Origin of the sequence: Tsukamurella sp. USMM236, from assembly GCF_037148755.1 — a bacterium.
Lineage (GTDB): Bacteria > Actinomycetota > Actinomycetes > Mycobacteriales > Mycobacteriaceae > Tsukamurella.
Genome location: NZ_JBBCSS010000011.1, coordinates 56,637 through 112,737, shown reverse-complemented (window position 1 = coordinate 112,737; position 56,101 = coordinate 56,637). Strand labels below are relative to the sequence as shown.

Annotated in this window: 56 protein-coding genes and 1 pseudogene (1 of these 57 running past the window's edge); 34 read left to right on the top strand and 23 right to left on the bottom strand. The window is 69.5% G+C overall.

The annotated features are described in order from the left end of the window. Positions 1-25: 25 nt before the first annotated feature. Both WFK95_RS24250 and WFK95_RS24245 read right to left on the bottom strand, forming a co-directional pair. Positions 26-361, bottom strand: a complete 336-nt coding sequence (locus tag WFK95_RS24250; protein WP_336672246.1) for a metal-sensitive transcriptional regulator — start codon at positions 359-361, stop codon at positions 26-28. Next, the gene (locus WFK95_RS24245; RefSeq protein ID WP_336672245.1) at positions 358-633 is read right to left on the bottom strand and encodes a hypothetical protein; all 276 of its coding nucleotides are present in this window, start codon (positions 631-633) and stop codon (positions 358-360) included. Before WFK95_RS24245 ends, WFK95_RS24250 begins: the two co-directional genes overlap by 4 nt. 245 nt (positions 634-878) lie before the next feature. On the opposite strand from WFK95_RS24245, the gene WFK95_RS24240 reads away from it, so the two are divergent. Then, a complete protein-coding gene (locus WFK95_RS24240) occupies positions 879-1,091 on the top strand; it encodes a heavy-metal-associated domain-containing protein (protein ID WP_019201623.1) in 213 nt (70 codons plus the stop codon). Positions 1,092-1,348: 257 nt separating this feature from the next. Continuing rightward, positions 1,349-3,610 (top strand): heavy metal translocating P-type ATPase, encoded by a 2,262-nt coding sequence (locus WFK95_RS24235; protein ID WP_443081590.1) that lies wholly within the window; start codon positions 1,349-1,351, stop codon positions 3,608-3,610. Positions 3,611-3,694: 84 nt separating this feature from the next. Here the strand turns inward: WFK95_RS24235 and WFK95_RS24230 are convergent, their stop codons facing one another. Together WFK95_RS24230 and WFK95_RS24225 are read right to left on the bottom strand one after the other, a co-directional pair. Beyond that, positions 3,695-4,987 carry an MFS transporter gene (locus tag WFK95_RS24230; RefSeq protein ID WP_336672269.1) on the bottom strand — a complete coding sequence of 431 codons (1,293 nt, stop codon included), beginning with the start codon at positions 4,985-4,987 and terminating at the stop codon, positions 3,695-3,697. A gap of 8 nt (positions 4,988-4,995) precedes the next feature. Next, positions 4,996-6,075: a PLP-dependent cysteine synthase family protein gene (locus tag WFK95_RS24225; RefSeq protein WP_051158972.1), complete on the bottom strand. Its 1,080-nt coding sequence runs from the start codon at positions 6,073-6,075 to the stop codon at positions 4,996-4,998. Positions 6,076-6,423: 348 nt separating this feature from the next. On the opposite strand from WFK95_RS24225, the gene WFK95_RS24220 reads away from it, so the two are divergent. The 8 genes from WFK95_RS24220 (at position 6,424) to WFK95_RS24185 (ending at position 15,688) form a co-directional block, all read left to right on the top strand. Then, positions 6,424-7,194, top strand: coding sequence for a response regulator transcription factor (locus WFK95_RS24220; protein WP_051158842.1), 771 nt, complete (start codon positions 6,424-6,426; stop codon positions 7,192-7,194). Next, positions 7,191-8,441 (top strand): sensor histidine kinase, encoded by a 1,251-nt coding sequence (locus WFK95_RS24215; RefSeq protein WP_336672243.1) that lies wholly within the window; start codon positions 7,191-7,193, stop codon positions 8,439-8,441. Before WFK95_RS24220 ends, WFK95_RS24215 begins: the two co-directional genes overlap by 4 nt. Before the next feature lie 308 nt (positions 8,442-8,749). Next, the gene (locus WFK95_RS24210) at positions 8,750-10,243 is read left to right on the top strand and encodes a multicopper oxidase family protein (protein WP_336672242.1); all 1,494 of its coding nucleotides are present in this window, start codon (positions 8,750-8,752) and stop codon (positions 10,241-10,243) included. A 198-nt stretch (positions 10,244-10,441) separates the two neighbouring features. Beyond that, positions 10,442-11,005 (top strand): TlpA disulfide reductase family protein, encoded by a 564-nt coding sequence (locus WFK95_RS24205; protein ID WP_336672241.1) that lies wholly within the window; start codon positions 10,442-10,444, stop codon positions 11,003-11,005. Next, on the top strand, positions 11,005-11,802 hold the full coding sequence (locus tag WFK95_RS24200; protein WP_336672240.1) for a cytochrome c biogenesis CcdA family protein: 798 nt from the start codon (positions 11,005-11,007) through the stop codon (positions 11,800-11,802). The genes WFK95_RS24205 and WFK95_RS24200 overlap by 1 nt, the downstream gene beginning before the upstream one ends. A gap of 222 nt (positions 11,803-12,024) precedes the next feature. Beyond that, the gene (gene lnt, locus WFK95_RS24195) at positions 12,025-13,542 is read left to right on the top strand and encodes an apolipoprotein N-acyltransferase (RefSeq protein ID WP_336672239.1); all 1,518 of its coding nucleotides are present in this window, start codon (positions 12,025-12,027) and stop codon (positions 13,540-13,542) included. Then, on the top strand, positions 13,539-14,246 hold the full coding sequence (locus WFK95_RS24190) for a TlpA family protein disulfide reductase (protein ID WP_081585946.1): 708 nt from the start codon (positions 13,539-13,541) through the stop codon (positions 14,244-14,246). Before lnt ends, WFK95_RS24190 begins: the two co-directional genes overlap by 4 nt. A 185-nt stretch (positions 14,247-14,431) precedes the next feature. Next, the gene (locus WFK95_RS24185) at positions 14,432-15,688 is read left to right on the top strand and encodes a L,D-transpeptidase (RefSeq protein WP_336672238.1); all 1,257 of its coding nucleotides are present in this window, start codon (positions 14,432-14,434) and stop codon (positions 15,686-15,688) included. A gap of 69 nt (positions 15,689-15,757) precedes the next feature. Here the strand turns inward: WFK95_RS24185 and WFK95_RS24180 are convergent, their stop codons facing one another. Together WFK95_RS24180 and WFK95_RS24175 are read right to left on the bottom strand one after the other, a co-directional pair. Continuing rightward, positions 15,758-16,141 carry a prolipoprotein diacylglyceryl transferase family protein gene (locus tag WFK95_RS24180; RefSeq protein ID WP_336672237.1) on the bottom strand — a complete coding sequence of 128 codons (384 nt, stop codon included), beginning with the start codon at positions 16,139-16,141 and terminating at the stop codon, positions 15,758-15,760. A 35-nt stretch (positions 16,142-16,176) separates the two neighbouring features. Then, the gene (locus tag WFK95_RS24175; RefSeq protein WP_336672236.1) at positions 16,177-16,923 is read right to left on the bottom strand and encodes a hypothetical protein; all 747 of its coding nucleotides are present in this window, start codon (positions 16,921-16,923) and stop codon (positions 16,177-16,179) included. A 161-nt stretch (positions 16,924-17,084) separates the two neighbouring features. On the opposite strand from WFK95_RS24175, the gene WFK95_RS24170 reads away from it, so the two are divergent. Both WFK95_RS24170 and WFK95_RS24165 read left to right on the top strand, forming a co-directional pair. Then, entirely contained in the window at positions 17,085-17,630 is a 546-nt protein-coding gene (locus WFK95_RS24170) for a hypothetical protein (protein WP_336672235.1), read from the top strand. A gap of 813 nt (positions 17,631-18,443) precedes the next feature. Next, entirely contained in the window at positions 18,444-18,695 is a 252-nt protein-coding gene (locus WFK95_RS24165) for a hypothetical protein (protein ID WP_336672234.1), read from the top strand. On the opposite strand, the gene istB is transcribed toward WFK95_RS24165, so the two are convergent. From istB to WFK95_RS24140, 5 genes are all read right to left on the bottom strand, one after another. Then, the gene (gene istB, locus WFK95_RS24160) at positions 18,692-19,516 is read right to left on the bottom strand and encodes an IS21-like element helper ATPase IstB (protein WP_336672233.1); all 825 of its coding nucleotides are present in this window, start codon (positions 19,514-19,516) and stop codon (positions 18,692-18,694) included. The genes WFK95_RS24165 and istB overlap by 4 nt on opposite strands. Further along, positions 19,513-21,246 (bottom strand): IS21 family transposase, encoded by a 1,734-nt coding sequence (gene istA / locus WFK95_RS24155; RefSeq protein WP_336672268.1) that lies wholly within the window; start codon positions 21,244-21,246, stop codon positions 19,513-19,515. The genes istB and istA overlap by 4 nt, the downstream gene beginning before the upstream one ends. 65 nt (positions 21,247-21,311) lie before the next feature. After that, positions 21,312-22,439, bottom strand: a complete 1,128-nt coding sequence (locus WFK95_RS24150; RefSeq protein WP_336672232.1) for a GNAT family N-acetyltransferase — start codon at positions 22,437-22,439, stop codon at positions 21,312-21,314. Positions 22,440-22,901: 462 nt separating this feature from the next. After that, positions 22,902-23,873 carry a M56 family metallopeptidase gene (locus WFK95_RS24145; protein ID WP_336672231.1) on the bottom strand — a complete coding sequence of 324 codons (972 nt, stop codon included), beginning with the start codon at positions 23,871-23,873 and terminating at the stop codon, positions 22,902-22,904. Positions 23,874-23,929: 56 nt separating this feature from the next. Next, entirely contained in the window at positions 23,930-24,295 is a 366-nt protein-coding gene (locus tag WFK95_RS24140; protein ID WP_336672230.1) for a BlaI/MecI/CopY family transcriptional regulator, read from the bottom strand. A gap of 284 nt (positions 24,296-24,579) precedes the next feature. Here WFK95_RS24140 and WFK95_RS24135 point away from each other — a divergent pair, with 284 nt between their 5' ends. Then, entirely contained in the window at positions 24,580-26,070 is a 1,491-nt protein-coding gene (locus WFK95_RS24135; RefSeq protein ID WP_336672229.1) for an NlpC/P60 family protein, read from the top strand. A gap of 187 nt (positions 26,071-26,257) precedes the next feature. Here WFK95_RS24135 and WFK95_RS24130 read toward each other — a convergent pair whose 3' ends face one another. Continuing rightward, entirely contained in the window at positions 26,258-26,593 is a 336-nt protein-coding gene (locus tag WFK95_RS24130; protein WP_336672228.1) for a hypothetical protein, read from the bottom strand. 238 nt (positions 26,594-26,831) lie between these two features. Between WFK95_RS24130 and WFK95_RS24125 the strand changes: the two genes are divergently transcribed. From WFK95_RS24125 to WFK95_RS24115, 3 genes are all read left to right on the top strand, one after another. Beyond that, positions 26,832-27,806 (top strand): SDR family NAD(P)-dependent oxidoreductase, encoded by a 975-nt coding sequence (locus WFK95_RS24125; protein ID WP_224645576.1) that lies wholly within the window; start codon positions 26,832-26,834, stop codon positions 27,804-27,806. A gap of 65 nt (positions 27,807-27,871) precedes the next feature. Next, a complete protein-coding gene (locus tag WFK95_RS24120) occupies positions 27,872-28,306 on the top strand; it encodes an SRPBCC family protein (RefSeq protein WP_336672227.1) in 435 nt (144 codons plus the stop codon). Between the two features lie 47 nt (positions 28,307-28,353). After that, complete coding sequence (locus WFK95_RS24115) at positions 28,354-29,070, top strand: DinB family protein (protein ID WP_224645578.1); 717 nt, start codon at positions 28,354-28,356, stop codon at positions 29,068-29,070. Position 29,071: 1 nt separating this feature from the next. Here the strand turns inward: WFK95_RS24115 and WFK95_RS24110 are convergent, their stop codons facing one another. Continuing rightward, positions 29,072-29,953 carry an AsnC family transcriptional regulator gene (locus WFK95_RS24110; protein ID WP_336672226.1) on the bottom strand — a complete coding sequence of 294 codons (882 nt, stop codon included), beginning with the start codon at positions 29,951-29,953 and terminating at the stop codon, positions 29,072-29,074. Between the two features lie 223 nt (positions 29,954-30,176). On the opposite strand from WFK95_RS24110, the gene WFK95_RS24105 reads away from it, so the two are divergent. The 3 genes from WFK95_RS24105 (at position 30,177) to WFK95_RS24095 (ending at position 32,630) form a co-directional block, all read left to right on the top strand. Continuing rightward, positions 30,177-30,572: a YybH family protein gene (locus WFK95_RS24105; RefSeq protein WP_336672225.1), complete on the top strand. Its 396-nt coding sequence runs from the start codon at positions 30,177-30,179 to the stop codon at positions 30,570-30,572. 219 nt (positions 30,573-30,791) lie between these two features. Continuing rightward, positions 30,792-31,922: a purine-cytosine permease family protein gene (locus WFK95_RS24100; protein ID WP_336672224.1), complete on the top strand. Its 1,131-nt coding sequence runs from the start codon at positions 30,792-30,794 to the stop codon at positions 31,920-31,922. Between the two features lie 9 nt (positions 31,923-31,931). Further along, positions 31,932-32,630 carry a hypothetical protein gene (locus tag WFK95_RS24095; protein ID WP_336672223.1) on the top strand — a complete coding sequence of 233 codons (699 nt, stop codon included), beginning with the start codon at positions 31,932-31,934 and terminating at the stop codon, positions 32,628-32,630. A 17-nt stretch (positions 32,631-32,647) separates the two neighbouring features. Here WFK95_RS24095 and WFK95_RS24090 read toward each other — a convergent pair whose 3' ends face one another. The 3 genes from WFK95_RS24090 to WFK95_RS24080 are packed head-to-tail and all read right to left on the bottom strand — an operon-like array spanning position 32,648 to position 36,076. After that, positions 32,648-34,129, bottom strand: coding sequence for a class I adenylate-forming enzyme family protein (locus tag WFK95_RS24090; RefSeq protein WP_336672222.1), 1,482 nt, complete (start codon positions 34,127-34,129; stop codon positions 32,648-32,650). After that, complete coding sequence (locus WFK95_RS24085) at positions 34,126-35,256, bottom strand: DUF5938 domain-containing protein (protein WP_336672267.1); 1,131 nt, start codon at positions 35,254-35,256, stop codon at positions 34,126-34,128. The genes WFK95_RS24090 and WFK95_RS24085 overlap by 4 nt, the downstream gene beginning before the upstream one ends. Before the next feature lie 25 nt (positions 35,257-35,281). Then, a complete protein-coding gene (locus tag WFK95_RS24080) occupies positions 35,282-36,076 on the bottom strand; it encodes an SDR family NAD(P)-dependent oxidoreductase (protein ID WP_336672221.1) in 795 nt (264 codons plus the stop codon). A gap of 203 nt (positions 36,077-36,279) precedes the next feature. On the opposite strand from WFK95_RS24080, the gene WFK95_RS24075 reads away from it, so the two are divergent. Then, positions 36,280-36,930 carry a TetR/AcrR family transcriptional regulator gene (locus tag WFK95_RS24075; protein ID WP_336672220.1) on the top strand — a complete coding sequence of 217 codons (651 nt, stop codon included), beginning with the start codon at positions 36,280-36,282 and terminating at the stop codon, positions 36,928-36,930. A gap of 180 nt (positions 36,931-37,110) precedes the next feature. Next, positions 37,111-38,274 (top strand): hypothetical protein, encoded by a 1,164-nt coding sequence (locus tag WFK95_RS24070; RefSeq protein WP_336672219.1) that lies wholly within the window; start codon positions 37,111-37,113, stop codon positions 38,272-38,274. A gap of 14 nt (positions 38,275-38,288) precedes the next feature. On the opposite strand, the gene WFK95_RS24065 is transcribed toward WFK95_RS24070, so the two are convergent. Continuing rightward, positions 38,289-38,882 (bottom strand): TetR/AcrR family transcriptional regulator, encoded by a 594-nt coding sequence (locus WFK95_RS24065; RefSeq protein ID WP_224645587.1) that lies wholly within the window; start codon positions 38,880-38,882, stop codon positions 38,289-38,291. Between the two features lie 182 nt (positions 38,883-39,064). Continuing rightward, positions 39,065-39,208, bottom strand: coding sequence for a hypothetical protein (locus tag WFK95_RS24060; RefSeq protein ID WP_336672218.1), 144 nt, complete (start codon positions 39,206-39,208; stop codon positions 39,065-39,067). 129 nt (positions 39,209-39,337) lie between these two features. Between WFK95_RS24060 and WFK95_RS24055 the strand changes: the two genes are divergently transcribed. Beyond that, positions 39,338-40,228 carry a hypothetical protein gene (locus tag WFK95_RS24055; protein WP_336672217.1) on the top strand — a complete coding sequence of 297 codons (891 nt, stop codon included), beginning with the start codon at positions 39,338-39,340 and terminating at the stop codon, positions 40,226-40,228. Between the two features lie 14 nt (positions 40,229-40,242). Here WFK95_RS24055 and WFK95_RS24050 read toward each other — a convergent pair whose 3' ends face one another. Then, complete coding sequence (locus tag WFK95_RS24050) at positions 40,243-40,836, bottom strand: TetR/AcrR family transcriptional regulator (RefSeq protein ID WP_224645587.1); 594 nt, start codon at positions 40,834-40,836, stop codon at positions 40,243-40,245. A gap of 48 nt (positions 40,837-40,884) precedes the next feature. Between WFK95_RS24050 and WFK95_RS24045 the strand changes: the two genes are divergently transcribed. After that, the gene (locus tag WFK95_RS24045) at positions 40,885-41,499 is read left to right on the top strand and encodes a DUF1345 domain-containing protein (RefSeq protein ID WP_224645588.1); all 615 of its coding nucleotides are present in this window, start codon (positions 40,885-40,887) and stop codon (positions 41,497-41,499) included. 18 nt (positions 41,500-41,517) lie between these two features. Here WFK95_RS24045 and helR read toward each other — a convergent pair whose 3' ends face one another. Continuing rightward, the gene (gene helR, locus WFK95_RS24040) at positions 41,518-43,698 is read right to left on the bottom strand and encodes an RNA polymerase recycling motor ATPase HelR (protein ID WP_336672216.1); all 2,181 of its coding nucleotides are present in this window, start codon (positions 43,696-43,698) and stop codon (positions 41,518-41,520) included. A 218-nt stretch (positions 43,699-43,916) separates the two neighbouring features. On the opposite strand from helR, the gene WFK95_RS24035 reads away from it, so the two are divergent. The 6 genes and pseudogenes from WFK95_RS24035 to WFK95_RS24010 all read left to right on the top strand — a co-directional run bounded on the left by WFK95_RS24035 (position 43,917) and on the right by WFK95_RS24010 (position 48,457). Next, positions 43,917-44,561, top strand: a complete 645-nt coding sequence (locus WFK95_RS24035; RefSeq protein WP_224645590.1) for an ABC transporter permease — start codon at positions 43,917-43,919, stop codon at positions 44,559-44,561. Then, complete coding sequence (locus WFK95_RS24030; protein WP_336672215.1) at positions 44,558-45,730, top strand: ABC transporter ATP-binding protein; 1,173 nt, start codon at positions 44,558-44,560, stop codon at positions 45,728-45,730. Before WFK95_RS24035 ends, WFK95_RS24030 begins: the two co-directional genes overlap by 4 nt. After that, positions 45,727-46,524, top strand: coding sequence for an ABC transporter permease (locus WFK95_RS24025; protein ID WP_426000864.1), 798 nt, complete (start codon positions 45,727-45,729; stop codon positions 46,522-46,524). The genes WFK95_RS24030 and WFK95_RS24025 overlap by 4 nt, the downstream gene beginning before the upstream one ends. After that, complete coding sequence (locus tag WFK95_RS24020) at positions 46,521-47,507, top strand: glycine betaine ABC transporter substrate-binding protein (protein WP_224645592.1); 987 nt, start codon at positions 46,521-46,523, stop codon at positions 47,505-47,507. Before WFK95_RS24025 ends, WFK95_RS24020 begins: the two co-directional genes overlap by 4 nt. Before the next feature lie 71 nt (positions 47,508-47,578). Continuing rightward, positions 47,579-48,076 (top strand): annotated as a pseudogene (locus tag WFK95_RS24015) (cysteine dioxygenase); the annotation flags it as partial. Continuing rightward, positions 48,056-48,457 (top strand): rhodanese-like domain-containing protein, encoded by a 402-nt coding sequence (locus WFK95_RS24010; RefSeq protein WP_336672265.1) that lies wholly within the window; start codon positions 48,056-48,058, stop codon positions 48,455-48,457. The pseudogene WFK95_RS24015 and the gene WFK95_RS24010, both read left to right, overlap by 21 nt. Here the strand turns inward: WFK95_RS24010 and WFK95_RS24005 are convergent. Beyond that, complete coding sequence (locus WFK95_RS24005; RefSeq protein ID WP_336672214.1) at positions 48,454-49,605, bottom strand: GAF domain-containing sensor histidine kinase; 1,152 nt, start codon at positions 49,603-49,605, stop codon at positions 48,454-48,456. The two genes, WFK95_RS24010 and WFK95_RS24005, sit on opposite strands and share 4 nt — an antisense overlap. An 83-nt stretch (positions 49,606-49,688) precedes the next feature. On the opposite strand from WFK95_RS24005, the gene WFK95_RS24000 reads away from it, so the two are divergent. Then, a complete protein-coding gene (locus tag WFK95_RS24000) occupies positions 49,689-49,937 on the top strand; it encodes a hypothetical protein (RefSeq protein ID WP_224645594.1) in 249 nt (82 codons plus the stop codon). 5 nt (positions 49,938-49,942) lie between these two features. On the opposite strand, the gene WFK95_RS23995 is transcribed toward WFK95_RS24000, so the two are convergent. Then, a complete protein-coding gene (locus WFK95_RS23995) occupies positions 49,943-50,590 on the bottom strand; it encodes a response regulator transcription factor (RefSeq protein ID WP_336672213.1) in 648 nt (215 codons plus the stop codon). A 195-nt stretch (positions 50,591-50,785) separates the two neighbouring features. Between WFK95_RS23995 and WFK95_RS23990 the strand changes: the two genes are divergently transcribed. From WFK95_RS23990 to WFK95_RS23975, 4 genes are all read left to right on the top strand, one after another. Further along, the gene (locus WFK95_RS23990; RefSeq protein WP_336672212.1) at positions 50,786-51,730 is read left to right on the top strand and encodes an acyl-ACP desaturase; all 945 of its coding nucleotides are present in this window, start codon (positions 50,786-50,788) and stop codon (positions 51,728-51,730) included. 24 nt (positions 51,731-51,754) lie between these two features. Next, a complete protein-coding gene (locus tag WFK95_RS23985; RefSeq protein WP_336672211.1) occupies positions 51,755-52,435 on the top strand; it encodes a TIGR00266 family protein in 681 nt (226 codons plus the stop codon). 123 nt (positions 52,436-52,558) lie between these two features. Continuing rightward, positions 52,559-54,325 (top strand): BCCT family transporter, encoded by a 1,767-nt coding sequence (locus WFK95_RS23980; RefSeq protein WP_336672210.1) that lies wholly within the window; start codon positions 52,559-52,561, stop codon positions 54,323-54,325. Positions 54,326-54,335: 10 nt separating this feature from the next. Then, positions 54,336-55,829: a carboxylesterase/lipase family protein gene (locus tag WFK95_RS23975; protein WP_336672209.1), complete on the top strand. Its 1,494-nt coding sequence runs from the start codon at positions 54,336-54,338 to the stop codon at positions 55,827-55,829. Between the two features lie 28 nt (positions 55,830-55,857). Here the strand turns inward: WFK95_RS23975 and WFK95_RS23970 are convergent, their stop codons facing one another. Next, on the bottom strand, positions 55,858-56,101 hold the final stretch of the coding sequence (locus WFK95_RS23970) for an arabinosyltransferase domain-containing protein (RefSeq protein WP_336672208.1). The gene runs 2,993 nt beyond the window's last position; 244 of the gene's 3,237 nt are visible here — the last part of the coding sequence; the start codon falls outside the window, past its right edge; the stop codon is at positions 55,858-55,860.

Here is a 56,101-nt window from a genome sequence, read left to right as displayed (position 1 = left end):
CCACCGGGACGACACCCGGGTGGACTCATGATCGGACGAGACGGGTGATCGCGGCAGTCGCTTCGTTCAGCTTGGTGTCGAGCTCCTGCGGGTCTGAGCGGGCGGCCTGCACGACGCAGTGCCGCATGTGGTCATCCAGCAACGCCAAGGCGAGCCCTTGCAGGGCGCTCGTCGCGGCACTGATCTGGGTCAGGATGTCGATGCAATACTGGTCCTCATCGATCATCCGCTCAATGCCACGCACCTGTCCCTCGATCCGCTTCGCCCGCATCAGGTAGCGCGACTTATCGGTCAAATACCCGTGCTGCGCCGCACAGCACTCGGCCTGCTCGACCGCGACCGCGGGGATATCGGTGCTCACGCCGAGGCCGCCGTAACGTATTTGTGTGGGTCGGCGTCGAACCGAGGCCCGCACCCGGCGCAGCAAAGGTAGTACCGCGTGCCCTCGAAGTCGCGGTAGAGGCCCTTGCTGACAGCGGCGGACTTGTCCACCACCGTGCCGGTCATGACGGGGCACTCCGCCGTGTCGGTACCGCCTGTGCCCGCCTGCGGGGCGCTGCGGGTCAGCTCGAGCGACTGCTCGCCGGGTCCGGTGTGCCCACAGCAAGACTGTCGGTGTGCATTGTCGGTCATCGTTGAACTCCTTCATCTCAGGTCCCCCGACCGCCTCACATTCACCTGAACGGGTACCCCAGCCGGGTACCCCGAATATATACCCCGGCGGGGTATCGACCGCAAGGGTTGCTCGGGATCGGCCGCGCGACCACCGCGCCGGCGCACTCGCCGCGACAGGAGGGACTAGACATACCCGCCTGGGGTATGTTAGTCATGAGTTGGAGATACCCACAGGGGGTATCCGAACTGGGCAGGAGAAGACGATGACGACCAGCGAATACCAGGTGACAGGCATGACCTGCGGCCACTGCGAAATGTCCATCCGTGAGGAGGTCAGCCTCATCCCCGGTGTCGAGTCCATCGAGGTCAGCGCGCAGACGGGTCGGCTGCGTGTCACGGGAGCGCAGCAGGTGACCGACGAGCGGGTTCTCGCCGCGGTGGAAGAGGCCGGCTACTCGGCAGTGCGCAATCCATGAGGGCCATGCGCAGGCTGATCGTCTACGTGATTGCGGTGACCGCTGTCTTCGCCAGCGCGTATGTGATCGGTGGGGTGGCAGTACCCGACTCGGCGGTCGCGCAGTGGGAGCACCGTGCCCCCGCTGGATCGCCCGCCGTGCCGGCGAGTGAACCGGACGCCCCGCACGGTGGCGGCCACCAGCAGTGACGCAATGAAGCAGCGCGGGCCACAGGCCTGGCGATAGAGCGCAAGTACGGATCGAGGAAAATGATGAGTGTGTCAGCGCCGTCGGGCGGCCGTAGTGTCGAGCTGGACATCGGCGGGATGACGTGCGCCTCGTGCGCGAACCGGATCGAGCGCAAACTCAACGGGCTCGATGGGGTCGAGGCCACGGTGAACTACGCCACGGAGAAGGCGAAGGTGCACGTCCCCGAGGGTTTCGATGCGCAGGCGCTGATCGACGAGGTGGCAAAGACCGGCTACTCGGCGACGCTCCCGCGGTCCTCGACGCCGCGGGCTGGAGGACCGGGTGCTGGAGTTGCCGGCGAGGACGTGGACCCCGAGCTGACGTCCCTGCGGCAGCGGCTGATCGGCTCGGCTGTGCTGGCGGTGCCGGTAGTCGCGATGGCGATGGCGCCGGCCCTACAGTTCACCTATTGGCAGTGGGCATCGCTCACGCTCGCTGCGCCAGTGATCGTCTGGGGTGCCTATCCGTTCCACCGGGCGGCATGGATGAACCTCAAACACGGAACCGCCACCATGGACACCCTCATCTCGATGGGCACCCTAACAGCGTTCCTGTGGTCGCTGTACGCGTTGTTCCTCGGCACCGCCGGCACGCCCGGGATGACACACGGGTTCGAGTTCTCTATCGCTCCGTCGGACGGAGCAGGCAACATCTACCTCGAGGTCGGCGCAGGGGTCACGGTGTTCGTGCTTGCCGGCCGCTACTTCGAGAAGAGGTCCAAGCGGCAGGCCGGAGCAGCATTGCGCGCGCTCCTCGAGCTCGGCGTCAAGGACGTGGCAGTGCTGCGTGACGGCGCAGAGGTTCGGATCCCGGTCGCCGAGCTGGCCGTCGGCGACACCTTCGTGGTCCGACCGGGGGAGAAGGTCGCCACCGACGGGGTGGTCACTTCCGGATCCTCGGCCATCGATGCGTCGATGCTGACCGGCGAGTCCGTCCCGGTCGAGGTCTCCGTTGGGGACACGGTGACCGGAGCGACGGTCAATTCCGGGGGACGGCTTGAGGTGCGCGCCACCCGGGTCGGAGCGGATACGCAGCTCGCGCAGATGGCCAAGCTCGTCGAGGACGCGCAGACGGGGAAGGCCGAGGTGCAGCGGCTCGCGGACCGGATCTCGGGTGTGTTCGTGCCGATCGTCATCGCGATCGCGTTCGCCACCCTCGGCGCGTGGCTCGGTGCTGGCTTCCCCGTCACGGCCGCGTTCACTGCCGCGGTCGCCGTGCTCGTGATCGCCTGCCCGTGTGCACTTGGACTGGCAACGCCGACAGCGCTTCTCGTGGGAACGGGCCGTGGAGCCCAGATGGGTGTACTGATCAAGGGCCCGGAAGTGCTCGAGTCCACCCGCAAAGTCGACACCATCGTGCTCGACAAGACCGGGACGGTCACGACCGGCAAGATGACGCTGGCCGAGGTGATTGCAGAGGTCGGCACCGACTCTGACGAACTGCTACGGCTAGCCGGTGCATTGGAGAACGCTTCCGAGCATCCGATCGCCCAGGCCATTGCCGCCGCGGCTCGCGACAGTGGCGGAGAACTGCCCACACCGGAAGGTTTCGCCAACGTCGAAGGACAAGGGGTGCAGGGCGTGGTCGACGGGCATGCCGTGATCGTGGGCCGCGAGAGTTTCCTGGCTGACTGGGCACTCGAATTGTCCCCTCGGACGGCGGCCGCGAAACGGGACGCGGAATCGGACGGTAAGACCGTCGTGGCGGTCGGCTGGGACGGTCAGGCGAAGGGCATCCTCGTTGTCGCCGACGCGGTCAAGCCGACCAGCGCCCAGGCCATCAGCGAACTGCGGGCCCTGGGCTTGAAGCCGGTGCTGCTCACCGGTGACAACGCCGCCGTCGCACAACGAATCGCGGCTGAAGTCGGCATCGACGAGGTCATCTCCGAGGTGATGCCGCAGGACAAGGTGTCGGTGGTCAAGCGCCTGCAGGATCAGGGCAAGGTCGTCGCCATGGTCGGCGACGGCGTCAACGACGCACCTGCGCTGGCCCAGGCCGACCTGGGCCTGGCAATGGGAACTGGCACCGATGTCGCGATCGAAGCCTCTGACATCACGCTGGTGCGCGGCGACCTGCGCAGCGCCGTTGACGCGATCAGGCTCTCTCGCAAAACGCTGAGCACGATCAAGACGAACCTGTTCTGGGCATTCGCCTACAACACCGCTGCGATACCGGTCGCTGCGGCGGGCATGCTCAACCCGATGCTGGCCGGGGCCGCGATGGCCTTCTCCAGCGTCTTCGTCGTCGGCAACAGCCTGCGGCTGCGTGGCTTCACCAGCGTCGCCAGCTAACGCCGCCCCGGCTCCGACCCTCCACCGCGGAGGGGTCGGGGCCCTGGGTATCGGAACACCGCAGCACAGACTCCTGACAGCAGGTCACCGACGATGCATTCCCGCCGCAGCGGCCACGTCCGCTTCGCGGGCCGCGGGATCGGGCACACTCAGTGCGCCGGCTCGATGGAGCGCCCGCAACGCGAGTGCCGCGCCGGAACCGACGATGATGAGCACCAGCCAGATCAGCGCCGGGAACCCGAGCCGGTCCCCCAATGACATGAGCGCCCCGGTGCCGAGGTTGCCGGCCAGGATCCCCACGCCGACCACCGTGTTGTAGAGCCCGTAGTGGGTAGCGACGAGTCGATTGCCGGAGAGGCTGACGACCGTGTCCATCTCGAATGGGAAGACGGTCGCCGTGGCTATCGCCAGGCCCGCTGCCGCCAGCAACAGCGCCGCGATGGCGGCGACCTGCCCGGTCAGCGTTGCGGTCGGCACCGCTAGTGGCGGCACGAACGCCACCGTCATGAGCGCCATCCCGAGGCTGAGGCTGCGGGTGGGCCCGAACCGGCTTCGGAACCACGCGGTGATCCGCAGCTGCCCGGCCACGGCGATCACGCCGGTTACCACGAATATGGCCGCCACCAGGTAGGTCGACGCTTGCTCGCTGCTGGTGATCGACGCCGCGTGCAGTGGCAGCGCTAGATTGACCTGGAAAGAGAGCACGTAGGAGCCGATCATCGCGCACGAGAACAGCACGAACCGCCGGTTGCTGGCCACGGTCCGCCAGTCGGCAAGCACCGACGGCCGCGGCTCGGCTGTGGCTCTGCGGTCGCGCCGATCGCGTGGCAGAGCCAGGATCTGCGCGACGGTCAATACGCCGAAGACCCCAGCGGCGACCGCCGATGTCACCTGGAAGTCGAAGGCCATCAACGCTACCCCGACCAGCGGGCCGATCAGGATGCCGCCCTGGTAGAAGATGTTGAAGATCGCGAAGGCTTCGATGCGCCGGTCTCCGGCGTCAGCGGCCAGGTACGCGCGCACCGCGGGGTTGAACAGTGCCCCGGCGAATCCGGTAGCTACGGATGCGATTAGCAGTGCAGGCAGCGATTCGACCGTCGCCAGCAGTACGAACCCGATGGTCCGCAGTAGGCACCCGGCGACGATGAGCGGCTTGAAGCCGAGTCGGTCGGCGAGGGTGCCGCCGATGAGGAACATCCCTTGCTGGGAGAAGTTCCGAATTCCCAGCACCAACCCGATCGCCCAGCCGGCGAGCCCGACGGGGCCAGCGAGGTATCCGGCTAGGTAGGGCATGAGCATGTAGAAGCCCAGGTTGATGGTGAATTGGTTGACCATCAACACCTGGCTGGGCCGGTCGAAGGTCCGGAACGTGGCGATGGGCCCCCTCATACGACGGTCAGCGGGTTGCGGACGTTGGTGGTGCGGGACCAGCGGGTGACCACGGTCCTGGCTGGGTCGGCGATGGTGATCGGCGCCAACGGTGGTGCGAGCGTCGGGTCGATGTTGTTGGCGTGGCAGTAGGCGTCGCTGTAGACGGTTCCGTAGTAGCGCTGGGGGCCGTCGGGGAAGATCGCAGCAACGACCGTGTCCGGCGAGCGGGTGCCGGCGATCCACCCGGCGACCTGGGCTACCGCACCGACGCTCCAGCCGCCGGTCGCGTAGTGCGTCGATGCCAAGGTCCGGCACGCCCACACCGACTCCTCGGGCGCGACCCAGTGCACTTCCGAGAACGCCGAGTAGTCGACGTTCTCCGGATAGATGCTCGAGCCAAGGCCACGCATGAGTCGCTTGTGCGCGGGCTGGCCGAAGATCGTCGATCCGATGGTGTCGACTCCGACGAGTTGCAGGTCCGGCAGGAACTGCCGCAGGGTGCGGCTGACCCCGGCCGAGTGTCCGCCGGTGCCGACCGAGCAGACGAGCACATCGATGTGCCCGAGCTGGGTCAGCAGCTCGAGGGCCAGCGGCTGATAGGCGCTGACGTTGTCCGGGTTGGTGTACTGGTCCGGGCACCACGCGGTCGGGTCCGCAGCCAGGTGCTCACAGACCCGGTCGCGTCGGGCTTGCTGCCATCCGCCCGCCGGATGAGGTTCCGTCACCAGGTCGACCTCGGCGCCGTAGGCGGCGAGCATCTGCGTCAGGATCGGCTCCAGCCCCGGGTCGGTCACCAGCGTCACCGGATGATCGTGCACGATGCCCGCGAGCGCCAGGCCGAGCCCGAGCGTGCCGCTGGTCGACTCCACGATCCGTGCGCCCGTCGTGAGATCCCCCCGTGCCTTGGCCCGTTCGATCATGTGCAGGGCAGGGCGGTCCTTCATGCCGCCGGGATTGAACCCCTCGAGTTTGGCCCAGAACCCGTGCCCGGCCGGCGCGAACGGTTCGGCGATCCGCATCACCGGAGTGTTGCCGACCAGGGCCGCCGGGCGCTCCGAGACAGGTCCGATGTCGAGGAGCGACCGGGCGGGCAACGGCGGGTGCAGCAATGACAGTGGGGGGCGAGAATCAGGAACCGTGGTCACTTCGGTGCTCACGTGCTGGGGTCCTTTCGGAAGCGGAAAAGGGCGGCACAGGTGTGTGGCACGCCACCCGGCGCGACGGTCTTGCAGGACCAGGACGGTCAGCGTGAGTCGGCAGATGGCGTGCCCGTGGCCCGCCGGGTGAAGACGTGCCACCGGTGATCAGTCCGGTGAGGGGTATCTGATCGCCCTCGACTGTGCGTGCCCTAACCAGGCCGTTACGTGTGCTCAAGATCAAGATTTGCTCAAGAACCGCGCCTCGGGTCGATCCTGGGCATACGGTCAGGCCACGATGGAGGCATGGATGCGATTGTTGCCGAGCCCAAGCCGACGGCGGTGACCGAACCGCGGCCGAAGCTGGGCCTGCGCGCGATGGTTGTCGAGGACGAGCCGGACCTCGCCGAGGTCATCGCCGACTACCTTCAGCGCAGTGGTTTCGATGTCGAGATCACCGGCGATGGAGCGGCCGCAGTCGCCGCCGCGCACCGAACTCCACCGGATGTCGTCGTCCTCGACCTCGGGCTGCCCTCGCTCGACGGTGTCGAAGTGTGCCGGCAACTGCGCACCTTCTCGGACGCCTACGTTGTCATGGTCACCGCCCGCGCCGACGAAGTCGACACTCTGGTCGGCCTGTCCGTCGGGGCGGACGACTATCTGACCAAACCGTTCAGCCCGCGGGAGCTGATCGCCCGAATCGAAGCAATGCTGCGCCGCCCCCGCGCCGGAACCGTCAACGGGCCCGCCATGCCCCAGGGCGCGGAGCGCCGCATCGGGGATCTGCTAATCGACCCGAACGGTCGGGAGGTGAGCGTCGCCGGTAGACCCGCGGCTCTCACCCGCACCGAGTTCGACCTTCTCGACGTCCTCTCCCGCCGCCCGGGCATGGTGTTCAGCCGCGACCAACTGCTCGCCGAACTCTGGGGACCGACCTGGGTCGGCGATGCACACGTCGTCGACGTCCACATCGCCAGCCTGCGTCGCAAGCTCGGCGACACCACCACCGAGCGGCGTTACATCCGCACCATCCGCGGCATCGGTTACCGAATGGGTGACGGCCGGTCGAAGCAATGAGCGCGCCCCGATCCGACGCACGGCGCACCCGTCGCCCACGTTCGGGGTTCACCACCAGGCTGTTCATCGCCCAGACCATCGTCATCGCCGCTGGCGCTGGGGCCTCCGCGCTGGTGGCGTGGACTGTCGCACCGCACCTGTTCCACACCCACATGGCCCACGCCGGCCTGCCGACCACCTCACCCCAAGCCAAACACGTCGAGGAGGCGTTCGCCTCCTCACTGGTGGTATCCGTCTCGGTCGCCCTGTTGAGCTCCGTGGTCCTCGCACTGGTCGTCAGCTGGCTGATCACCCGCCGCGTCCGACGCTCCATCGGCGCCGTGGTGACCTCGACGGCGAACATCGCCGCCGGCAACCACGCCATTCGCGTCCCGCCCAGCCGCCTGGGCCGCGAATTCAGCGACCTGACCCGCAGCGTCAACCGACTCGCCGAGCAAATCGATACCACCGAAGAGATCCGCCAGCAGATGCTCTCCGACCTCGCCCATGAACTCCGGACGCCGATCACGACCATCACCGCCCAAATCGAAGCCGCCGAGGACGGCATCCGCACGCCGGGCGCGCAAATGTACGGCGTCATCCGCAGCGCCACCGGCCGCCTCAAGAGACTTGCTGACGACATCGACGCCGTCTCCCGCGCCGGCGAACGACAACTACGCGTCGAAGCAGAGCCGACCGCGGTCAACGACATCACCACCGCCGCGGTCCGAGAAGCGCAACCCGGGTACGACGCCGTAGGGATCCACCTCGGCCTCGGACCCACCACCACCGACCTCGTCGACGCCGACCGTGCCCGCATCGGCCAGACCCTGGCGAACCTGCTCAGCAACGCACGCCGACACACCCCACCGGGAGGCAGTGTCACGGTCAGCAGCCGCCGCCGCGACCACAACCTCATCGACATCATCGTCGAGGACACAGGCGAAGGCATCGCCGGCGAACACCTCCCGCACATCTTCGACCGCTTCTACCGCACCGACACCTCTCGCAGCCGCGACGCCGGCGGCAGCGGTATCGGCCTGACTATCGCCCGCGCGCTCGCCGAGGCTCACGACGGATCCCTCACCGCAACCAGCCGCGGCCCCGGACAGGGCGCTCAGTTCACCCTGACCCTGCCGGTCTACAAGCGCCGCAACATCAAACGAGAACACCCACCACCGGAACCCGGTACAGCCTCGAGCCCACCACCCCGACAGTCCCTTCAACGAACTCCACAGAGAATCCCTGCCAGAAAGACGAACCGATGAACCCGAAACGACTGATTGCCACCGCCGCCGTCACCGCCACTATTGCCCTCGTCGTCACCGCCTGCGGCGACGACATGTCCACGATGAACATGAACGACGACACCAGCACTACCCCCACCTCAACCCAACCGTCGATGCCCGCCGGCCACTCGATGAGCAGCTCCCCGACTTCATCGCCGGCACCTCACACAAGCATGCCGGGTATGCCAGGTATGCCAGGTATGGGCGACGGTAGTCCGACCGTCAGCCCCGCTGCGCCTTAGGCAGTGCCGCCTCGACTTCCTCGACGTCAACCAAGGAACCAATTCATGACACCGGTGACCAGAAGAACAGCCCTCTTCGGCGGTCTCGCCGCGCTCAGCGTCGGTGCGCTCGCCGCATGTGGAGACAAGACTGCCAGCAAGCCGAGTGGCGCCTCTCGTGCGCTGCAAGGACCGCCACTGCAGGCCACCCCCCAGGCCGGACAGAAGGTTGTTGAGACGACTCTCACCGCGCGTGAGACCACCGTCGACCTTGGCGGTATTACCGCCCGTACCTGGGCCTACGACGACGCCCTCCCCGGCAAGGTCCTGCGGGCCAACGCCGGAGATTTCCTCCGTGTCACTCTCGACAACAAGCTGCCCGCCGACACCACCATCCACTGGCATGGCATCCGCCTGCGTAACGAAGCCGACGGAGTTCCCGGCGTCACCCAGGATGCTGTGCGCCCCGGGGGGCGGTTCGTCTACGAGTTCACTGCCCCGGACGCCGGCACCCACTACTTCCATCCCCACGTCGGTGCCCAACTCGACCGTGCCCTCTACGCTCCGATCATCATCGACGACCCGAATGAACCAGGCGCCTTCGACGCCGAGTGGATCGTCGTCCTCGACGACTGGACCGACGGCATCGGCAAGAGCCCTGACCAGATCCTTGCCGACTTCCAAGCCAAGACCGGACCTTTGCAGACCGGAATGGGCGGGATGGGTGGCATGGACCACTCCTCGATGCCTGGCATGGGCAGCTCTCCGCTGGGCGATGCTGGCGACGTGGTCTACCCGCACTACCTCATCAACGGCCGAATCCCTACGGCGCCGACAGAGTTCCGCGCCAAGCCCGGACAACGCATCCGCCTGCGGATCATCAACGCCGGCTCCGACACCGTCTTCCGGGTCGCCCTTGGCGGTCACACGATGACCGTCACCCACACCGACGGACACCGGGTCAACGACATGCAGGCCCGCGCGCTCTTCGTCGCTATGGGTGAACGCTACGACGTGACCGTCACCGCAGGCGACGGCGCGTTTCCGCTAGTCGCCGCCGCCGAAGGTAAGAAGGGCCAGGCTCTGGCAGTCCTGCGCACAGGCTCCGGCGCCGCACCCGCAGCCGACATTCGCCCCGCGGAACTGGACGGCCCGGTCCTGCTCGGCGCCACCGAACTCACCGCCGCCGACTCCGCGCGCCTTCCGGACGCCCAGCCCGACTCCACGATCAAGGTCACTCTCAACGGCCAGATGGACCCGTACGCCTGGGGCATCAACGGCAAGAAGCACGGCGAAGACACGCCTCTGCGCGTCAGCAAGGGCCAGCGACTGCGGATGCAGATCACCAACGAAACGATGATGCTCCACCCCATGCATATCCACGGCCACACCTGGGGCCTCCCCGGCAGTGGCGGACTGCGCAAGGACACGGTGCTCATTAAGCCCATGGGCTCGGTCGAGGTCGACCTCGACGCGGACAACCCCGGAACCTGGGCCCTGCACTGCCACAACATCTATCACATGGAGATGGGCATGATGACTACCCTCAAGTACACCTGACGCGACCGACGTCTCCGCGGCTGCCCCGATGGCGAGTGCGGCCGAACCAGCCACCAACTACTATGGTGCTTAGTAGTTGGTGGCTGGTTCGTTTGCCGCCGAGAAGGGGTGAGGATGCGACGACAGTCCACACGGGCATCGCTGGGCGATGATGACCGTCCCCCGAGCGGCAGCTCGAGTCTGCGCCGGTGCGCCGGTGTGATCGCGGTGCTTGTGGTCGCGATGCTGCTCGGCGGGTGCGTTCAGCTCAGCGACCGGGCACGCGATGGCGGGATCATCGCTCCGGATGGCAAGGCCAGGCACTTCTACCCGCCCGAGCGGCGCAGCGTCGTCGGTGAGCTGTCCGGACGTAGTGTCACTGATCCCGGGGCCACGCTGCGACTGTCGGACTACGCCGGAAAGGTCGTGGTGATCAACGTCTGGGGCTCCTGGTGCGCCCCCTGTCGCCTCGAGGCTTCTGCTCTGGAAAAGGTGTACACGGCGCGCAAGTCCACGGGTGTGCAGTTTCTCGGTATCGACGTTCGTGAAACCGCCGGCGACGATGCGGCGCGGGACTTCATCCGCTCCCACGGGCTGACCTATCCGTCGATCTACGATCCACCTGGCAAGACGCTGCTCGCGCTCGGTGAGCAGTACCCGACCACAGTAGTGCCGATGACCTTCGTCCTTGATCGGCAGCATCGCGTGGCCGCGGCATACCTGACGACGATCGACGAGAAGACCCTCACCGATGCCGTGGACCGCGTCGCCGGGGAGGGCTGATGGGACAGGCCTTTGCCGACGCCGCCGTGTCAGGTCCGCTGATCCTGGCGATCGGGGCATGCCTGCTCGCCGGGTTGGTGTCCTTCGCCTCGCCGTGCATCGTGCCCCTTGTTCCCGGCTACTTGTCGTACCTCGCGGGGCTGGTCGGCGCCGAGGCTCCAGCGACGTCGATCGCAGAGCTCGGCGGCAGCGGAAAGGCGGTAGACCGGTCCGGTCGGTGGAGAGTGCTCGGCGCAGCCGCGTTGTTCGTCGGCGGGTTCACAGCGGCCTTCCTCTTGATGACGATGTCGGTGTTTGGTCTGGCGGCGACGATTCGGCTCAATGCAGAGACGCTGATGCGGATAGGTGGGGGAATCACCATCATCATGGGCTTGGCGTTCATCGGATTGGTCCCGGCACTTGCCCGCGAGGTGCGTTTTGCGCCACGACCCTGGACCACGCTTGCCGGTGCCCCGCTGCTGGGCGGGGTGTTCGCGCTCGGCTGGACTCCCTGTATCGGTCCCACGCTGGCGGGGATCATGTCGATCATCGTGGGCACCAACGCAGCGCCGGCACGCGGCGCCGCGCTGGTGGTCGCCTACTGCGTAGGCCTGGGCCTGCCGTTCATCGCTCTCGCCGTCGGATCGACCGCTGCGGTGCGGGCCGTCGGATGGCTTCGCCGCAACAGCCGACTCATCCAGGTCGTCGGCGGAGTGCTCATGATCGCCGTCGGACTCGCCCTGGTCACCGGCTACTGGTCCGACTTCGTCGACATGGTCCGGCGGCTCTTCGTCTCCAACATCGTCATGCCGATCTGACAGGAATCGCCGTCGACACGCACCAACCAGTACGCCCGCGATCGCCCAGACGACTCGCGACGAGCAGCACCACCACGGTCCAGAATTGAGGAGATCTCACTCGTGACCACGCAGACAGCACGAAGGCTCCCATCCGCGACATCCACTCGGTGGGGGCCGGCTCATTGGCCGTGGACGCACACAGCGGTCAGGCTACTTCTGGCTGCCGCCGGCGGCGGAGCGATGTTCATCTCGTTCCCACCCACCGCGCTGTGGGGAGCGGCGCCGGTCGGTGTCGCGCTCGTGGTCGCCGCCGTGTGGGGCTGCGGAATCGGCCAAGCCCTGCTGTACGGCTACGCCGCGGGGCTGGCGTTCTTCCTGCCCTTGCTTCCGTGGGTGGGCATCTACGTCGGGGCTGGGCCGTGGATCGCGCTCGCCGCGGTCGAAGCCGTCGCGGTAGCGGTGTTCGGCGCCTTGGTCAGCCGGATGGTGGTTCTCCCCGGCTACCCGCTGTGGTGCGCCTGCGCGTGGACAGCGACGGAGGCACTGCGCAGCCGCCTGCCATTCGGCGGGTTCCCTTGGGGAAAGTTGGCGTTCGGGCAGACCGATGGGCCTCTCGTACAGTTGGCCGCGATCGCCAGCGCACCGGCCGTCTCGTTCGCGGTCGCCCTCATCGGGTGCTCCGGTTTCGCCGTGGTCCGCGCGGCACTGCGGAGGTCACCGCGCGCTGCTGTCCGTGCGTCGCTTGGTGGCATCGTCCCGTTCGCCGGCGCAGCACTCCTAATCGCCCTACCAGCGTACGAACCGCGAGCGAGCGTGACCGTTGCGGTGATCCAAGGCAACGTTCCCCGCCTGGGACTGGACTTCAATGCTCAGCGTGCCGCAGTGCTTGAGAATCACCTCCGTCGCACCGAGGACCTCTCCAGTGCCATCGAATCTGGCCGGATGCCCCGGCCCGCCTTGATCGTCTGGCCCGAGAACGCCTCGGATATCGACCCGCTGCGCGATCGACAGGTCCGCGCGCGGATCGATGAGACGGTCAACAGGCTCGGCGTACCTGTCCTCGTCGGTGCAGTGCTCTCCGCCGACGACGGCACATCACGCAACGTCTCCATCGTCTGGAACCCCGGCTCCGGTCCTGGACAGCAACACATCAAGCGGCGACTGGTGCCCTTCGGGGAGTACCTACCGATGCGGCCGCTCGCGACCCGCCTGTCCGCATACGCCGACAAGGCCGGCCGGTTCGTGCCTGGCGATGGTGACGGCATTGTCACCCTCGCTGGCATACCGACCGCGGCTGCCATCTGCTACGAAGTGGCCTTCGACGACCTCGTCCGTGAATCTGTACGCGGTGGAGCCCAGCTGATCACCGTGCCCACTAACAACGCGACCTTCGGCCGCACGGCCATGTCGTACCAACAACTGGCGATGTCCCGACTGCGGGCCATCGAGCACCGCCGCACCGTCCTGATCGCCGCGACGAGTGGCGTCAGCGCTGTCGTGACCCCGGACGGGACGGTCACCGACCAGTCCGCACTGTTCAGCGCGGATACTCTGATCGCGACTGTTCCCCTCGACGACCGGCTCACACTCGCCACCCGCTGGGGCGCGTTGCCCGAAGCGGTCACGTCCGCCCTGGCCGCTGCGGCCCTGATCGCCGCAACGGTGATCAAACGGCGCGCACGTCGCACCACCGGTCTCAAACAGTCGGTCCCCGCCGATACGACGCCCGTGCCCATCGACGAGCAGAAGACACCATGAGCGTCGCCCTTCCCCCCGGACCCGACGAGTGCGCCTCAACCCCGCCGTGGCATCGCCGGCACCGGTACGCACTGGCCCTTATTGCGATCGCTGCCGCGCTGCTGCTCATCGCCGTCTCGACCGCGCATTCGCTCACGGAAAAACCAGGAGACCACGATACCGCCTCCACCGGCACCCGCACTGGAACCGAGGCCCCACTCCAGGCCAGCTCAGCCCGCGGTGTACCTAAACCGCAGTGCGGCGGAACGAAATCGGTATCAGCCCGATCCGTTGGGCCCCTGGCAGATCTGTCCGAGCCCTGCCTCACTACCCCCGATGTGATCAACCTCGGACAACTCACCGCAGGCAGAACCACTTTGCTCAACTTCTGGGCGTCCTGGTGCGGGACGTGTCGCGAAGAAATGCCGATCCTCTCGCGCTATGCCCAACGCCCCGAAGCAGTCCAGGTACTCGGGATCAACGTCCGCGACGTCGAGAGTTACGCTCGTACCTTCGCCACCGATCTCGCCCTCGCGTACCCGAGCATCATCGACGCGGACGGCGCGGTCGCGAGGACACTGCAGATCCCGCCCCTGCTGCCGCTGTCCTTTCTCGTCCGCCCCGACGGCTCCGTGCAGCGGATCGTGGACCCGCTGGTCTTCCGATCAGTACAGGACATCGAGGACGCTGTTGCTAGGGCGCAACCCTCGCTTCCGGGCAAGTGAGCGCTTCAGTCGATGGAACGGTCAGAACACCCACCCGCACCTGCTCGACGACTCGCCGCGCCTGGTACCTGTACCGGCGGAGCGGGTGAGAGTACCTCGCCTGCGGACCTGGCGGGCTCGACCACTCACCATAAAGTACTATGCAAATTAGTAGTTGCGTGATGAGGCGGGTCGAGGGAGGCTGAATGGTTCTGCAACGGCGAACTCTGCTGGCGCGGACGGCAACCGGAATCGGAGCCGTCGCGATCACGTCCGCCTGCGGTGCCGAGCGGGGCGCGGTGCCGCTGAGCGGATCCTCGTCCTCACCGAAACCGTCGGGCGCCGTGCCACTGATCGAGCTGGCGCCGGCCGACGGCGCCGCGGAGGTCACACCCCGCACACCGGTCACTGTGCGTGTCGTGGGCACCGGCGCCCTCGCCGAAGTCACGCTCACCAACGAGGCGGGACGCGCCGTTGCCGGCACGTTGGACGCACCGCGCAAATCCTGGTCGGCCGGTGAGCCCCTTGGATTCGGCCGCACCTACCGCTTGCGAGCGGTCGCGGTCGATGAGGCAGGACGCCGGACCGAACGGCAGAGCACGTTCACCACTCTCGCGCCACAGGCGCAGGCGACGATGGAGCTGGCAACGACGGCGGGCACCCCGGTCGGCGAAGGGCGGACCTACGGTGTGGGGCTGGTGCTGGTGGCGAAGTTCGACACCGACATCGCAGACCGCGCCGAGGCAGAACGTCGTATGAAAGTCACCTGTACACCCGCGGTCGAGGGAGCGTGGTGCTGGGTCTCGAATACCGAAGCGCATTGGCGACCTGAGAAATACCACACGCCGGGCACTCAGATCACCGTGGACGCCGCGCTCTACGGTGTCCGCCTCGGCGAGCGCCTCTACGGCGCCGAGGACGTGCGTGCCAGTGCGACCATCGGCGCCTCGCACGTCTCGATCGCCGACGACGCGACCAAGACGGTCACCGTCTACGACGGCGGTAATCTCGTCCGTACGATGCCCACCTCCATGGGCATGGGCGGCAGCGAGATCATCAACGGCAACACCATCAGCTTCTGGACACAACGGGGCGTCTACACCGTGATGGACAAGGCGAATCCGGTGGTGATGGACTCGTCCACCTACGGGCTACCGATCAACTCGCGCTTGGGGTACAAGCAGACGATCAACTACGCGACACGGATCAGCACAGATGGTATCTACCTGCACCAACTTGACAGTTCTGTGTGGGCGCAGGGCAATACGAACACTTCCCACGGGTGCCTGAACCTCAACGGTGACAACGCTCGATGGTTCTTCGACTTCTCGGTCCCCGGCGACATCGTCGAAATCCGCAATACTGGCGGCGAACCTCTCGAGCAATGGCAGAACGGTGACTGGAGTGTGCCCTGGCAGCAGTGGACCAAATCCAGCGCCCTGGCGTCGCCGGAAGGTCGCTGACCAGAACGGAGAATGGGCGAGGCCCGTCCGGATCTGTCTGATGCACATCCCGGTCGGCCCGCCGACTGGTCACAACATCATCACCCATATCGCCACCGCGATCGCGGCAAGAGCACCTGCTGCGACCGCGGTACGCCCCCACCGGGTGTGCGGGTCGGAGCGCAGCGGAAACAGCACCTGCCGGACCAGCGCGTAGGCGGCGAGTCCGACCACGAAGTTCGCTCCCGAGTGCCGGACACCCAGAAACAGGAATTCGGCCCCTATCGCCAGCGTCCCGCACGCCGCGGCTTCAAACAGCTGCACCGGATAACGTGATGCGGCCACCCTCCGGTCCGACGACCACAGTGACCACCGCGACACTGTGACTCTTCCAGCGCAACAGCCGGTCAGCCAACACCCCGGCCTCCCGACGGCCATCCCTGCGAGCAGCGCCGGGGCGGCAGCATCGAGCACCGCGCCCTATGACAGTCCGATCGCCGGCGCCCCCATCACCAGAACCAACGCGGCAGCGGCATTGAACCCCTGAATGCAGGCTCCGGAGGACAGCAGCTTCCGTAGCGGCATCCGAGGATTGCCAAGAACCACAACCGCGCGCCGAGAAACCCCACAGCACAGGCCACGCCGCTGATCCCCACCGCCGCGAATGCAGAGCCGCCAGCGAGGGAGACGTTCACTGCCATGAGCGCGACCGCGACGACAGAGCCGAGCCCCACCAGTAGCGGCCAACACCACGCTGCCACCGCGGGCCCGTGTGCCAGAGGCGCGAACACCGTCCGGACACGCATCTGCTGGTCCGGAAGCTTCATCTCGCCCGCCACCTCGGACGCCTGCGTCGCAGCCGGTGTCCACGCTGCTCGCACCCGAATATCCCACTCGCCTGCCGGGATCCCCGAGAGCCGCTCGGTCACAGCGACCGGCCGCCCGCGGGCCGCCGCGAGACTGACATCGCGCTCGCAGGTGAACCGCCCCTGCGTATCGTCGGCCTCGGCGCCGATCCGTAGGCCCTCGTACTGCATCCGGAGCACACCCGGGGCGCGGACCGCGTCTAGCACGTACGTAGCGGACAGTCCTTGCGGCTCCGCTTCGTTCACTGGATCGCAACCGCCCACCGGACCGGTGATCGTCGAGATCCTCTCCGACGCCTGCACCGCGAAATGCCGCACCGGCACTCCGACGGATTCCGTCACCGTTGGAAGGCCCACGTCCGGATCCGGCACGCTAGAGAGATGTTTCATCGGCCAGGCCTCTCCTGAAATAACTACTAACTGTCTTAGTAGATAACTACTATGTCTCATAGTAGATGGGGCGTGGGCGGGCTCGCCACAAAGAACTACTATGTGATCTAGTAGTTCTGATGAGTTCGAGGAACGCCTCGTGAGGGATGAGCAGGTGTGCAATGGCAGGTAGGACCCGGAGTGCGGCCGCCGGGCGGGTGCGGTGGTGGCACGCAGCGGTCGGCGGTGCGCTGATCGCACTGGTGATCGCGATGCCCTCCCGAGTGCTTCCCAATCCTGTCTTCACCCGGATGACGCCGGTGCGCTGGTGGGACTACCTCGTCCTCGCGGTCGTGACCATTCTCGCGGCCGCCTGGCTGGCAGCTCCGGTGGTGGCCGGGCGGAATCGTGGGGCCGTTCGAGGCACCTCCGGCGTGGTCCTGTCGACGCTCGCGGTGGGGTGCCCGTTGTGTAACAAAGTGGTCATCGCGATGCTGGGCGCATCGGGAGCGTTGACGGTGTGGGCGCCGCTGCAGCCCCTGGTCGCTGTGGTCTCGGTCCTCGCCATGGGTGCCGCAGTCGCCACCCGCTGGGGGATACGCTGGTCGTGGCGGGGTGGCGAGCCTGAGCAGCCGCTACAGGTGAGCGAATGCCCTGCGGGGGTGTGCGCATCCTCGGCGAAGATTCCTGTCGCGGTGGATACGACCGCCGGGCACCGGCATTCGTGAGTCGTCGAAGGGTGAGTCGTCGGGCGCGGATGTGACGGTCTTCTGGCTGATCCGGTGGGGTTCGCGGCGTTGACTGCGGCGAGTAGAGATGACCGTGCTGCAGCAGATGTCAGGAGGGTGGGCGTGGCGTCCGGGGCTCGGGCGGTGCGGGTAGGAATGTGTACCGGCCCGACGTATGCCGCGGCGACGCTCCGGCGACGAGACGACTGGGCTCGGTACGGCGGTCAAACAACGACGCCCGGTTCACCACGGCGGCAGCGCCTCGTGAGTGCGACGACCTACGCCGCGGCGGCGAGGGTGGCTCTGTTCGCCAATCTGAGCGTCACGTGTTCACGAATGTGAGCATCACCGCCAAATCGGACAGGGGCGGTGTTCGCGAATATGAGCGTCGCTGGAGCTATCGTCTAGGGGTATCGGGGAGCGCCGTGCTGGGGTTGCGGAGCCAGGCCGAGATCGAGGCCTGGATTGCTGTCGTCCCCACGGCCCGCAGCTCGGCCATGATGTTCATCAAGTGGTGCGCCCGCCCACTAACGCGTGCATCACGCTCAAGGCGCTTTTCCCTCCGGCAAGCCGGTCACGTCGCCGCGGACCGGCCCCTCCTCGCGCGGTCCCGCCCCGTCTAGCTTGGCTTCGGGGCCTTCGCTGTGGGGTGGTGCAGACGGGTCCACGACTCGCGCGGAGTGGCCCTGTCGCCGAGGGAGGGTAAGGTGACGCCTTCGGAAACGAAGCCCAGGTGGCTATGTCAAGTTGATCTGGCCCCGGTAGGGCGGTTTCGTTCGGCCCCACCGGCGAATACGGTTTAGTCTTCTGGGCGTGGACGGGCGATCGAGGGTGCGCAGTGTGGTTGCGCCGACTGGTTGGGATCGCGAGTCGGTGCGTGCGTATGCCGAGTTTGTGATCGCGCGTGATGATCAGCTTGGTGATCAGGTGTCGGTGCGGGTGAAGCTGCAGGATGAGGAGCCGTTGCCGAATCTGACGACGCGGTGGACCGTGGTTTATGTCACTCACCAGAACCGGGCCTTGCGCCGGCATCTGTCGGTAGTCAAGGACGAACGCCGCGCTTAGCCTGCGGTGGCTGTTTCGGTGTGGGCGAGGCGGTAGCTGCGGGTGCCGGTTTCGATGATGGTGCCGCGGTAGGTCAGGCGGTCGACGATCGCTGCGCAGAGGCGGGGGTCGGTGAAGGTGTCGGTCCAGCCGGAGAAGGACTGGTTGGAGGCGATGGCGATGCTGTTCTTCTCCTCGCGTTCGGTGAGGACTTGGAAGAGCAGTTCGGCGCCGCGGCGGTCGAGTTCCATGTAGCCCAGTTCGTCAATGATGAGCAGGTCGACGCGGCCGTAGCGGTTGATGGTCTTGGCGAGCTGTTTCTCGTCAGCGGCTTCGACCAGCTCGTTCACCAGTTTGGTGGCGAGGGTGTAGCGGACTCTAAAGCCTTGTTCGGCGGCGGCGGTTCCGAGGCCGATGAGTAGGTGGCTTTTGCCGGTTCCGCTGTCGCCGATGAGGCAGAGCGGCAGGCCGTGGCGGATCCAGTCGCCGGTGGCGAGTTGGTGGATGGTGGCGGCTTCGATGTCGGGGTTGGCGTCGAAGTCGAAGTCCGCCAGCCACTTCTCCCGCGGGAACCCCGCGGCTTTGACGCGGCGAACGGTAGATCGCCGGTCGCGGTCGTCGACCTCGGCGAGCAGAAGTTCGGCGAGGAATCCCTGGTAGGACAGTTGCTGCTTGGCCGCGGCGGTGAGGTGCTGGTCGATCATCGACCGCACTGTCGGCAAGCGGAGGCGTCGGCAGGCCTGGTCAACGGCGGCGAGGGCGGCTTCTTCGGTGAGGCCGCCGCGTCGCCGCAACGACGGGGCCAGCGCATTCGTCTGGTTCTTAGTGGCGGTTGCGGTCATAGTCGGGTGGGCCTTTCGATCGGTGGTGGGTCCACCGGCGCAGGTAGCGCGTCGGAGGCAGTGCGTCGCCGGTGCTGCGGGAGCAGGCGGTCGTAGGCCGTAACGCTGGGCAGCGGTCGCCGGTCGGGTGGCAGGCCGGCGATCACCGCAGCAGGGTCGGCGAGGCGTCGTTGGGTGAGGCTGACAACTCGTTGCTCGCGTCGTTCGGCATGGCGATCGAGATGACGGCCAGCGTTGGCCCCACCTGTCTGGTCGGCCGCGGCCGAGGCGTGCGTGAGCACGAGGGCTTCGGCGCGGCGGGCCTCCACTGCGACAACCTCGGCGGTCACCGCCCCGACCCGCAGTGCAGCATCGATGCCGGCGATCACCGCAGCTGCAGGCAGTGTGCGGTGCAACAGCAGGACGTCGATTAGCTCGCTGGTGCCGTCGGTGTCGCCGTTCACTCTTCGGGCAGCGGCCCAGAACGCATCATGCGCGGGCGTGAACACCCCAGCGGCGCGGGCCTGCGCCAACGCCGTCGAGCCCGGCAGGGCACCGGGTTTGAACTTGAGGACCTCGAGGTAGTGATCGAGGTCGATCTTCGCGATGCCGCGGCCGGCGACCCGCGGATGCCGAGCGACCAGGGTTCTTCCGTCGTAGACCAGCAGCTGCGAGGCCTGCAACGAAACCCGGACCCGGCGGCCGATCAGGTGCGCCGGCACCGAGTAGCGAACCATCCGAACGGTGATCATCGCCGAGCGGTCCACCCGCGGGGTGAGGATCAGACCGGGATCGAAGTCCTCGTCCGGGAGCGGAGCTAACGCGGCGCGATCGTGTTGGTAGTCCTGGCCGATGGTGCGCAGTCGTCCGTCGATCCGGCGGCTCTCGTCGCGGTCCTCCCAGGCTTTGATCTGCTCGTTGAGCTCATCGAGCGAGTCCACCTGCGGCATCGGGGTCAGCCGGTTGCGGCGAAACCACCCGACCTCGCCCTCAACGCCGCCCTTCTCATGCGCGCCAGCGATGCCCGGTTGGCAGTAGAACGGATCGAAGCCGTAGTGCGAGTGAAACAGCGTCCAGCGCGGGTTCTCCTGTCGTCGCCGGTCCCCGCCCTGCAGCACGGCGACCACCGCCGAGGTGAGATTGTCGTAGCGGATGTGCCGGGTCGGGACCCCGCCCAACTCACGGAACGCCTCCACATGCCCTTCGAGGAACGCTTCCTGCCCGCCGGTCGGATAGACCCGGTGAATGGCCTTGCCCGAATGCGAAAGCCGGTAGACGAACATGTGGCACTTGGTCTTCACTCCGCCCAGGATCACCCAGACCTCGCCGAAATCGACCTCCGCCTCCGCCCCGGGCGCGTGCTCCTGCGCGATGAACACCTCCCGCCGGCGGCCGGCCTCCACCTCGATCTGCGCCCGCCGAACACGCACGTAATCCCGCACCGTCGAATACGACAACTCAGTCGCGTCGTGCTCGATAGCCAGGCGTTCCCGGATCCGCGTCGCGGTGTGCCGCTGCTTACGTGGGGCCTGAAGATCCGAGCGCAGCATCGCATCGATCGCCGCCTTGAACGGATCCAGCCGAGGGGACGAGCGCTCCGGCCTCTTCCGCGGCGGCGGCTCCGCAGAAGCCAGAGCCTGCCGCACCGTCCGGCGGTGAACCCCATGCTTGCGCGCCAACGCGCGAATACTCATGCCCTCAACCCGGGCGTCCCGCCGGATCTGCGCGAACAGCTCCACCTTCGATCCCATCATTAGCCACCACCTGCTTCGGCTCGCAAAACTCAGTTCACGAGCAACCATCAGGTGGGGCCAGATCAAACCGTCGCAACACCACCGGCGAGTCGCAAACGGGGCCAGATCAAGCCGTCGAGCCGGGGCCCATTCAAGCTGTCACAACCACCCAGGTCGAGGAGGGCAGCGACGGCGGGACTGTGCCTTTCCGCCAGTGCCACCGTCAGGCGTCGGGTGGCCTGATTCTCCGCAGCTTCGCGGCACGCCACGGCGAGGACCGCGCTCGCCGTCTCCGAGTCGATGTGCGGGTGCAGACGATCGATGATTGCTGTGGTCGAGCTTCCGTGATCGATATGGACACCGACGTCCCCGACGGGGCGGCCGTCGAACGTCACCGAGTATTCGTGCCCCCTGTAGTGGAATCTGACCTCGTGGCCGTGCTCGGTGCGAGTAGGACCGATGACGCATGCCGGGGTCGTCGGCGTGGCGCGGAGGGTCCGTGCACGCGTGCGCAATCGACGCACCTTATGCCGGATCAGCCCGAGCGCCGCCGCACGTGACACGCGGTCCGCGGGTCGCGGCGCCAGCGGTTCCGCGCCGATCGTGGAGATGATCGCGGCCAGTCCCGCACGGGAGGCTTCGGTGTTCGAGAGGTAGTGGATCGAATGGTCGGCTGCCCGGCCGTCGTACTCGCGAAGCTGACGCAGCGTCTGCAAGTGAGTGAACCCGACTGTCTCAGCGAGGGCGATCGGCGGGCGATTGTGCACCGCCATCGGCGCGATCACATACGGGAGATCGGGATGGGCGTTCAGCATGTCGAGGACGCAGGCGGCGGTGAAAAACGCTGTGACCTCGTATGAATTCGGTAGTCCAGCGACCCAGACCGATGCTTCGGCGTGCCCTGTGCGGGGGTCCTGCCCGGCCCATACCTGGTAGCCGACGACGGTGTCCTGTGCTCCGTTCGCGACGGTGAGGACGCGTGCGATACGCACGTCGGGGTCGTGGATCGACCTCCACCAGATCGCAGCCCACGCAGCCGGAGAGTGTTCCTCGTCCCAATCGCCGTCTGGGCTGCCGAACGCTGGACGCAGCCGGCTCTCGTTCTCGAGATTGGTGCGCCGCCACGACTCAGCGTCCGCGAGCCGGGGCGCGCGGAGTTCGATGATGTGCCCACCGATGCGGTATCTTCCGGCGTTCGAATGCCCAGCCACTCCGCTATGCTACTGCAAATTACTGCTAGTGAGGCGAGCCGGAGTGCGGATTGGCAAGCTGTCGGAGAGTTAGACGCGATCCTTGCCGAGGAGCTCCGCGAGGTCGGCACGAACTGACCTCGGTATCCACGGTCATGACTGACGGAGATAGTGTTCGCGATTTTCTGCGTCACCGCGGCGTCGGTGGATGATGCTGGTGTCCTGGGGCTGAAAGGGGTTTGAGCGGCCGCGGAGCCTGTTGATGCCTGGATCTGGATCGTCATCGATGTCGAAGGTGGACCTGTTTGCGGCGACCGCCGTGACCTGCGCGACGGATTGTCGCGGCGGTCAATTCGAGCGAAGTGCCAGGTCAGCTGGCACACTGTCGACGAAGCCGCCTGGGTCGGCGTGGCCGACTGACACAAGCGTGATCCACGCCGGCAGTCGAGGGTCGACCAGTGACGGCGCCGTCGGTGCAGAGGGCTAGAACGCTGGGCAGGATATTGCGGATACGACGAGGGCTGCAAGCGCCACCGTAGCGGCCGATCCGAGCGCGGTGGCCGCGGCGACAGTGCCGCAGTGCCGCACGCGAGCACCGCGGCTTGCTGCGGGGAGCTGTAGGCGGCGGGCCCGCGCCGAGGTCGAGGTGGTCGCCATCGCCAGAGCAGGGCCCCGCCCTGCTGTCTCGGACCATTGATGCACCGATTGCGCGGCGGCCATCTGCAGCAGCGCCCGGCGTACCGTGGCAGCCCCGTGCCGACGTGCTGCTGCTCCATCAGCGATGGCCTCGACCAATTCCCGCACGGCGCTTGGGGCCTGCCGGCACAACGGGATCGGGCGCAGGACCTGCCCGATGACCTCAGTGATGGCAACGATCAGGTGGTGGCGACCGCGGAGGTGCGCGTGCTCGTGTGCCAGCACGGCCGCCAGCTCGGAGGGCGCCAACAAGTTCTGTAGGCCGCGAGAGATGACCACCATCCCGCCGCTGGGTGCGGCGATGGCGAATGCCAAGGGGGCGTTGTGCTCGAGGCACCATACTCGGCCGTCCCTGGTGGCAGGACTGGCCACCAGCCTGATTCGGTCGCAATGCAACGTCGCGACTGCCCGCCGGCGCGTGAGGACGAAAACGCAGCGCACGCCGGAGATCACGACGGCGCCAGTAATGAGCGCAGCTAGTGCGGCGCCGGTCGCCCGGCGTCCCTGCGGCACGGTGCCATGGACCGCCAGGGACCAGCAGTCCCCGAACGCAGTGGTTACCGAGTAATCGGCGTGCAGCGGCAGCACCAGTGCCACGATCGCCAACACCGTCAGCAGTCCAAGCACAGCCAGCGCTCCCACCCAGCCGATGAGCAGGGCAACCGGATCGAGCCGCGTACGGCCCGCGCGGGTGAGCAGCACAGGCCCGGCGGCCGCGATCGCGGCTGCCGCGACGACCAATGCTGCGAACACCGTCATCGTGTACTCATTCCCTTCATCCGGATCCGGATTCGGATCTCGCGCACGGGCTTAGTCTATTGCTGCCGTGACCGACGGCGCAGGGCCCGCCGGATGACCTTGGATTCCTCGTCCGAGGCGGACTCGGTGAAGTGCAGCAGCACTGCCTCAGGATCGCCGGATGCGTCCAGCACCTCACGCAACGCCTGGGTGGCAGCTTCCGCGCGGCTGAGTGTCGGCTCGTAGAAGTAGGCCTTGCCGACCTTCTCGCGCTGGACCCACTGCTTGCGGTGGAGGTTGTCGAGAACTGTCATCACCGTGGTGTAGGCGAGCGCTCGCCCGGTGTCGAGGGCGTCGACCACCTCCTGCACCTTCAAGGCGTGCTCACTGTCCCAGAGCACTTGCATGACCGCCGATTCCAACTCACCAGGCAAGGGTCGCACTCCTCCTTAGTACTATCGTGGATAGTAGCAGGATCTTGATTGAATCTTGAATACCGCAGGCCAACCCCATTGTAGGTGGCTGTTAGGGCTCTGCATCTGCTCGATCACTGCTTCCCTCTGTGGCGTCTGTGACGTACGGTTCGGATGGTACTCAAGGGGTGCTGGTGCGACGCGTCAGACCTTCGCGTAAAGAGATTGCGCACCAACAATATTCCATGTCTGCTCCCCTCGCGTGGGCACAACCTCCCCGCGGGAGTCGGTCGGCTCGTTGAAGGAGATGTTCCGTGGTGAATCAGCATCGATGGGCGTCTGGAATGCAGCGGACAGCGGCGGTGACGATCGTGGCGGCGATCGTGGTCGGCGGAGCGGATCCTGCGTGGGCGCGGCACGTGGGCGACGACCCTCGGGCAGGTCACTCGGTGGCGGTGGTTCCTTCGTTGATCGTGCGCCTTGCGGACTTTGATCAGCAGATCGCGGCGTTGCAGAACGACGTTGATATTCGGCGGCAGTCAGTCAACAAGACGGTGATCGACGTGGCGTTGGCCGCCGACGCTGCGCGAGCCGCGACGAATGCGGTAGTGGTTGCAGATCGGGAGGCCGTGGCTTCCGACCGGGCCGTGGATGCTGCTCAGCGCAGACTCGATGAGATGCTCCGTGCCGCCTACATGCAGGGGAACACCTCTGGCGGGGTCGCGGATGCTCTGACCGCCCCGGATGGGCAAACGGCGGTAGACCGCGCCGCGGTTCTTCGGCGCGTTGCTGCCGCCCAGGCCGGTACCGTCACCGGCCTCAACGACGCCCAGCGGCGGGCGCGATCGACCCGCGATGCTGCGCGGATCGCGAAAATCTCTGCGGATGCAGCGGCTGGCGCGGCTGCCGACCGCCGCACCCGCGCACAGGGGGCGGTGGCCCAGACCCTGCAGGCGCTGCGTTCGGCAACCGATCAACGCCGACGGTTGGATGTGCGGCGACAGACCGCCGCGAGGGCGCTCGCCGAGGCGAAGGCGAAGTCCGGGGATACCGCAGGTCAGCAGCGGATCTACGACCAGTACATCGTCAGCGAACAGCAGACAGTGACGGTGCCTTCCTCGCAGCCGGCTCCTGCACAGGCGGCACCGCCGAACGCAGGCGCACCCACGGCGGCTACTTCTGCGGCACCGGCAGTGTCGGCGCCCGGGGGACCACCGTCGGCCGCGACCGCAGCGTCGTCGTTGCTGGGCCAGCTGAGCAGCCTGTTCGGGTTCGCGCCGCAAGCGCAGACCGCATCCCAGGTCCCGGCTCAAGCGGCAGCTCAGGAGCCTGCAGTCCAAGCGCCGGCCACGCCGGTGTCGGTCGCGTCGATGTCGGGCAAGCAGATGATTGACACGGTCATTGCCCGGGGCCTGTCGGTGGTCGGCACCAGATACTCCTGGGGGGGTGGTGACATCAACGGCCCCACCGTCGGGGTCCGCGACGGCGGCGTTGCCGATACCTTCCGTGACTTCGAGAACCCCGGATTTGACTGCTCGGGCCTGACGCTGTTCGCATTTGCTGCCGTCGGTATCAAGCTCCCGCACTACAGCGGCTACCAGTACAACATCGGCCAGAAGGTTCCGCTCGCTGAGATCAAGCGGGGTGACCTGATCTTCTTTGGCCCGGATGCGAGCCAGCACGAAGCGCTCTATCTGGGGGACAACCAGATGCTTGAGGCACCCGAGTCCGGATCGACAGTCAAAGTATCGCCGCTGCGCACTGACGGCGCGATGCCCTACGTGGTCCGGCTGATCAATTCGTAGCCACAGTTCTAGGTGCGAATCGTCGAACGTTGTGGGAACGGTGCTGCTGCAGGGGTGGGAGTCCGGCGGCGGCCCGAGTGCTGTGGTGGAAATGCCATGTTGCTGGGACTGACGAGATGCCAACTCCGTGGGACTGCGTGATGCAGTGCAGGTGAGAAGGGTGACAGTCGCCAAGTGGGTCGGGACCCTACACCTGCCTTCCCGACCCGGATCGTCTAGTCGTCGGTCCCCCGTGCACCGTTCGCGACTCGCCGGCTCGGATCAGGACTTTCGCGCCGCTCCCAGCACGCAGCGCCTGGATGGCTTCGACGGTGAGGTCCAGGTCCGTCTCCCGGACCCAGCCGGTGAGGTCGTACAGGCCGGAGGCCATCGCGGTGATCACCTCGTCGAACCCCTCGTGCGTGTAGCCGACGGCATCCACGACCTCGGTCTCGGCGAGCATGAGCTGCGTCGGCTGGAACTCGATCGCCTGCTCGTAGAACGCGAGGACGACCACGCGGCCGCCGGCGGACAGGCAGGACACGCCGAGGACAACGCGGACCCGCCCCCGCCGCGGCGATCGCCACGTCCGCCCCTCCGCCCTCGGTGAGCGCCGCGGCTGCGGTGGGGAGATAGCTGGGGATCGAAGTCCGGTCGGGCAGAGCCGTCGAACGGCGGCCGGGAGATCACATCGTCCCCTGAGCGCAGGCGATCCATCCGGATGGCCGACGGCGACGAATACAGGGTGTCCGGATAGTCAGCGGATCGACGATGGGGTTCACATGACCAGTGGGCGCAGAGGCCCGAGACTGAGGTTGTTCGATACGGCACTCGACCGATCGATCGTGTTCGGATACTCGAACATCGGCTATGCGCTGCGCAGGTCTCGGTGGGACGACGGCGATCCGCCCCCTCGATCACTGACCGGGCGCACCGTCGTCGTCACGGGAGCCACGTCGGGCATCGGGGCCGCGATCGCGCAGCAGGTCGCGGACCTGGGCGCGAAGGTCGTGATCATGGGACGGAACAGTGCGCGCGCCGAGGATGTTCGGGACCGCATCGTCCGGCGCCGGCCGGATGGGACCGTCACCGTCGAGCTCGGTGACGTCTCCGACCTCGACGCGCTGCCCGATGTGGCCGAACGGCTCGCGACGCACGGCGTCGATGTGATCGTGCACAACGCCGGCGTGATGCCGCCGGAGTGGACGGCCGCGAGCAACGGTCACGAGCTCTCCCTCGCGACGCACGTGCTGGGGCCGATCCTCCTGACCGATCTGCTGGAACCGCAGCTGGCGGCCGCCGCAGACGCCCGCGTGATCTTCATGTCGTCCGGAGGCATGTACACGGCCGAACTCCCGACGGACGATCTCGACTACCGCAGCGGTGAGTACAAGGGCGCCGTCGCGTATGCACGGAGCAAACGTGTCCAGGTGGCGATGGTGCCGATCCTGGCGCAGCGGTGGGAGTCGGCAGGCGTGACCGTGGCGGGGATGCACCCCGGCTGGGTGGCCACCCCCGGAGTCGCCGATTCGCTGCCCGGCTTCACCACGGTGGCGGGCCCGCTGCTGCGGAAAGCGGATCAGGGCGCCGACACGGCGGTGTGGCTGGCGGCGACGACCCCGAAGCCGGCGAACGGCAGGTTCTGGCACGACCGTGCAGAACGGCCCGAGCATTACCTGCGGCGCACCGAGTTCAGCGAGAGCGACCGCCGCGCCGTCTGGAGCGACGTGCGCTCCTTCGCAGGGATCGCTCCCTGACCGGCCACTCCGCCCGCCGATCCGAGCTCGCAGACCCAGCTCGCACACCTATGGAAGGACACAGCGTGATCACAAAGCAGCACACCGTGCACACCTCCGCGCCCGTGGACGTCGTCTTCACCTACCTGGCCGACTTCACCAACGCTCAGGAGTGGGACCCCAACGCCGTGAGGGTCACGCGCCTCCTGGGGAACGGTGGCGTGGGTTCGACGTACCGAGTCACGAGCAGGTTCGCCGGTGCGACCACCGACCTCGACTACGAACTCACCGATCTCCAGCCCACGTCGCTGATCCGCCTGAGGGGCCGTAAGAGCTCAGTGACCGCGGTCGACACCATCTCCATCGCGCCCGAGGAGGCGGGCAGCGCCGTCACCTATGCGGTGGAGTTCACCTTCCACGGCCTCCTCCGCTTCCTGGAGCCGGTGCTCACCCTCGCCGTGGACAAGCTGTTCGTCGACGGCGCCGAGGGATTGTCGGCGAACCTCGACCAGCTCGCCTGATTCCAGACGGCCACGGCGAAGCCGGCCGCGGGCATACGATGCGCATCATGGTCCGGTACGTCGACGAGGATCTGCGCGGAGCGGAGTTCCGCGAGTGCGACCTGTCGGGGGCGCGGTTCGTCGGAGCCGTCATGCAGGACGTCGTGGTCGACGGCCTCGTCTCCGGTCTCGTGGTGAACGGCGTCGACGTCACCGAATACGTGGAGTCTGAGCTCGACCGGCGGTATCCGGTGCGCGCCCTGATCCGCTCGGAAGAGCCCGCCGACCTGCGCCGTGCGGCGGCGACGCTCCACGCCGACTGGGCCGTGACCGTCGAGCGCATCCGCCGCGCCCCCGGCCTCGAGCGCCGCACCGTGCGCGGCGAGTGGTCGGCGGCGCAGACGCTGCGACACCTGGTCTTCGTCCACGACTCCTGGTTCCGTCGCTGCTGCCTGGGCTCGCGTGACACCTTCACACCGATGGGGCTCGGCCCGGAGATCGCCCCCTACCGCGGGGCCCACGGGCTCGACCTCGCCGCGGACCCGCGCTTCGACGAGGTGGTCGGCGCGCGCGACGCCCAGGCCGCCGAACTCGAGGGCTGGCTCGACGGGGCCACCCAGGAGCAGCTCGCGGCGCCCGCGCCCGTGCCCGACGACGACGTCTGGCCGCCCTACGCGCGGGGCCGCTCGGTGGGGCAGTGCCTGCGCACCGTGCTCACCGAAACCTTCGAGCACCACCGCTACTGTGTCCGCGACCTCGACCTCATCGAGGCCGAGGCGCACTGATTCACTCGGTCGCGCCCAGCGACGCGTACGACTCCTTGACGAACCGCAGGTGCGACCACGTCTCCACTCCGGCGACGGAGGGCAGCGAGCGCACTGCGTCGACGGCGTCCGCCAGCCCGGTCGCCGACGGGGCGCGGACCGTCGCGAGCAGGTCGAAGGATCCGACGGTGCGGGCCAGGAAGCTCACCCCGGGCACCGCGGCCGTGTCGAGGGCCGCGTCCCGCGCGTCGCCGCGCACGTGGATCCCCATGCCCATGGCATGCTCCGCGCCGCGGCTGACGATCGGGCCGATCCGCACCACGGACCCCTCCACCAGGCGGAGGACGCGGCGCCGCGCCGCGGCCGCCGAGAGCCCGGCCGCGGCGGCGAGCCGCACGTACGACGCCCGGCCGTCGCGCTCGAGGACCTGGAGGAGAGCGAGGTCGGCGGAGTCGAGGTGTGCCGTCGCCTCGCCCACCGGCCCGACCGCGTCCCGGATCACGTCGCGGTAGGCCAGGGCATCGACCCGGGCCACGCCGGGCAGTCCGCGGAGCGCGGCGAGGGCCGCGTCCACGGTGTCATCGGAAGCCGCGCGGACCTCCGCCGCCACCGCGAAACGGCCGGTGGTGAGCGAGACGTACACGACCTCCGCGCGCGCGGCGACCGCCTCGGCGACGGGCGCCGCGGCACCGTCGACCTCGATCCGGGCGTAGCAGATCGATCCCCGGCCGAGCACCGACGGATGCACGACGCCCTGCACGGTGAACGCCCCGGAGTCGAGCAGGCGCCGCATCCGCGCCGCGACCGTCGCGCGGGTGGTGCCCGCAGCGGTGGCGAGTTCCCGGTGGCTCAGCCGGCCGTCGCGGCTGAGCAGTGCCACCAGGGTCCGGTCGACCTCGTCCATGGATTCCTCCCGAAGTTCGCCCACCGCGCTTTCGGAGTGAGATGTCGTACAGATGATGCACCGGAGATTCGCATTACGCAGCATCTGGCGCACATTCATCGCATCGAGCGCGCAGATCATGCGTCAACGCGTTCCCCTGCGGAGCGAACTGCTTGCGGAGGCCTGTGATCGGGCTTACAGTTGGCCGATCCGGAGCCGGGAACCGCAGGTCAGGAGGCTGGACATGCAGATCACGATCCCCGAGGGCGAGGTGCTCGCGGCGGCCGATCGGATCATCGAGGCCTTCGCCGCGACGAACACCGAGGGCTACTTCGCGGGCTTCCACCCAGCGGCGACCTTTGTCTTCCACACCGAGCCACGCACGCTGGCCGACCGCGCGGAGTACGAGCGGCTCTGGGCCGGCTGGGTCGACTCCGGCTGGCACGTCGTCTCCTGCGAGAGCAGCGAGCGCCTCGTGACGGCCGTCGGCGCCACCGCCGTCTTCAGCCACGCGGTGCACACGGTGACGCAGGACGGCGACGGCACCCGCACCGAGACCCGCGAGCGCGAGTCGATCGTCTTCGCCGCGACGCCCGACGGTGCGCTGATCGCAGTCCACGAGCACCTCTCGGCCGCCTGATGCTGCGCTACTACCGCCGCCTCGACGCGCACCTGCACGCCGGCGCCGACGACGGGACGCCCGTGCGGGGCGACCTCAGCGGCGGACGGGTCTTCGCCATCTGGCTCGCCGCCAACCTCGTGGTGACCACCATGCTGACCGGCACGTTGTTCGTGCCGGTCCGTCTCGCTGAGCAGCGCCCTGGTCCTGATCGTCGTCGGCACGGTCGTCGGAGCCCTGGTGCTCGTCGCCGTCGGCAACGTGGGAACCCGCACCGGGCTGCCGACGATGGCGCTCACCCGGGCGTCCTTCGGCGTGCGGGGCAGCCGGATCCCGGTGGCCGCCAACATCGCCGTGCTCATGGGGTGGAGCTGGGTGCAGGCGATGCTCGCCGGCGTCACCGTGAACTACGTGATCGAGCAGCAGACCGGCTACTCGAACCCCGTGCTGTTCTCGGTGCTGTGCGAGGTGATCGTGGTGTCCCTGGCGATCTTCGGCCACGCCGGCATCGCCAAGGTGGAACCGATTCTGGCCGTGGTGATCCTGGCGATCATGGCCTACCTGTTCATCGACATGTTCGGCGACGGCTTCGCCCGCCTGAACGCGCTGCCCCGCGACCCCGAGGGCCTCAGCGGCCTCGGCATCTTCGACATCGTGGTCGCCACGGCCATCTCGTGGACGGTGCTCTCGGCCGACATCAACCGGTTCGCGCGGAGCGAGCGCGGCGGCGTGATCGGCTCGGGCCTGGGTTACATCGCCTCGACGGTGGCCGCGATGGCCCTGGGCGCCACCGCGATCGCGTGGCTGCTCGCGAACGGCACGGACGCGCCGCCCTTCGACCCGACGGTGATCGTGGCCGAGTTCGGCGTCCCGCTCGCCGGCGTCGTCTTCTTCTCCGTCATGGCGACCAATTCGATGGCCGTCTACGGGATGGTCACCTCGCTGGTGAACGCCGAGCCGGGACGCATCCGATTCCTGCCCGCCGCACTGGGACTCGGCGTGATCTCGATCGCGGGGTCGGCGTGGCTGGCGCTGCTCGACAAGTTCACCTCCTTCCTCACCGCCATCGGCATCGTCTTCATCCCCGTCTTCGCGATCATCGTCGTGGACTACTACCTGCTGCGGCGGGGGCGATACGCGGCGTCGCTCGCCGAGGCCGGGTCGCGCGACTACTGGTACCGCGGCGGATGGAACCCGATCGCGGTGACGGTGTGGATCGTGGGCGTCGCCTTCTCCTCGGCGATCACCTACCTCTGGGTGAGCCCCGTGGGCGCCACCGTCCCGACCTTCCTGGTGAGCGCGGGCCTGTACTGGGTGGCGAGCGTCGCCGTCCGCGGCCGGTCCACGACGGAGGACCTCGTCGCGGGCTAGTGTCGGACCATGACACCGGCACGTGGTCTCTGCGCGATGCTCGCCCTCGGTGCGATGGCCCTGGCGGGCTGCGGAAGCGGATCGGGAGCCGACGGGAGCGCGGCACCGTCGAGTTCCGCGTCCGCGCCGGCGGCTTCATCGCGGCAACTCGTGCTCGCGGCCGCCGATCTTCCGTCGGGGATGTCGATGGCGGACTTCGCGATGGACGACGACGTCGTCCGCGCCGTGCTCGAGCCGCTGACGGGACAGCGGCCCACGGGCACCACGTACTCGCCGTCCGCGTGCGCGCCGGTGTCGATGTTCGACGGTGCCACCCAGCCCGCCGCCTCCCTCGCCGGGGTCGCGGCGGGCGAGGGAGGCGGGCGGTCCACCTTCACGGAAGCCGTCGTCGCCCGCCGGCCCGACATCGCCGCGGTCGCGGCCTACGTCTGCCGGTGCCCGATCGTGGTGCAGAACGACGGGGGAACCCCGTTGACCACCACCTTCGCGGTCCGCGACGGGGACCGGGGCCGAGCGGACCAGTTGCTCGTCGTCGAGGAGACCCCGGACGATCCGCTCTCGAAGCAGCGCGCCCTCGTGGCGTACGCCCGCGTCGGCGACTACGCCGTGTGGGCGCGGCTGCGGGCTTTCCAGGGCGAGAGCGTCGACCGCGCGCAGTTCGACCGGCTCGTCGCCGCGGCGGTCGACAAGGTCGCCCGCTCCGCCTGAGCCCGCGCGCCCGAACCCTACGCCTGTGCCCGGTCCCGCTGCCGCAGCGTGGGTTTGTCGATCTTCCCGACGGGGTTCTTCGGTATCTCGTCGAGCAGGATCAGGTCGACGGGGACCTTCACCTTCGCCAGCTCCCCGCGCAGGCCGTCGAGCAGCTCGCCGGCGGTGACCGTCGCGCCGTCGCGGAGCGAGACGTAGGCGACGGGCACCTCGCCGAGCACCTCGTGCGGCCGCCCGATCACCGCGGCCTCGAAGACCTGCGGGTTCCGGTACAGCTGGGCCTCGATCTCCTTGGGATAGATGTTCTCGCCGCCGCGGATCACCATGTCCTTCACGCGATCCACCAGCCGCAGGTAGCCGTCCTCGTCGAGCAGTCCGACGTCCCCGGTGCGCAGCCAGCCGTCGACGATCGTCTCGGCGGTGGCCTCGGGCCGGTTCAGGTACCCGGCCATCACCACCTTGCCCGCGATGAGCACCTCGCCGGTCGCGCCAGGCGCGACGTCGCGGAGCGCACCGTCGACGATGCGGATCCGCTGGCCCGGGAGCGCGGGCCCGACGGTGCCGGGCTTGCGCGGCCCGTCGAGCGGGTTGATCGCCGACGCGGTGGTGGTCTCCGACAGCCCGTAGCCCTCGACGATCGGCACCCCGAAACGCGACTCGAACCGCTCGATGAGGTCGACGGGCATCGGTGCGGCGCCGCAGATCCCGAACCGGAGCGATGACGAATCCGGGCGCACCTCCTCCGGCAGCGCGGTGAGCATCGCGTAGATCGCGGGCACAGCGGAGAAGTAGGTGGGACGGTGCCGCTCCACCGCGGGGAAGAACTCCTCCGGCCGGAACCGGCTGACGATCGTCGCGCGCCCGCCGGCCCGCAGGGGGCTGAGCGTGCCGAGCACGACGCCGTTGGCGTGGAACAGCGGCAGCACCAGCAGGCTGTGATCGCGCTCGGTGAACGCGAAGTGCTCGATGAACGAGGCCGTCATCGCCGCGATGTTCCCGTGGGTGATCATGACGCCCTTGGGTTTCCCGGTGGTTCCCGCGGTGTAGATGAGCAGTGCGAGATCGGAGGGCCGCACGGCGACGGCTTCCACCGGCTCGCCGTCGGACACGGCGAGGAGCTCGTGGCACGCGACCGCGGCGACGCCGTCGGGGGTCTCGGCGTCGGCCTCCGTCACCAGCACGCGGGCGCCGGCGTCGGCGGCCTGGTAGGCGATTTCGGGGGGTGCGAGCGCGGGATTGATCGGGGTGGCCGCTGCGCCGAGGCGCCACGCGGCGAACAGGGCGACCACCAGCTCGACCCGATTGGGCAGGAGGAGTCCCACCACATCGCCACGGGAGACCCCGTACTCCTCCAGCCGGATCGCCGCGGTGCGGACGGCCGCGGCGAACTCGGCGTTCGACAGGTCCAGCCGGTCGTCGGCGAGGGCGGGGGCCGCCGGTGCCCGCGCCGCCCGGGTCTCCGGGAGGGCGGGCACCTCGGGCAGGTCGCGCACCGTCATCGATGCACCGTGACGATCGGCTCGGAGATGAGGCCGAAGGTTCGCAGCACGCCCTCGAGCTCGCGGTGGCCGAAGGCCTGGCACCCCGAGGCGAGGCCGACGCGCTTCGGGGGCTGCTGCAGCAGCGAGTACGCGGCGTAGGCCTGCAGCAGGCCCGTCTGCTTGTAGTTGCTGTTGCCGTGGATCACGACGTGCGAGCGGCCCAGCGGGCCGGAGGCGTGGACGGAGTCCAGCGACTTGTTCACGCGCGGATTCTCGCGCGGCGGCATCGAATTCATGACTTGGGCGGCGACGGCGTCGAGGGCGTCGGCGCGGTCCTCGGGCGACATGTCCTTCGTGGCCTCCAGCGCGTCGGCCACGATCACCGGCACGTTGTTCATCAGCGCCGCGTTGAAGACGCCGCCCTGCGCCTTGCAGTTCGCGACGCGCGGATCGCGCTTGAACCACACCGGGTGCGAGGTGCCGCCCCACGGCAGCGACTGCGCCAGTTCGTGCTGCCCGGGCACCGACAGGGGCACCAGGCCCTGCATCGGATCGAACGAGACGTACTGGTTCTGCTCGAGGTAGAAGGCGTCGCCGCCCGCCGCGTTGACGAGGATCGTCCGGGTGGAGGCGATGGTCGGGCTGCCGCCCCAGAAGACCGCGATGTCGAGGGTGTCGAGTCCCGGTGTCTCCAGAGCGATCTGGACGGCGATTTCGCCCGTCGTGTACATCTGGGCGATGCCGGGAGCCAGCAGGAGGCCGGCCTCCGCGTACCGCTCGTGGAAGGTCTCGTCGAGGTGGATCAGCCAGTCCTGCTCGCCGGTGGTGTCACTGTAGTGCGCGCCCGCGTTGAGGGCGGCCTCGACGACGGCGTCGCCGAACTTGATGAAGGGCCCCACCGTGTTCAGGACCACCTTGCTGCCGCGGAACAGCTCGGTCAGGGAGTCGACGTCGTGCTTCACCTCCACGATCTCGTAGTCGGCCGTCTCGATCCCCGCGACGTGCGCGTTCATCGAGTCGGTCAGCTTGCCCTCGTCGCGGCCCGCCGCGGTGAAGGGCACGTTGTACTCGCGCAGGTACTCGCAGATGAGGCGGCCCGTGTAGCCCGAGGCCCCGTACACCACTACCGGCTTGTTGCTCATGATTCTCCTTCGTCCTGAGAGGTTTTCGTTACATGCCCATGCCGCCGTCGACGGGCAGTCCTGCCCCGTTGACGAAGCGGGAGGCGTCGGATGCGAGGAAGACGACCGCGTCCGCCATGTCCTGGACCTCGCCGAGCCGGCCGCTGGGCGTGAGGCCGACGACCGCCTCCACGGCCTCCTCCGGCGAGCCGAACAGCCCGATGTTCGCCATGTCGACCGCGAGGCCGGTACCCATCTCGGTGGGAACGAGGCCCGGGTAGATGCAGTTCACGCGCACGCCGTAGCCGAGCTTCCCGGCCTCCATGGCCGCCACCCGCGTCATCCGGTCGATGGCCGACTTGGTGGCCGAGTAGATCGCGATACCGGGGAAGGCGATGGTCGCCGCGACGGACGCGACGTTGATGATGGCCCCGCCTGCGCCCGCCGCGCCGCCGGGGCGCAGGGCCCGGAGCCCGTGCTTGAGGCCGAGGGCGGTACCGAGCACGTTCACGTCGAGCTGCCGCCGCACGTCGTCGACGGAGATCTCGGTGAGCAGGCCCGTGATCTCGACGCCGGCGTTGTTGACCACCACGTCCAGCCCGCCGAGCTGGGCCACGGTGGCGTCGATGGCGGCGGACCAGCTCTCCTCGGAGGTGACGTCGAGGTGGACGGAGCCGCTCCCGTCGCCCAGCTCCTTCGCGACGGCGACGGCGCGGTCGGCCTGCACGTCGCCCAGCATCACCCGGGCGCCGGCGGCGGCCAGCGCGCGTGCCATGCCCTCGCCGAGGCCCTGTGCCCCGCCGGTGACCAGGACCCGCCGGCCGGTCAGATCGAATGCGCTCACGACTACTCCCTTGCTCGAGGTGGATCGGACTTCGGTGCGGCCGACTCTGTGGCGACCATCACATCGCAGAATTTAGACGACTGTCAAGGAAAATGTTGGACAATCGTCAAGAGAAATTGGTGAGGGTGTCGCTCCGGTCCGCGGCACGGGGGTTATCCTGGGACGATGCCGACGAATCGTCGGCCGGCGGAGAGGAGTGCGGGGTGACCGAGGTGATCGCGCAGGCGACCGCGCCCGCCGCCGTGGGCGCCACCAAGCACGCCACGAAAGTCGCGGCCAAGCGCGACGAGCTGGCGCGCGCGGCACTCAAGACGCTCTCCGAGCTCGGCTACGCGCGCACCAGCCTGCGCGAGATCGCTGCGAACTCCGAGTACAGCCACGGCGTGCTGCACTACTACTTCGCCGACCGGCTCGAGCTGATCGCGCACTGCGTCCACCTCTACAAGGCCGAGTGCATCGCCTCCTACGACGACGTCCTCCGCGCCGACGACGACGCGCCCGGGCTGCGGACCCGGTTCGCGGAGCGGCTCGCCGCGACGATGGAGCACGACCTCCCGACCCACAAGCTCTGGTACGACCTGCGCTCGCAGGCCATGTTCGAGGCGGCGCTCACCGACGACGTCCGCGAGATCGACGGCTCTCTCGAGGCGATGATCTGGCGGGTCGTGAGCCGCTACGCCGAACTCGCGGGCGGCGCGCCGCTCCTCGATGCCGCCGGCACCTACGCCGCGCTCGACGGCCCCTTCGAGCGTGCCGTCCGCCGCCGGGTCCTCGGCGATGAGACCGCCGCCACCGTGCTCACCGCGCAGGTCTTCGCCCTGCTCGACGCCCTCGTCGTCCGACCGGCCGGCTGAACGGGGCCCGACCGCGAACCCGGCGACGGGCGCCGAACAACAGCTCCCCGGGGCGGCCGAGCACACCTGCGACCTGGAACGGCAGGTCAAGGCGCGCAGCATTTTTCGGTGTGATGTATCAACTTCGTTAGCCCGAGATCAGACCCGGCTCGGCCGCCGACTTCTGGCTACCATCGCGTTGTGATCAATCCAAGTGCGCGTTCCCGAGGTGGCGCGAGTCACTTCGCCGGACGGCTGGCCCGCGCCGCCGCCGGGTCCGGAATGCTCGCCGTCTTCGGGGCGATGACGGCGGGTGGTGCGGTGTACGCGCTCGGCGGAACGCCGGCGCAGGAGCCGGTCCCGCAGACGCCTCGTCAGCCGACGGTCGCCACCGCTCCGGGACCGTCCGCCTCCGTCGCACCGCCCACGGACCCGGCGCGGATCGCGCTCAAGGCGGCGGACGACTCCCGCACCATGTTCACCCTGCTGTCCAACGCGGTCACCACGTCGACGGCCGGGATGTCGACCGCGATGGCGGGAGTTCCGCAGGTCTTCGACAGCGTGACGACGGCCCGAGCCGGCGCCGATGAGGTGGCCGCGGGCCTCGCGGAGACCGCGACGGCGTCGGCGGCCCTGGACCAGGTGTCCGCGTCGGCGAAGTCGTGGTCCGGGACCATCGGAGAGCTGCAGAGCCTCTCCGGGATGGCGGTCTCGATCCGCACCAACGCGGTGCAGCTGCGCACGCGACTCGTGGCGCAGCCGACCCCGGATGCGGCGGCGACCGTCGCGCAGCTGGACCAGCTCATCGCAGCGACGGACGGACTGTCGGCGCTGGGCGCCGCGGACGGCCTCGCCACCTCGCTGACATCGCTGACGCAGGCGGCGTCGTCCTCGTCGACGTCGCTGGGCCGGGCGCGCATCGCCGCGCGGTCACTGCGCGACGGGCTCGCGACGATCGAGAAGGCGCGACCCCAGGCGCTGGCCGCGACGACGAACCTCTCGACCGGTCTCCGGCAGCTGGACGTCGCACTGCGGTCGATCGACGCGCAGCTCGCGCTGGTACAGACGAAGCTCCGCGAGTCGGTGGACAACGGCTCGGAGACGCCCGCGCTCGTCGCCTCCCCGGTCGATCCGGGCACGCGCTGGGCGTGGTCGCTCTGCGCGGCCGGTGCCGCCGGGGCGATCCTTTCCCTCGCGGGGTTCGGGCGGCCGCGCCCGGCGCCCGCGCCGCCGCAGACGGCGGCACCCCTCGCCGATCTCGCGCGGGCGATCAGTGAGATCCCCACTCCGAGCCACGGGTTCGCGCGGCCCGACTCCGCCCACACCGACCCCTGGCTCCCGGTGCAGTTCTCCCGCGAGAACTGAGCGGGCGCGCGCGGTCAGCGGGTTGCCGGACCGCCCGGTTCGGGATCGTCGAGGGCCGAGCCGAGCGCACCGTCGGTGAAGGTGCGGAAGGCGAAGGCCAGGGTCTCGAGCGATTGCAGGGTGCCGCTCTCGTAGCCCACCAGCAGGTACAGCGCGGTGGTGGCGTACTTCTCGGCGAGCTCACGGTCGCCGATCACCTCGGTGTAGGTCTCCGCGATCACATCGCGCCGTTCGAGGTCGACCTCGGCCTGGTGCCGCGCCACCTCCGGATCGTGCGCCGCCCACACGCGGATCGCCGCCTCCGTGGCGTGCGGCAGCGTCAGGCCGACGTGCGTGAGCGACATCAGCCGGTCGTAGGCGTCCGGCACCTGGCGGGCGGCCTCGATCAGCCGGTCGCTTTTGGTCTGCCGCCAGTACGTGATCAGCGCCGACGTGAACTCCGGCCAGCTCGGATACGCGTGGTAGAAGCTGCCGGTCGACGATCCGGCCTGCTCGCACACCGCGGCCAGCTTCAGCGCCGCGTGCCCCCGCTCGGCCAGGACCGCCAGCCCCGCCTCGAGGAAGCGCAGCTGCACGTAGCGCGACGGGCTCGAGCGGGCGGGCGGCATGCGGCGATGGTATCCGCCGGGCGCGGGGTGCCGTGGAAAGCTGAGCGCATGCGACGCTCGGTACTGGTCCCCCTGCTCGAAACGGTGCTCACGCTGCTGGGCCTGGCGTGGCTCGCCGCGGTGCTGGTGTTCGGCAGTTCCGCCGTGCCCCTGCTCATCGTGTGGAACGTGGCGGCCGTCGCCTACGTGGTGGCCGGCTGGTTCCTGCTGCGCCGCCGGATCCCCGCGGGCGAGGACGATCCGGACCTGATGTCGGCGCCGCGCTGGCAGACCACGCTGTTCGCGGCGGTGGTCAGCGGCTCCGGCCTGGTGGGCGGCCTGCTCATGATCGCCACCCGCGCCCGCAGACGCCTCGTCAGCCGACGGTCGCCACCGCTCCGGGACCGTCCGCCTCCGTCGCACCGCCCACGGACCCGGCGCGGATCGCGCTCAAGGCGGCGGACGACTCCCGCACCATGTTCACCCTGCTGTCCAACGCGGTCACCACGTCGACGGCCGGGATGTCGACCGCGATGGCGGGAGTTCCGCAGGTCTTCGACAGCGTGACGACGGCCCGAGCCGGCGCCGATGAGGTGGCCGCGGGCCTCGCGGAGACCGCGACGGCGTCGGCGGCCCTGGACCAGGTGTCCGCGTCGGCGAAGTCGTGGTCCGGGACCATCGGAGAGCTGCAGAGCCTCTCCGGGATGGCGGTCTCGATCCGCACCAACGCGGTGCAGCTGCGCACGCGACTCGTGGCGCAGCCGACCCCGGATGCGGCGGCGACCGTCGCGCAGCTGGACCAGCTCATCGCAGCGACGGACGGACTGTCGGCGCTGGGCGCCGCGGACGGCCTCGCCACCTCGCTGACATCGCTGACGCAGGCGGCGTCGTCCTCGTCGACGTCGCTGGGCCGGGCGCGCATCGCCGCGCGGTCACTGCGCGACGGGCTCGCGACGATCGAGAAGGCGCGACCCCAGGCGCTGGCCGCGACGACGAACCTCTCGACCGGTCTCCGGCAGCTGGACGTCGCACTGCGGTCGATCGACGCGCAGCTCGCGCTGGTACAGACGAAGCTCCGCGAGTCGGTGGACAACGGCTCGGAGACGCCCGCGCTCGTCGCCTCCCCGGTCGATCCGGGCACGCGCTGGGCGTGGTCGCTCTGCGCGGCCGGTGCCGCCGGGGCGATCCTTTCCCTCGCGGGGTTCGGGCGGCCGCGCCCGGCGCCCGCGCCGCCGCAGACGGCGGCACCCCTCGCCGATCTCGCGCGGGCGATCAGTGAGATCCCCACTCCGAGCCACGGGTTCGCGCGGCCCGACTCCGCCCACACCGACCCCTGGCTCCCGGTGCAGTTCTCCCGCGAGAACTGAGCGGGCGCGCGCGGTCAGCGGGTTGCCGGACCGCCCGGTTCGGGATCGTCGAGGGCCGAGCCGAGCGCACCGTCGGTGAAGGTGCGGAAGGCGAAGGCCAGGGTCTCGAGCGATTGCAGGGTGCCGCTCTCGTAGCCCACCAGCAGGTACAGCGCGGTGGTGGCGTACTTCTCGGCGAGCTCACGGTCGCCGATCACCTCGGTGTAGGTCTCCGCGATCACATCGCGCCGTTCGAGGTCGACCTCGGCCTGGTGCCGCGCCACCTCCGGATCGTGCGCCGCCCACACGCGGATCGCCGCCTCCGTGGCGTGCGGCAGCGTCAGGCCGACGTGCGTGAGCGACATCAGCCGGTCGTAGGCGTCCGGCACCTGGCGGGCGGCCTCGATCAGCCGGTCGCTTTTGGTCTGCCGCCAGTACGTGATCAGCGCCGACGTGAACTCCGGCCAGCTCGGATACGCGTGGTAGAAGCTGCCGGTCGACGATCCGGCCTGCTCGCACACCGCGGCCAGCTTCAGCGCCGCGTGCCCCCGCTCGGCCAGGACCGCCAGCCCCGCCTCGAGGAAGCGCAGCTGCACGTAGCGCGACGGGCTCGAGCGGGCGGGCGGCATGCGGCGATGGTATCCGCCGGGCGCGGGGTGCCGTGGAAAGCTGAGCGCATGCGACGCTCGGTACTGGTCCCCCTGCTCGAAACGGTGCTCACGCTGCTGGGCCTGGCGTGGCTCGCCGCGGTGCTGGTGTTCGGCAGTTCCGCCGTGCCCCTGCTCATCGTGTGGAACGTGGCGGCCGTCGCCTACGTGGTGGCCGGCTGGTTCCTGCTGCGCCGCCGGATCCCCGCGGGCGAGGACGATCCGGACCTGATGTCGGCGCCGCGCTGGCAGACCACGCTGTTCGCGGCGGTGGTCAGCGGCTCCGGCCTGGTGGGCGGCCTGCTCATGATCGCCACCCGCGGCGACGAGCCGGATCCCGTGCTCCAGCCCGTCGCCGCGGCCACGGTCCTCCTCTCCTGGCTGCTCCTGCACACCGCGTTCGCCCAGATCTACGCCCGCGACTACTTCTCCGCCGGCGGCTTGCAGTTCCCGGACTGCGAGCGCCCGCAGCTCACCGAGTTCGTCTACTTCTCCATCACGATCGGCACGTCCTTCGCGGTCTCGGACGTCACCGTCACCCGGCGTTCCACGCGGCGGCTGGTGATCGTGCACAGCGTGCTCAGCTTCTTCTTCAACGCGGCCGTCGTGGCGATCGCGCTGGACTGGATCAAGAGCGGAGGCTGAGCCCGTCGCGCCCCGGCGTCAGGACGCGGCGACGGGGCTCCCGAGCCCGGACAGGCACGCCGGCAGCGGCGCGCGGTGCAGGACGCCGAGGCGCTGCGTCGCGCGGGTGAGCGCCACGTAGAGCTCCGCCGCACCCCGCTCGCCGTCGGCGAGGATCGCCTCGGGGTCCACCACCAGCACCGCGTCGAACTCGAGCCCCTTCGTCTCCGAGGGCGGGACCGCGCCCGGCGTACCGTCGGGCCCGATGACGACGGACGTGCCCTCCCGCCCCGCCTCGTCGCGGGCGAACTCGTCGATCGCCCCGGCGAGACCGTCGCCGGTCACCCGCCGCGCCCACGGCCGGACCCCGGAGGCGCGCACCGACTCCGGCGGCACGGTGCCGGGCGCGAACTCCGCCAGCACGTCCGCCGCCACCGCCATGATCTCAGACGGGGTGCGGTAGTTCACCGTGAGCGCGGTGTACGCCCACCGGCCCGCGACGTACGGATCCAGCATCTCCGCCCACGAACGGGCGCCCGCGGGCGCGCTGCGCTGCGTGAGGTCGCCGACCACCGTGAACGAGCGGGACGGGCAGCGGCGCATCAGCACCCGCCAGTCCATCGCCGAGAGCTCCTGCGCCTCGTCGACCACCACATGCCGGTACACCCAGGTGCGGTCGGCCGCAGCGCGGTCCACGAGATCACGAGTATCGCGCTCCTCGAAGCGTTCGGCCAGGTCGTCGGCGTAGAGCAGGTCGGTGGCGAAGAGGTGGTCCTCGTCGTCCATCGAATCCGCCCGCGACACCAGCGAATCCAACACGCCCTCCGCGAACTCCGCCTGCTCGCGCGCGGCCCGCGCCGCGGAGTCGTCCGGGACCTCGTGCGGGCCGAGCAGCTCCGCGAGCTCGTCCAGCAGCGGCACGTCCGAGACGGTCCAGGCGGCACCGTCGGACCGCAGCAGCGACGGGTCCGCGCCCGCCGCGGCCAGCCGCTCGGGCGAGCTCAGCAGGTCCGCGAGCAGCGCCTCGGGGGAGAGCACGGGCCACAGCCGGTCGACGGTGCGCCGGAACGTCCCGTCCGCCGCGAGGTCGGCGAGCATGCCGGCCCGCATCTCCTCCCACGCCCGCGTGTCCTCGCGGCGCAGCCACTGCTTCCCGATCCGGCCCAGCGCCCGCTCGGTGATCGCCCAGGTCAGCACGTCGAGGAAGACGGTGCGCGCCTGGTTGTGCGGCTGCCCGCTGTCGCGCGCCTCGTCCCGGGCCCAGCCGACCACGTCGGCCTCGATCCGCACCGTGGCGTCGCCGAGCCCGATGGACACGGGCGTCTCCGGCAGGGTGGAGAAGTCCGCGACCGCGGCGGCGAGCACGTCCGCCATCGCGGCCGCGCCCTTGATCCGCGCGACTGCGGGCGTGTCCTCCGAGCCGGTCGTGACGCCCGGGTAGAGCGTCGCCGGGGTCGCGAACACCACGTCGGATTCGCCGAGCGAGGGCAGCACCCGCCCGATGTGCCGCAGGAAGGACGTGTTCGGGCCCACCACCAGCACGCCGTGCCGCTCGAACCGCGCCCGCTGCGTGTACAGCAGGTACGCCACCCGGTGCAGCGCCACCACCGTCTTGCCGGTGCCGGGGCCGCCCTCGATCACGGTGACGCCCGGATTGTCGGAGCGGATGATCCGGTCCTGATCGGCCTGGATGGTCGCGACGATGTCGCGCATCCCCTCGCCGCGCGGCGCGTTCACCGCGGCCAGTAGCGCCGCGTCGCCGCGGGCGTCGGCGCCCGGGCGGCCCAGCATCTCGTCGGTGAACGCGGTCAGCGCGCGGCCCTCGCTGAGGAACTGCCGCCGCCGGTGCACGCCCTCCGGGTGCGCGCCCGTCGCGGTGTAGAACGGCCGCGACGCCGGGGCCCGCCAGTCCAGCAGCAACTCCTCCTCACCGTCCTCGTCGTCGAACAGGCCCAGCCGCCCGACGTACCTCGTCCCGACGGTGCCGCCCGGCTCCCCGTCGAGCCGGCCGAAGGCCAGCCCCTCCTCGGCGACGCTCAGCCGCCGCACCTCCCGCGCGGAGGTCATCACGTCGCCCTCCCGGTCCACCGCCCGGCCCTCGTGGTCGCGCAGGGCGTCCGTGTAGCGTCGCCGCGCCCGGTCCCGTTCGGCGTCCAATCGCGCGTACAACCCCGCCACGTACTCGCGCTCCGATGTCAGCTCGTTCTCGTATTCAGACATGCACCCACCTCGACAGAAATCGGATCCGGCCAGCGAGTATGCGCCCTCCACGGGGCCTTGCGGCAAGGCCCGGGGTGCGTTATAAGTTAGAAGGGGAAGACTTCGGGGTGCCGTGTGTCCGCTCCCGCTTCGCCGCACGCCTTCTCCGTCCATTCCCGGTTCGGCCCACTCTGACGCGAATCGCGCGCGAACCCTCCATCGTCTGTAGGTTCGGATCCGTGGACCTCCGAAGATTCCTCGACGGTCGTGGGGGTCAGCTCGGCTTCCTCACCTATCAACACGCCTCGCTGGTGATCCAATGCGTGGTGCTGGGAGCGGTGATCGCGCTGGTCATCGCGGCGCTGGTGTACCGCTCGCGCGCGGGGGCCGCGTTCGCCACCGCCGTCGCCTCCGTCGGTATGACGGTGCCGTCCCTCGCCCTGCTCGCGCTGCTGCTCATCGTGTTCGGGCTGGGCGTCACCCCGTCGGTCACGATGCTGGCCTTCTACGCCACGCTGCCGATCCTCACCAGCGCGATCGTCGGGCTGCAGGCGGTGCCGCCGGCGCTGGTCGAGGCGGCCCGCGGCCTGGGCATGCCCCGCTGGCGGGTGCTGGCCACCGTCGAACTGCCGAACGCGTGGCCCGTGATCCTCACCGGGATCCGGGTCAGCACCCAGCTCGTGGTCGGCGTCGCGACGGTCGTCGCCTACGTGCTCGGGCCGGGCCTCGGCTCCCTGATCTTCTCCGGCCTCGCCCGCCTCGGCGGCGCCGGTGCACTCGAATCCGCGTTGGTGGGCACCGTTCTCGTGGTGGCCGTCGCGCTCGTACTCGACGGTCTGCTGGTGCTCCTGGGCCGCTTCACCGTCTCGAAGGGACTGCGATGAGTCAAACCACGGGCGTTGCCATCGAGCTGGAGAAGGTGATCAAGCGCTACCGCGGGCAGGAGAAGCCGGCGGTCAAGGAGCTGTCCATCGTCATCGAAGCGGGCGAGACCGTCGCCATCGTCGGTCCCTCCGGCTGCGGCAAGACCACCACGCTGAAGATGATCAACCGGCTGATCGAGCCGACCTCGGGTCGGGTGCTCATCGGCGGGACGGACGTCACCAAGGCGGACGCCGACGGCCTGCGGCAGGGCATCGGCTACGTGGTCCAGGCCGGTGGCCTGTTCCCGCACTGGACCGTCGAGAAGAACATCGGCGCCGTGCCGGGCCTGCTCGGCTGGGACAAGGCCCGCACCCGCGCCCGGGTCACCGAGCTGCTGGAACTGGTCGGGCTGGACCCGGACGTCTTCCGCGGCCGGTTCCCCAAGGAGATGTCCGGCGGCCAGCAGCAGCGCGTCGGCGTCGCCCGCGCGCTCGCCGCCGATCCGCCGGTCCTGCTCATGGACGAGCCCTTCGGCGCCGTCGACCCCATCACCCGCGTGCGGCTGCAGGACCAGCTCCTCGCGATCCAGGAGGAGCTGCACAAGACCATCGTGATCGTCACGCACGACGTCGACGAGGCGATCAAGCTGGGCGACCGGGTGCTGATCCTCTCCGAGGGCGGCCAGATCGAGCAGTTCGGCACGCCCGAGGAGATCCTGACGGCGCCGGCCAACGCCTTCGTGGAGGAGTTCGTCGGCTCGGGCGCCACCCTCAAGCACCTCTCGCTCAGCTCCGTCGGCGAGATCCCCAGCGCCCCCGTCGTACTCGCCCGCCCCGGCGACCCGTCGGAGGAGGTGGCCGCGCGGGCCAAGGAGGCGAAGCTCAGCTGGGTCGTCGTGGTCGACGAGGACGACCGGCCGCGCGCCTGGCCCTCCGTCTCCGAGGTGCTGAGCAAGCCCGTCGTCTCGACCTACGTCGACCAGCGGCTGCCCGTCGCCGAGCGCACCGCGACCCTCGCGGACGCGCTCGACGTGATGCTGGCCGCCAGCCAGGGCGGCGTGCTGGTCACGCAGCGCGGCAAGGTGATCGGCGCGCTCACCATCGAACAGGTCGCGCAGCGGATCCGGGAGCGGCAGGCCATCGCCAACCCGGAACAGGCCGCCGACACCTACCGGGCGGCCCCGTCGTGACCGCCGCGGCGAACGCGTCCAAGGAGGCGCGCGTCGGGCCCACGCCGCGATTCGCGGGCGGTGTGCCGATCGACCTGATCCTCGAACCGTTGCTCGTCGTGGTCGGCTTCGTCGGCTATCTGATCTGGCACGCGAGCCAGGACTTCTCGGAGACCGAGGCGGTGCAGCTGCAGTGGTCCGAGCTCGGCGGTTCGGTGTGGGAACACATCCAGCTGACCGTGGTCTCCGCCGTGCTGGTGGTGCTCATCGCGATCCCGCTGGGGATCCTGGCGACGCGCAAGCGGTTCGCGCGCATCGCGCCGGTGATCGTCGCCCTCGCCAACGTCGGCCAGGCCGCGCCCGTGCTGGGCATGGTCGTGCTGTTCGCCATGTGGTTCGGTACCGGCTTCGGCACCGCCGTCGCCGCGCTCGTCGTCTACGCGGTGCTGCCGATCCTGCAGAACACCGTGACCGGCCTGCGGCAGGTGGACGACCGTGTCATCGAAGCGGCAAGAGGCCAGGGTTTCTCGGCCTTCCAGACGTTGATCCGGGTCGAGCTGCCGCTGTCGGTTCCGGTGATCCTGCACGGTGTGCGCACGGCGCTGGTCATCCTCGTCGGCACCGCCACCCTCGGCACCTTCATCGGCGCCGGCGGACTGGGCGTGCTCATCACCACCGGCGTCACCCTGTACTTGCCGGCCCTGCTCTTCTCGGGCGCGCTGCTGGTCGCGCTGCTCGCGCTCGGCATCGACTGGCTGGCCCGGCTCGCCGAGTACCTGCTGGCGCCGCGCGGCCTGCGCGGGGTGACCGCATGACGGCGCGCGGGACCGGGCGGGTGCGCGTGCGGCGCGCACTGCTGCCCGTGGTGGCGGCACTGTCGCTCGTGCTCGCAGGCTGCGGGCTCGAGAGTTCGTCGGGCCACTTCGTGCACGCCGAGTCCGCGGACGGCCAGACCCCGCTGGCGGGCGCGAAGATCTCGGTGACGTCGAAGTCCTTCTCCGAGGGCATCCTGCTCGGCAAGATCAGCACGACGATCCTGCAGGCCGCGGGCGCCGAGATCACCGACCTCACCAACGCGCCGGGCTCGATGTCCTCCCGGCAGGCGATGACGAGCGGCGCCGCCGACGTCTCGTGGGAGTACACCGGCACCATCTGGGTCAGCTACCTCGGGCAGACCGAGACGATCAGCGACTCCACCGCGCTGTGGACCCGCGTCCGCGACGCGGAGCGGGCCAACGGGATCGAGGTCCTCACCCCGGCCCCGTTCAACAACACCTACGCCTTCGCGGTGACCCCGGCGCAGAAGGCGCAGCTGAAGCTGAACACGCTGAGCGAGTTGTTCCGGCTGCCGCCCGCGCAGCGCTCCCTCTGCGTCGACCCCGAGTTCCAGTCGCGCCCCGACGGACTGGGGCGCCTCTTGGACAAGTACGAGGTGCCGCTCGGCAGCGGCACGCCGGCGAACACGATCACGACGATGGACGCGGGCGTGATCTACTCCGCGATCTCCGGCAACACCTGCCTCGCGGGCGACGTCTACGCCACCGACGGCCGCATTCGCAAGCTCGGGCTGCAGTTGTTGGAGGACGACCGGAAGTTCTTCCTGCCCTACGACGGCGTGCCGGAGGTCCGGACGGACGCGCTGGCGAAGTACCCCGCCATCAAGGACGTGCTGGCCAAGGTGAGCCGCCTGCTGACCAACGAGACGATGCAGGAGCTCAACGGGCAGATCGACATCGAGGGCCGCGATCCCGCCGACGTGGCCGCCACCTGGCTCAAGAAGGTGGGGCTCGTCCGCTGAGGGCCCGCGGCTTTCGGTCGCGGTGAGCGGAAGGGTTCACCCCGCGGGTGCCCCGTCCGACACTGAACCGCATGACCGATACCGCACCGGACCTGCTGGCGCTCACCGCGACCGAGGCCGCGAAGGTGTGTGCCGGCGAGTACGACCGCGTGATCCCCACCGACTGGCCGGCGGGCGAGCGGTGGTCGACCCGCCTGTGGGGCGACGACGACGTGGACGTCTGGCTCATCAGCTGGGTGCCCGAGCGTTCGACGGAGCTGCACGACCACGCCGGCTCGCTGGGCGCGCTCACCGTGGTCTCGGGCGCGCTCGCGGAGCGCAGCTGGGACGGGGAAGCCCTGCGGGAGCGGCGGATCGACGCCGGCGGGCAGGCGTCCTTCGACCGCGGCTGGGTGCACGACGTGACCCGACACGCCGACGCCCACGACGCGGCGACGGGCGAGGCGGCCATGCCCACCCTCTCCGTGCACGCCTACTCCCCGCCGCTCACCGCGATGTCGTACTACGAGGTGACGCCGGTCGGCAGGCTGCGCCGCGTGCGTAGCGAGCTGACCGACGAACCCGAGGGCCCCACCGGCGGGCGCGGCGTCGACGGGCTCCTGGCGGGCGCGCGGGACCGCATCGACCGGGTCGAGGCCGCCGACCTGCGCGCCGAGCTGGACGCCGGCGCCGTCCTCGTCGACACCCGTCCCGCGGCGCAGCGCGCCGTCGAGGGCGAGGTCGACGGAGCCCTGATCATCGAGCGGAACGTGCTCGAATGGCGGCTCGATCCGACGTCCGACGCCCGGATCCCCGAGGCCACCGGCTGGGATGTGCGGTGGATCGTGCTGTGCTCGGAGGGCTACGCCAGCTCCCTGGCCGCCGCCGCCCTGCGCGACATCGGGCTGCACCGCGCCACGGACCTCGCGGGTGGGTACAAGGCGCTCACGGCGGTGCCCTCCGCCGGTTAGGAGTCCCGCGGAACCGACCACCGCACGACGGTGCCGGGCCGCTCCGCCGTCGCGTCCGCCGGCAGCAGGTCGACGGTGCCGCCCCGCAGCTCCGCGCGGGTGGCGAGGTTCCGCAGCCCGCTGCGTCGGCCACCGTCGGGGATGCCCGTCCCGTCGTCGGCGACCTCCACGGTGACCGCTTCGCCGCTCGCGATCACCGTGACCGCGACGCGGGTGCCGCCCGAGTGGCGGATCGCGTTGGAGACGCTCTCCGTCACCACGGCCTCGAGATCACGGGCGAGGCCGTCGTCGGCCACGGCGCTCTCCACCGGGCCGGAGAAGCCGACGTCGACGGCCGTCCCGCCGCCGTGCGCGACGGCCCGCACCGCGCGCACGAGCCGGCTCCGGAGCCCGCTCCCGTCGGTCGAGAGCTCGAAGATCGTCGAGCGGATGTCGGCGATCGTGCGGTCGAGCTCACCGATCGCGGCGTCGAGCCGCTCGCGGACGGGCTCGTCCGCCGCGGCGGAGCGCGCCACCTGCAGCCCGAGGCCGGCGGCGAAGATCCGCTGGATCACGTGGTCGTGCAGGTCGCGCCCGATCCGCTCGCGCTCCTCGATGACCTGCAGCTCGCCGAGACGCTGCTGCTGGCGCAGCGTCTCCGCGTGCATCTGGGCGTTGTCGATGGCGACCGCCGTGGCGGCGGCGAAGATCTCGATCGCCTTCGCGTCGCCGGCCGTGAAGGCGACACCGTCGGCCTTCTCCGCCAGGTAGATGCACCCGAACAGGTTCCCGCCGACGATGATCGGCGCGCCCAGGAAGCTGTGCATCGGGGGGTGGTTCGGTGGGAAGCCGACCGAGGACGGGTGCTCGGAGAGCTCCGCGATCCGGACCGGCTGCTGCACCTCGAGGAGGTACCCCAGCAGGCCGCGGCCGCACGGGGGATCACCGATCAGCGCCGCCGTCTCCGCGTCCACGCCGACGTAGATGAACTCCTCCAGCGAGCCGTCGTCACTGCTCACGCCCACCGCCCCGTACCGCGCGTCCACCAGTGCCATCGCGGAGGTGACGATGCGGCGCACCGTCGCGGGCAGGTCCAGTCCCTGGGCCACGACCATCACGGCGCTGAGAATGTCCTGCAGGTCGGCGTCCGGCCCGTGCTCCGCCGTCACCGGACCGCTCCCCGCAGATGGAGGAGCAGCGTCGGGACGAACGTCCCTGGCGCGGAGCTCATCCGGCCGCCACGCTGGGCGGCGTGAACGGAATCGACATCGACCCGCTGGACCGGTCCGACGTGCGCGCCCTCGTCGTGGACCTCGCCGAGGCCGCCTACACCGGCCGCCTCGCCCGCTGGAACGAGGTGCGCACGACCGCGGCCCTCGACGACCTGGATTGGGAGTACCTGGTGTGCCGGCTCCTGGGCCGGCTGCTCGCGGAGCGCGCGGTGCAGCGCGGCACCCCCGCGGTCGACGCGTGGCGCCAGGCCCGCGCGGCGCTGGCCTGAGCCGGTCATCGGCGGACCCCGCCCGCGTCGCGCCATTGCGCCGCGCGCAGGGCCGCCTGCACCCGGTTCTCGACGCCGAGCTTCGCCAGGATGCCGGTCACGTGGTTACGGACGGTCTTCTCCGCCAGGAACATCCGCTCCGCGATCTGCTTGTTGGTGAGCCCTTCGGCGAGCAGCTCGAGCACCGCCTCCTCCTGCCCGGTCAGGCCCGTCGGTGCCGGCGGCGCCTCCTGGCCCCGGCGGATGCGCTGCAGCACCCGGGCGGTGCTGGCGGAGTCGAGGAGGGAGCCGCCGGCCGCGACGGTGCGGATCGCCGATACCAGCTCGGTCCCGCGGATCTGCTTGAGCACGTAGCCCTGTGCGCCCGCGGTGATCGCCTCGAGCAGGGCCTCGTCGTCGGAGTACGAGGTGAGCACGAGGCAGGGCAGGTCGGGCAGCTGGTCGCGGAGCGTGCGGACGAGGTCGATGCCCGAGCCGTCGGGCAGGCGCACGTCGACCACCGCGACGTCCGGGCGCACGGCGGGGATGCGGGCGAGGGCCTCGCGGACCGTCGCCGCCTCGCCCACCACGGTGTGGCTGCCGTCGGAGGCGAGGAGGTCGGCCAGGCCGCGCCGGACGATCTCGTGGTCGTCGACCAGGAATACCGAGGACATGCCTTCAGCGTAGGCCCGTACGGGGCGTGGGCCCTCCTCGGCGGACCGTCGCCGGGCGAGGACGGGACATACGTCCCGGCCCGCCCGGTACGCACGTCCCCACCTGCGGTGACGCACCGCCGGGCCGGGATGCGGGACGCCGTCGGGGACCATCGCCCCTGCCCGTGCCGGCCGCGGCGGGCCAGGCTGGGAATCATGAGTGATCTGACCGACCTGGAACTGCTGTACGAGCTCTCGGAGACGGCCGAGCGGGAGGTCGACCGGCACCTCCGGCAGGCGGTCGACTGGCACCCGCACGACTACGTGCCGTGGAGCCGCGGCCGCGATTTCGCCGCGCTCGGCGGGGAGGACTTCCGGGAGAGCGACTCCGCGCTGTCGCCCGTCGCCCGGGCGTCGCTGGTGATGAACCTGCTCACCGAGGACAATCTTCCGAGCTACCATCGCGAGATCGCCGAGAACTTCACCCTCGACGGTGCCTGGGGCTACTGGGTGCATCGCTGGACGGCGGAGGAGGCGCGGCACTCGATCGTGCTGCGCGACTACCTCACCGTGACCCGCGGGGTCGACCCCGTCGAACTCGAGGGCCTGCGGATGACGCAGATGCAGCACGGCTTCGCGCCGGGGATGAACTCGATGCTGCTGTCGGTGAGCTACGTGACCTTCCAGGAGCTCGCGACGCGGATCAGCCATCGCAACACCGCCGCCGTCTGCGACGATCCCGTCGCCGACCGGATGCTCGCCCGGGTCGCCGCCGACGAGAACCTGCACATGCTCTTCTACCGCAACATCCTCGGCGCCGCGATCGAGGTCGCGCCGGCGCAGGCCCTCGCCGCGATCCACGCCGTGCTCACCAACTTCCAGATGCCCGGCGCCGCGCTCCCGCACTTCCGGCGCGACGCCGTGCTCATGGCGAAGAGCGGCATCTACGACCTGCGTCAGCACCGCGACGCCGTGGTCGTGCCGGTGCTGCGCCATTGGCGGCTCCTCGAGCGGACCGACCTCACCGGCGAGGCCGCGCGGCTGCGCGACCTGATCGGCGACTTCGTCGACGAGCTGGACGTCCGGGCGCGGAAGTTCGAGGCCGCGCGCGACCGCGCACTCGAGCGGGACGCCCGCCGCCGGGAGCGTGTCGCGGGGTGACCGGATTCGGCTAGATTCGACGGCATGCAGGTACAGCTCCGTCACAATCCGTCGTTCTCCATGGCCCGCTGCCAGCTGGCGCCCAACGAGCCGATGACCGTGGAGTCGGGCGCGATGGTGGCGCACTCCGCGGGGATGAACCTCCAGTCGCAGGCGCAGGGCGGCATCATGCAGGGCCTCAAGCGCAGCCTGCTCTCCGGCGAGTCGTTCTTCGTCTCCACGTTCACCGCGCCGCCGCAGGGCGGCTGGGTCGACATCGCGGGCACGCTGCCCGGCGACATCGCTGTCCTGCAGATTCAGCCGGACCGGCCCTACTACGTGACCCGCGGCGGGTGGCTCGCGAGCTCCCACGGCGTGCAGACCACCACCCAGTTCGGCGGCGCGAAGACCTTCTTCGGCGGTGAGGGCGCGTTCGGTCTGCAGGCCGCGGGCCAGGGCGAGGTGCTCGTCGCCTGCTACGGCGCCATCGACGTGATCGACCTGCGGCCGGGCGAGCAGGTGGTCATCGACACCGGGCACGTCGTGGCCTACGACCTCAACATGCAGTTCACCATGCGGCGCGCCGTGCAGGGGAAGTGGATCCAGTCGATGAAGTCCGGCGAGGGCATGGTCTTCGAGTTCACCGGCCCGGGGCGGGTGCTGCTGCAGACCCGGAACCCGCGTGGCCTCGAGGGCTGGGTGCGGTCGGTCGTCCCGTCCGGTTAGACGTCGGAAGGTTTCTCCGGCGTACGAACGCCCAGGTCGGGCAGTGTAGTTCGCCGCGTCAGGGCCTGTGGGACTTCACCGGAGATTTGACCGGCGCCATGTCCACTGTGATCTAGTGGGATCATGGCTACTGTAACTAATAAGACAGGAGACCATCGCCGGACGACCGACTGGGTCGTTTTCGGTGTGACGGCCGCCGCGGTTCTGGCGTTCGTCCTCTGGGGTTTCCTGGATTCGGACGGGTTGAAGAAAACGACCTCCGATGTCCTCAATTGGATCATCACCGATTTGGGTTGGCTGTTCCTGATCTCAGCCAGCTTCTTCGTCCTTTTCGCAGCTTTCCTCGCCTTCTCCCGATTCGGTCGCATCCCGCTGGGACGCGACGGTGAGAAGCCCGAGTTCAAGACCGTCTCGTGGATCGCGATGATGTTCAGCGCGGGCATGGGCATCGGCCTGATGTTCTTCGGCGCCGCCGAGCCGATCTACCACTTCGTCGGCGCGCCTCCCGGTATGAACGGCCACGACGTGGCCGTCGCGATGGCGACCACCATGTTCCACTGGGGCTTCCACCCGTGGGCGATCTACGCCGTGGTCGGCCTCGCGATCGCGTACAGCACCTACCGGTGCGGTCGCAGCCAGCTGATCAGCTCGGTCTTCGCGCCGATCTTCAATCGCACCGGCGGGCACGGCGTCGGCGGCCGGATCATCGACATCCTGGCCATCTTCGCCACGCTGTTCGGCACCACCGCCTCGCTCGGCCTCGGCGCCGCGCAGGTCGGCGCCGGCCTGGAGCGGCTCGGCTGGGCCGAGGACGGTTCCAGCAAGCTGCTGCTCGTGGCCATCATCGCCATCCTGACGCTGGCCTTCGTGGCCTCGGCGGTCTCGGGCGTCGCCAAGGGCATCCAGTGGCTCTCGAACACCAACATGGTGCTCGCGCTGGTGCTGGCGGTCTTCGTCTTCGTGGTCGGCCCCACCGTGTTCATCCTGAACCTGCTGCCCACGTCGATGGGCGCGTACGCGGCCGACTTCATGGACATGTCGGCCCGGTCCGCCGCCAACGAGCCTGAGGCCGGCAAGTGGCTGGCCTCGTGGACCATCTTCTACTGGGCCTGGTGGGTCAGCTGGACGCCGTTCGTGGGCCTGTTCCTCGCGAAGATCTCGCGCGGCCGCACCATTCGCGAGTTCGTGATCGGCGTCATGGCCGTGCCCACCCTGGTCTCGTTGGTCTGGTTCGCCGTCTTCGGCGGCACCGCGATCAACCAGGAGCAGGCGGGCCTCGGCATCAGCAAGGCGGAGAACGAGGAGGTCATGCTCTTCGACGTCCTCGGCAACCTGCCGTGGCCGACCATCACCGCCTTCCTGGTGGTGCTCCTCGTCGGGATCTTCTTCGTCTCCGGGGCCGACTCCGCGTCCATCGTGATGGGCACGCTGTCGCAGCGCGGGGCCGAGGAACCGAACCGGATGATCACGATCTTCTGGGGCGTGCTCACCGGTACCGTTGCGGCGCTACTGCTCTGGGTGAGCGGCGACGATGCGCTGACCGGCATCAAACAGATGGCGATCATCGCGGCGGCGCCCTTCCTCGTGGTGATGGTCGGGATGTGCGTGGGCCTGATGATGGACCTCTGGCACGATCCGCTGATCGTGGCGGAGCGGGCGCACCGCGACGAGCTCGGCGAGCGGATGCGCTGGCACGCCAACACGCTCGCGGTGACCGACGACAGCACCGACGTGCTGCCCTCGGACGACCTGCCCGTGTACTCCGACGGCGAGGTCCCGGAGGACCTCTACCACCCGCCGCACACCGGCGAGCTGGTCACCGTCGAGGTCTACGACGCCGATCACTCCGGGCCGATCGAAATCGATCCGAAGGACGACGCCTCCCGGTAGACAGGGAGGCATGACCTCCTCCGTCACCGCCGAGACCCGTTCCGGCCGCGTCCGCGGCACCGTCGAGCAGGGTGTGGCCCGCTTCCTGGGCCTGCCCTACGCAGCCCCGCTCGACGGTGCCGGCTGGCTCCTGCCCGCCGCGCCGCCCGCGCCGTGGGAGGGCGAGCGCGACGCCTCCGCCTTCGGCCCGACGGTGCCCAAGCCCGGCTACCAGGGCCCCGTCGCCGAGATCCTCACGGCCGAGCCGGACTTCCCCGGCGCCGAATGCCTCAACCTCAACGTCTGGGCGCCCGAGGGCGCCGACGGGCTGCCGGTCTTCGTCTGGATCCACGGCGGCGCCTTCCGCAACGGCAGCGGCCGCAGCGGCTACTACGACGGCGCCGCCTTCGCCCGCGACGGCGTCGTGTGCGTGACCATCAACTACCGGCTGGGCGCGCTCGGCTTCCTCGACACCGGCGACGAGCACACCAATCTCGGCCTGCGCGATCAGATCATGGCGCTGGAATGGGTGCGCGACAACATCGCCGGCTTCGGCGGCGACCCGGCGCGGGTCACCGCCGCGGGCGAGTCCGCCGGCGGGATGAGCGTCGGCTCGCTGCTCGGATCGCCCCTCGCACAGGGCCTGTTCGCCCAGGCCGTGCTGCAGAGCGGCGCGGGCCACCACGCGATCACCCGGGAGACCGCGCAGAAGGTTACCCGCGCCCTCGCCGAGCGCCTCGGCGTGGAACCCAGCCGTGAGGGCTTCGCGACGGTCGAACCCGCCGCCCTCGTCGACGCCACGACGGCCCTCGACGCCGAGATCCAGGCGAACCCGGACCCCGCCGCGTGGGGCGAGCTTTCGCGGAACGTGATGATCTTCGAGCCGGTGATCGACGGGGACGTGCTGCCGCAGCTGCCGATCGACGCGATCCGCGCCGGCTCCGGCGCCGGCGTGCGGGTCCTGGTGGGCGCCAACGCCGACGAGGCCCGCTTCTTCATCGTTCCCGGCGGGCTGATCGACCTACTGCCCGACGCGGCGCTCGCCCCCACCGCCGCGAAGTACGGCCTGCCCGACCCGGCGGCCGCGGTCGCCGCGTACCGGGCGGCCGAGCCCGCCGCGTCGCCCGGGGACCTGTTCTGCCGCATCATGGCCGACTGGTTCTTCGGCATCCCCGCGGTGCGGATCGCCGAGGCCCGCGCGGACGCGCCGGCGGAGACCTTCTTCTACCGCTTCGACGAGCCGTCCACCGCGCTCGGCGGCCGCCTCGGCGCCTGCCACGCCGTCGAGCTCGCCTTCACCTTCGACAACCTCCACGCCGACGGGGTCACCAACCTGACCGGGCCGGACCCCTCACAGGCCGTCGCCGACGAGACCCACGGCGCCTGGGTGCGTTTCACCCGCGGCGAGGACCCGGGCTGGGCGCCCTACCTCCTCGCCCGCACCGTGCGGGTGTTCGGCGGGGAGGGCGGCACCGTCGTCGATCCCGCACCGGAACTCCGCGCCCTCTGGGACGGAGTGCGCTAGCGCGGACCGGCCGGTGCGCCGGCGCCGATCAGTACGGCGCGGAGCGCATCGGCCCCGGGGTGTACCAGCCCGTGCGGGTCGTGGTGCCGAGCTCCAGCTGCGCCGGTTCGGCCGCGGTCCACGGGGTGAACTTCGTCAGCGTGCCCCAGTCCATGGCCCACTTCCCCTTGAGGTAGGTGGGCACGATCTGCTCGTGGTACAGCGCGTCGCTCACGCCGAGCGGGCCGCCCGTCTTCCAGCCCTGCCACGTGTTCGAGGTGAGAACGGTCGCC

What these genes read in the sequence shown, in the direction of transcription:
- WFK95_RS23995 (WP_336672213.1), bottom strand. Translation starts at nt 50,590, where the DNA reads ATGTCCTCGGTATTCCTGGTCGACGACCACGAGATCGTCCGGCGCGGC.
- WFK95_RS24170 (WP_336672235.1), top strand. Translation starts at nt 17,085, where the DNA reads ATGGCAGGTAGGACCCGGAGTGCGGCCGCCGGGCGGGTGCGGTGGTGG.
- WFK95_RS24060 (WP_336672218.1), bottom strand. Translation starts at nt 39,208, where the DNA reads ATGAGCAGGCCGCCCACCAGGCCGGAGCCGCTGACCACCGCCGCGAAC.
- WFK95_RS24065 (WP_224645587.1), bottom strand. Translation starts at nt 38,882, where the DNA reads ATGCCGCCCGCCCGCTCGAGCCCGTCGCGCTACGTGCAGCTGCGCTTC.
- WFK95_RS24245 (WP_336672245.1), bottom strand. Translation starts at nt 633, where the DNA reads ATGACCGACAATGCACACCGACAGTCTTGCTGTGGGCACACCGGACCC.
- WFK95_RS24220 (WP_051158842.1), top strand. Translation starts at nt 6,424, where the DNA reads ATGGATGCGATTGTTGCCGAGCCCAAGCCGACGGCGGTGACCGAACCG.
- WFK95_RS24115 (WP_224645578.1), top strand. Translation starts at nt 28,354, where the DNA reads ATGGTCCGGTACGTCGACGAGGATCTGCGCGGAGCGGAGTTCCGCGAG.
- WFK95_RS24200 (WP_336672240.1), top strand. Translation starts at nt 11,005, where the DNA reads ATGGGACAGGCCTTTGCCGACGCCGCCGTGTCAGGTCCGCTGATCCTG.
- WFK95_RS24175 (WP_336672236.1), bottom strand. Translation starts at nt 16,923, where the DNA reads ATGAAACATCTCTCTAGCGTGCCGGATCCGGACGTGGGCCTTCCAACG.
- helR (WP_336672216.1), bottom strand. Translation starts at nt 43,698, where the DNA reads ATGTCTGAATACGAGAACGAGCTGACATCGGAGCGCGAGTACGTGGCG.
- WFK95_RS24210 (WP_336672242.1), top strand. Translation starts at nt 8,750, where the DNA reads ATGACACCGGTGACCAGAAGAACAGCCCTCTTCGGCGGTCTCGCCGCG.
- WFK95_RS23990 (WP_336672212.1), top strand. Translation starts at nt 50,786, where the DNA reads ATGAGTGATCTGACCGACCTGGAACTGCTGTACGAGCTCTCGGAGACG.
- WFK95_RS23985 (WP_336672211.1), top strand. Translation starts at nt 51,755, where the DNA reads ATGCAGGTACAGCTCCGTCACAATCCGTCGTTCTCCATGGCCCGCTGC.
- WFK95_RS24055 (WP_336672217.1), top strand. Translation starts at nt 39,338, where the DNA reads ATGTTCACCCTGCTGTCCAACGCGGTCACCACGTCGACGGCCGGGATG.
- WFK95_RS24050 (WP_224645587.1), bottom strand. Translation starts at nt 40,836, where the DNA reads ATGCCGCCCGCCCGCTCGAGCCCGTCGCGCTACGTGCAGCTGCGCTTC.
- WFK95_RS24240 (WP_019201623.1), top strand. Translation starts at nt 879, where the DNA reads ATGACGACCAGCGAATACCAGGTGACAGGCATGACCTGCGGCCACTGC.
- WFK95_RS23980 (WP_336672210.1), top strand. Translation starts at nt 52,559, where the DNA reads ATGGCTACTGTAACTAATAAGACAGGAGACCATCGCCGGACGACCGAC.
- WFK95_RS24095 (WP_336672223.1), top strand. Translation starts at nt 31,932, where the DNA reads ATGACACCGGCACGTGGTCTCTGCGCGATGCTCGCCCTCGGTGCGATG.
- WFK95_RS24185 (WP_336672238.1), top strand. Translation starts at nt 14,432, where the DNA reads ATGGTTCTGCAACGGCGAACTCTGCTGGCGCGGACGGCAACCGGAATC.
- WFK95_RS24090 (WP_336672222.1), bottom strand. Translation starts at nt 34,129, where the DNA reads ATGACGGTGCGCGACCTGCCCGAGGTGCCCGCCCTCCCGGAGACCCGG.
- WFK95_RS24125 (WP_224645576.1), top strand. Translation starts at nt 26,832, where the DNA reads ATGACCAGTGGGCGCAGAGGCCCGAGACTGAGGTTGTTCGATACGGCA.
- WFK95_RS24030 (WP_336672215.1), top strand. Translation starts at nt 44,558, where the DNA reads ATGAGTCAAACCACGGGCGTTGCCATCGAGCTGGAGAAGGTGATCAAG.
- WFK95_RS24110 (WP_336672226.1), bottom strand. Translation starts at nt 29,953, where the DNA reads ATGGACGAGGTCGACCGGACCCTGGTGGCACTGCTCAGCCGCGACGGC.
- WFK95_RS24045 (WP_224645588.1), top strand. Translation starts at nt 40,885, where the DNA reads ATGCGACGCTCGGTACTGGTCCCCCTGCTCGAAACGGTGCTCACGCTG.
- WFK95_RS24145 (WP_336672231.1), bottom strand. Translation starts at nt 23,873, where the DNA reads ATGACGGTGTTCGCAGCATTGGTCGTCGCGGCAGCCGCGATCGCGGCC.
- WFK95_RS24190 (WP_081585946.1), top strand. Translation starts at nt 13,539, where the DNA reads ATGAGCGTCGCCCTTCCCCCCGGACCCGACGAGTGCGCCTCAACCCCG.
- istB (WP_336672233.1), bottom strand. Translation starts at nt 19,516, where the DNA reads ATGACCGCAACCGCCACTAAGAACCAGACGAATGCGCTGGCCCCGTCG.
- istA (WP_336672268.1), bottom strand. Translation starts at nt 21,246, where the DNA reads ATGGGATCGAAGGTGGAGCTGTTCGCGCAGATCCGGCGGGACGCCCGG.
- lnt (WP_336672239.1), top strand. Translation starts at nt 12,025, where the DNA reads ATGTTCATCTCGTTCCCACCCACCGCGCTGTGGGGAGCGGCGCCGGTC.
- WFK95_RS23975 (WP_336672209.1), top strand. Translation starts at nt 54,336, where the DNA reads ATGACCTCCTCCGTCACCGCCGAGACCCGTTCCGGCCGCGTCCGCGGC.
- WFK95_RS24215 (WP_336672243.1), top strand. Translation starts at nt 7,191, where the DNA reads ATGAGCGCGCCCCGATCCGACGCACGGCGCACCCGTCGCCCACGTTCG.
- WFK95_RS24105 (WP_336672225.1), top strand. Translation starts at nt 30,177, where the DNA reads ATGCAGATCACGATCCCCGAGGGCGAGGTGCTCGCGGCGGCCGATCGG.
- WFK95_RS24020 (WP_224645592.1), top strand. Translation starts at nt 46,521, where the DNA reads ATGACGGCGCGCGGGACCGGGCGGGTGCGCGTGCGGCGCGCACTGCTG.